The organism is Intrasporangium calvum, from assembly GCF_028446585.1.
GTDB classification, from domain to species: Bacteria; Actinomycetota; Actinomycetes; order Actinomycetales; family Dermatophilaceae; genus Intrasporangium; species Intrasporangium calvum_A.
The window spans coordinates 1-40500 of the sequence record NZ_JAPFQL010000022.1 but is presented as its reverse complement, the minus strand read 5'-3'; the positions used below and the strand labels follow the sequence as shown (position 1 = coordinate 40500).

Annotated in this window: 28 protein-coding genes and 1 pseudogene; 24 read left to right on the top strand and 5 right to left on the bottom strand. The window is 69.5% G+C overall.

Annotated elements, in window-relative coordinates:
• Window positions 1-10: 10 nt before the first annotated feature.
• Both OO014_RS07080 and OO014_RS07075 read right to left on the bottom strand, forming a co-directional pair.
• Window positions 11-946: a GNAT family N-acetyltransferase gene (locus tag OO014_RS07080; protein WP_272461589.1), complete on the bottom strand. Its 936-nt coding sequence runs from the start codon at window positions 944-946 to the stop codon at window positions 11-13.
• Window positions 943-1641, bottom strand: coding sequence for a GNAT family N-acetyltransferase (locus OO014_RS07075; protein ID WP_272461588.1), 699 nt, complete (start codon window positions 1639-1641; stop codon window positions 943-945). Before OO014_RS07075 ends, OO014_RS07080 begins: the two co-directional genes overlap by 4 nt.
• A gap of 340 nt (window positions 1642-1981) precedes the next feature.
• Here OO014_RS07075 and OO014_RS07070 point away from each other — a divergent pair, with 340 nt between their 5' ends.
• The 17 genes from OO014_RS07070 (at window position 1982) to cimA (ending at window position 22091) form a co-directional block, all read left to right on the top strand.
• The gene (locus tag OO014_RS07070; protein ID WP_272461587.1) at window positions 1982-3877 is read left to right on the top strand and encodes an acetolactate synthase large subunit; all 1896 of its coding nucleotides are present in this window, start codon (window positions 1982-1984) and stop codon (window positions 3875-3877) included.
• Between the two features lie 10 nt (window positions 3878-3887).
• Complete coding sequence (gene ilvN / locus OO014_RS07065) at window positions 3888-4400, top strand: acetolactate synthase small subunit (protein ID WP_272461586.1); 513 nt, start codon at window positions 3888-3890, stop codon at window positions 4398-4400.
• Between the two features lie 51 nt (window positions 4401-4451).
• A complete protein-coding gene (gene ilvC / locus OO014_RS07060; protein WP_272461585.1) occupies window positions 4452-5480 on the top strand; it encodes a ketol-acid reductoisomerase in 1029 nt (342 codons plus the stop codon).
• Window positions 5481-5586: 106 nt separating this feature from the next.
• Window positions 5587-6180 carry a hypothetical protein gene (locus OO014_RS07055; RefSeq protein WP_272461584.1) on the top strand — a complete coding sequence of 198 codons (594 nt, stop codon included), beginning with the start codon at window positions 5587-5589 and terminating at the stop codon, window positions 6178-6180.
• Between the two features lie 99 nt (window positions 6181-6279).
• The gene (locus OO014_RS07050; RefSeq protein ID WP_272461583.1) at window positions 6280-6846 is read left to right on the top strand and encodes a copper chaperone PCu(A)C; all 567 of its coding nucleotides are present in this window, start codon (window positions 6280-6282) and stop codon (window positions 6844-6846) included.
• Window positions 6846-8084 (top strand): Dyp-type peroxidase, encoded by a 1239-nt coding sequence (locus OO014_RS07045; RefSeq protein WP_272461582.1) that lies wholly within the window; start codon window positions 6846-6848, stop codon window positions 8082-8084. The genes OO014_RS07050 and OO014_RS07045 overlap by 1 nt, the downstream gene beginning before the upstream one ends.
• A 194-nt stretch (window positions 8085-8278) precedes the next feature.
• On the top strand, window positions 8279-9862 hold the full coding sequence (serA, locus tag OO014_RS07040) for a phosphoglycerate dehydrogenase (RefSeq protein ID WP_272461581.1): 1584 nt from the start codon (window positions 8279-8281) through the stop codon (window positions 9860-9862).
• Window positions 9863-10409: 547 nt separating this feature from the next.
• Complete coding sequence (locus tag OO014_RS07035; protein WP_272461580.1) at window positions 10410-11486, top strand: 3-isopropylmalate dehydrogenase; 1077 nt, start codon at window positions 10410-10412, stop codon at window positions 11484-11486.
• Between the two features lie 87 nt (window positions 11487-11573).
• Window positions 11574-12668 carry a branched-chain amino acid aminotransferase gene (locus OO014_RS07030; RefSeq protein ID WP_272461579.1) on the top strand — a complete coding sequence of 365 codons (1095 nt, stop codon included), beginning with the start codon at window positions 11574-11576 and terminating at the stop codon, window positions 12666-12668.
• Entirely contained in the window at window positions 12647-13456 is an 810-nt protein-coding gene (locus tag OO014_RS07025) for a Cof-type HAD-IIB family hydrolase (protein ID WP_272461578.1), read from the top strand. The genes OO014_RS07030 and OO014_RS07025 overlap by 22 nt, the downstream gene beginning before the upstream one ends.
• A gap of 100 nt (window positions 13457-13556) precedes the next feature.
• The gene (locus OO014_RS07020; protein WP_272461577.1) at window positions 13557-15119 is read left to right on the top strand and encodes an amino acid permease; all 1563 of its coding nucleotides are present in this window, start codon (window positions 13557-13559) and stop codon (window positions 15117-15119) included.
• 3 nt (window positions 15120-15122) lie between these two features.
• A complete protein-coding gene (locus OO014_RS07015; protein WP_272461576.1) occupies window positions 15123-15866 on the top strand; it encodes a FadR/GntR family transcriptional regulator in 744 nt (247 codons plus the stop codon).
• Between the two features lie 20 nt (window positions 15867-15886).
• Complete coding sequence (locus OO014_RS07010) at window positions 15887-17254, top strand: glutamine synthetase family protein (protein WP_272461575.1); 1368 nt, start codon at window positions 15887-15889, stop codon at window positions 17252-17254.
• A gap of 33 nt (window positions 17255-17287) precedes the next feature.
• Window positions 17288-18661, top strand: coding sequence for an aldehyde dehydrogenase family protein (locus OO014_RS07005; RefSeq protein ID WP_272461574.1), 1374 nt, complete (start codon window positions 17288-17290; stop codon window positions 18659-18661).
• 21 nt (window positions 18662-18682) lie between these two features.
• On the top strand, window positions 18683-19450 hold the full coding sequence (locus OO014_RS07000) for a 3-oxoacyl-ACP reductase (RefSeq protein WP_272461573.1): 768 nt from the start codon (window positions 18683-18685) through the stop codon (window positions 19448-19450).
• A gap of 12 nt (window positions 19451-19462) precedes the next feature.
• On the top strand, window positions 19463-20212 hold the full coding sequence (locus OO014_RS06995) for a gamma-glutamyl-gamma-aminobutyrate hydrolase family protein (protein ID WP_272461572.1): 750 nt from the start codon (window positions 19463-19465) through the stop codon (window positions 20210-20212).
• A gap of 298 nt (window positions 20213-20510) precedes the next feature.
• The gene (gene cimA, locus OO014_RS06990; RefSeq protein ID WP_272461571.1) at window positions 20511-22091 is read left to right on the top strand and encodes a citramalate synthase; all 1581 of its coding nucleotides are present in this window, start codon (window positions 20511-20513) and stop codon (window positions 22089-22091) included.
• Here cimA and bioD read toward each other — a convergent pair.
• From bioD to bioB, 3 genes are read right to left on the bottom strand one after another with little or no spacing between them, the layout of a single operon-like run.
• The gene (gene bioD / locus OO014_RS19295) at window positions 22070-23920 is read right to left on the bottom strand and encodes a dethiobiotin synthase (protein ID WP_334685035.1); all 1851 of its coding nucleotides are present in this window, start codon (window positions 23918-23920) and stop codon (window positions 22070-22072) included. The genes cimA and bioD overlap by 22 nt on opposite strands.
• Window positions 23917-25248: an adenosylmethionine--8-amino-7-oxononanoate transaminase gene (locus tag OO014_RS06975; RefSeq protein WP_272461570.1), complete on the bottom strand. Its 1332-nt coding sequence runs from the start codon at window positions 25246-25248 to the stop codon at window positions 23917-23919. The genes bioD and OO014_RS06975 overlap by 4 nt, the downstream gene beginning before the upstream one ends.
• Complete coding sequence (bioB, locus tag OO014_RS06970; RefSeq protein ID WP_272461569.1) at window positions 25241-26299, bottom strand: biotin synthase BioB; 1059 nt, start codon at window positions 26297-26299, stop codon at window positions 25241-25243. The genes OO014_RS06975 and bioB overlap by 8 nt, the downstream gene beginning before the upstream one ends.
• Before the next feature lie 100 nt (window positions 26300-26399).
• Here bioB and OO014_RS06965 point away from each other — a divergent pair, with 100 nt between their 5' ends.
• From OO014_RS06965 to istB, 7 genes and pseudogenes are all read left to right on the top strand, one after another.
• On the top strand, window positions 26400-26969 hold the full coding sequence (locus OO014_RS06965; RefSeq protein ID WP_272461568.1) for a TetR/AcrR family transcriptional regulator: 570 nt from the start codon (window positions 26400-26402) through the stop codon (window positions 26967-26969).
• Between the two features lie 261 nt (window positions 26970-27230).
• Window positions 27231-35906 carry a DNRLRE domain-containing protein gene (locus tag OO014_RS06960; RefSeq protein WP_272461567.1) on the top strand — a complete coding sequence of 2892 codons (8676 nt, stop codon included), beginning with the start codon at window positions 27231-27233 and terminating at the stop codon, window positions 35904-35906.
• A gap of 11 nt (window positions 35907-35917) precedes the next feature.
• Window positions 35918-36403 carry a hypothetical protein gene (locus tag OO014_RS06955; protein WP_272461566.1) on the top strand — a complete coding sequence of 162 codons (486 nt, stop codon included), beginning with the start codon at window positions 35918-35920 and terminating at the stop codon, window positions 36401-36403.
• A 547-nt stretch (window positions 36404-36950) separates the two neighbouring features.
• On the top strand, window positions 36951-37199 hold the full coding sequence (locus OO014_RS06950) for a hypothetical protein (RefSeq protein WP_272461565.1): 249 nt from the start codon (window positions 36951-36953) through the stop codon (window positions 37197-37199).
• 127 nt (window positions 37200-37326) lie between these two features.
• Window positions 37327-37841: pseudogene (locus OO014_RS06945) on the top strand (ISL3 family transposase); the annotation flags it as partial.
• A gap of 513 nt (window positions 37842-38354) precedes the next feature.
• Window positions 38355-39623, top strand: a complete 1269-nt coding sequence (gene istA / locus OO014_RS06940) for an IS21 family transposase (RefSeq protein ID WP_272461564.1) — start codon at window positions 38355-38357, stop codon at window positions 39621-39623.
• Entirely contained in the window at window positions 39623-40441 is an 819-nt protein-coding gene (istB, locus tag OO014_RS06935; protein WP_272461563.1) for an IS21-like element helper ATPase IstB, read from the top strand. The genes istA and istB overlap by 1 nt, the downstream gene beginning before the upstream one ends.
• Window positions 40442-40500: the final 59 nt, after the last annotated feature.

The following is a 40500-nucleotide window of genomic DNA, read 5'->3' as shown; positions in this document are numbered from 1 at the left end:
AGGCGGGTGGTCAGGGCTGGCGGGACGTGTCGATGGCCCAGTGCCGCCACGTGGACGTGACCTGCATGCCGACCTTCTCGTAGAGGCTCAGGGCGCCGGTGCGCGAGTCCGTCGACAGTTCAGACCTCGTCGCGCCGTGCTCACGTGCGCGCTCGAAGGAGTCGACGAGGAGGGCCCGGGCCAGGCCGCGGTGGCGCTGGTCCCGCCGCACGGCGAGGCGACTGACGAACCCGGTGTCCCCGGTCAGCTGCAGGATCGACGTGCCGACGACTGCCCCCGAGGGGTCCGTCATGAGCCGCAGGTGCCACGGCTCGAAACCGGGTCGTTCGACGACCTGCGCGGTGAAGTCGGAGTAGGGCTCGCGCTCCCGGTCGGCCCACTCGAGGAAGGCATCCTCCACGACGAGGTGCGCCGCACGGTAGTCGGCGTCCCCTTCCGCGGCGCGAATCGCGTACCCCTCGGGTATCGGCTGCGGCTCGATCGTCCTGCCCTGCGGCATCTCGAGCACCCACGACGTCCACAGGACCTCGTACCCGAGATCCCGGAGCAGCCGCTCGCCGTGGGACCCGGCGGGCACGGGTTGGCCGACGAGGCCGCTGCCGTCCCGACGGCTGACCCGCTCGGTCCACCGGGCCAGAGCGGTGCCGACCCCGCGGCCGCGGTGGTCGCCGGCGACGACGGCGGTGGCTCGACGGCCGGAGGACACCTCGGCGTAGCCGACCAGGTCCGCACCGTCGAACACGCCGATGCTCTGTGTCACGAGGTCGAAGCTGGGGCGCTGCCAGTCGCTGACGAGGTCCGCCTCCTCGATGGCCACCATCCCGATGCTCTCCAGCTCGTCGGCCGCCATGAGCTCGAAGACCGCCGAGGTGTCAGAGAGGGCCAACGGACGCGTGGTGCAGCCCTCGAGCCCGAGGTCGTTGATGTCCCGCTGCGAGATGGTCATGAGTGCTCCTCCGGAGGGTCCGCATGCGTGGCGGTCTGGGTGGGGGCGAGGCCGATGGAGTGCCGGAAGGCCGCCAGGCCTTCGACGTGCAGCGGGTGCGGGCCACGTCGGAAGGTCCCAGGATGCAGGACCAGCGTCTGGTTGAGCGCCAGCTCGCCGGGTCGTCGCTGAAGTCGCCGTATGCCGCTGGGCTGGTACCCGACCTTGCGGCTCACTGCCATCGAGGCCGGGTTGTCGGTGAAGGCACCGGAGGTGATCTCCACGGCGCCGAGGTGGTCGAAGAGGAACGCGCACATGGTCTGGCGCATGAGCGTTCCGATGCCCTTGCCCTGGTGAGGGCGACCCAGCCACGATCCTGTCTCCCCCGACTGCGTCACGAGGAAGTCCTTGGTCGAGAAGCCCTGAACGCCGACCAGCGCGCCCTCGAAGCGCACGGCGAGGTTGAGCTCCCAGGCCTCCGTCGAGAAGGAGGCACGCGTCTGCCAGTGGTACTGGGCGAAGCGCTGGTTGAAGTCGTCGTCGGCCACATCTGTCCACGGCACCGCGAACGGCATGACCGCCGGGTCGTGGATGCCGCCCTTGGCGATGGCGGCCAGCTGCGTGAGGTCATCGTCCGTGATGCCGCTCAGCTGGATGGGCCCGGCCGAGATGCGCAGGCCCAGCATCGGCAGCAGGTCAGCGACGGTGTGTCCCATGCGGGCCAGTGTCCCGACCGCTCGGCAGTCCCAACAACCGACTTTCCGCTCCTGGCTGAGACCCAGTGGCGCCGGCCCACGTCACCGACGGTTGGTGAGATCACGTCACCACATGGTGAGACGCGCAGCACGGTCGATTGACTTCCCCCGGGGCCCGTAGGACGGTTGACCCGTGGCCCGAATTCTCGTACTTCCATAGCGCGCCGACCAGCAGCACCGGTCAGCGCGCTTCCCCTTCCGTCCGCCACAGGACTGAGGGGTTTTTTTGTGGCCGCACCCGGGGGCCCTGCCCCCATCAGAACCGAACCAGGCATCCCAGCCGAGCGAACCGGAGAGAACCGTGAGCGAAACCACGAAGCAGGCACCTTCGCCCGCGGACGTGGCCCAGCGGGCCCGCCCGAAGCCCCCCACCGACCCGACGAGCGCCGCCCCGGCTCCCGTCGTGGAGGCCGTCGAGGTCACCGGTGCCCAGGCTCTCGTACTCGCGCTCGAGGCGGTCGGTGCCGACACGGTCTTCGGCATCCCGGGCGGGGCGATCCTGCCCGCCTACGACCCGATGCTCGACTCGAACAAGGTCCGCCACATCCTCGTCCGCCACGAGCAGGGCGCGGGCCACGCCGCCGAGGGCTACGCCTCCGCGACCGGCAAGGTCGGCGTCTGCATGGCGACCTCGGGCCCCGGTGCGACGAACCTCGTCACGGCAATCGCTGACGCCCACATGGACTCGGTCCCGATGGTCGCGATCACCGGTCAGGTGTCGAGCGCCAGCATCGGCAGCGACGCCTTCCAGGAGGCGGACATCCGCGGCATCACCATGCCGATCACCAAGCACAACTACCTCGTCACCGACCCGGCGAAGATCGCCCAGGCGGTCGCCGAGGCCTTCCACGTGGCGAGCACCGGCCGCCCCGGCCCGGTCCTCGTCGACATCAGCAAGGACGCGCTCCAGGCGACGACGACGTTCAGCTGGCCGCCGCCGATCGACCTGCCCGGCTACCGACCGGTGACCCGACCGCACAGCAAGCAGATCCGGGAGGCCTCGCGCCTCATCGCTGCCGCCCAGCGGCCGGTCCTCTACGTCGGTGGCGGCGTCGTCCGCGCCCACGCGAGCGACAAGCTGCGTGAGCTCGTCGAGCTGACCCAGATCCCGGTCGTCACGACGCTGATGGCTCGCGGCACCGTGCCGGACAGCAACCCGCTCAACCTGGGCATGCCCGGCATGCACGGCACCGTCGCCGCCGTCACGGGCCTGCAGAAGTCGGACCTCATCATCGCCCTCGGTGCCCGCTTCGACGACCGGGTGACGGGCCAGCTGTCGACGTTCGCCCCCGAGGCGAAGGTCATCCACGCGGACATCGACCCGGCCGAGATCTCGAAGAACCGGGCCGCCGACGTGCCGATCGTCGGCGACGTGGGCGAGGTCATCGGGGACCTCATCGAGCAGATCCGCGCCGACCAGGCGAGCGCCGGGCCGGACGGTGCCGACGGTGTCGCCGGTGTCGCCGGTGCCGGCGGCTGGGACTACGCCGCGTGGCGTGAGCGGGTCAACGGCTGGAAGGAGACCTTCCCCCTCGGCTGGACCGAAACCGAGGACGGCACCCTGTCGCCGCAGTACGTCATCCAGCGGATCGGCCAGCTGACGGGTCCGGAGGGCACCTACGTCGCCGGCGTGGGCCAGCACCAGATGTGGGCGGCCCAGTTCGTCCAGTACGAGCGGCCCAACGCCTGGCTCAACTCAGGGGGCCTCGGCACGATGGGCTACGCGGTGCCCGCCGCGATGGGCGCCAAGGTCGCCGAGCCGGACCGCACGGTCTGGGCGATCGACGGCGACGGCTGCTTCCAGATGACGAACCAGGAGCTCGCCACCTGCGTCATCAACAACATCCCGATCAAGGTGGCGGTGATCAACAACAGCTCGCTCGGCATGGTCCGGCAGTGGCAGACCCTCTTCTACAACGAGCGCTACTCCAACACCGACCTCCAGCCGATGCAGCAGCGGGTCCCGGACTTCGTCAAGCTCGCCGACGCCTACGGTTGCCTCGGCCTGCGGGCGGAGACGCCCGAGGAGGTCGACGCGGTCATCAAGCAGGCGCTCGAGACCAACGACCGGCCGGTCATCATCGACTTCGTCGTCCACCGCGACGCGATGGTCTGGCCGATGGTCCCCGCCGGCGTCAGCAACGACAAGATCCTGGCCGCCCGACACGAGGCGCCCGTGTGGGAACGCGAGGAGTGAGGAAGCACCGATGAGCAAGCACACCCTTTCGGTCCTGGTGGAGAACAAGCCCGGCGTCCTGACGCGCGTGGCGGGCCTGTTCTCCCGCCGCGGTTTCAACATCGACTCCCTCGCCGTCGGTCCGACCGAGATCCCCGAGATCTCGCGGATGACGGTCGTCGTGGAGGTCGAGGGCAGCGCCCTCGAGCAGGTCACCAAGCAGCTCAACAAGCTGATCGAGGTGCTCAAGGTCGTCGAGCTCGACCCGGCCTCGTCGGTCCAGCGCGAGATCCTGCTCGTCAAGGTCCGTGCGGACGCGACGACGCGCACCCAGGTCATCGACACGATCCAGCTCTTCAAGGCCAAGGTCGTCGACGTGACCACAGACGCGGTCGTCATCGAGGCGACCGGCACGACCGACAAGCTCAAGGCCCTGCTCGACGTCCTCGAGCCCTTCGGCATCAAGGAGCTCGTCCAGTCCGGCATGGTGGCTGTCGGGCGGGGTGGCCGGTCCATCACCGACCGCTCGCTCCGCAGCGCCTGAGCCGAACCCCCGAACCCAATCCCCATCACAACGAACCAAGGAGAGGCCCTCATGGCCGAGATGTTCTACGACGACGACGCTGACCTGTCCATCATCCAGGGCAGGAAGGTCGCGGTCATCGGCTACGGCAGCCAGGGCCACGCCCACGCACTCAACCTGCGCGACTCGGGCGTCGATGTCCGCGTCGGCCTCGCCGAGGGCAGCAAGAGCATTGCGAAGGCGGAGGCCGAGGGCCTCACGGTCCGCAGCGTTGCCGACGCCGTCAAGGAGGCCGACCTCGTCGTCATCCTGACGCCGGACCAGGTCCAGCGCTCCGTCTACGCCAACGAGATCCAGCCCAACCTCCAGGAGGGCGCCGCGCTGCTCTTCGGGCACGGCTTCAACATCCGTTTCGGCTACATCAAGCCCGAGGCCGACGCCGACGTGCTCATGGTCGCCCCGAAGGGCCCGGGTCACATCGTGCGGCGTGAGTTCGCCGATGGCCGTGGCGTCCCGGTGCTCCTCGCCGTCGAGCAGGACGCGACCGGCTCCGCCTGGGACCTCGCCAAGTCCTACGCGAAGGCCCTCGGCGGCCTGCGCGCCGGCGGCATCAAGACGACCTTCACCGAGGAGACCGAGACGGACCTCTTCGGCGAGCAGGCCGTCCTGTGCGGTGGCGCGAGCCAGCTCGTCATGTATGGCTTCGAGACGCTCGTCGAGGCGGGCTACCAGCCCGAGGTCGCCTACTTCGAGTGCCTCCACGAGCTCAAGCTCATCGTCGACCTCATGATCGAGGGCGGCATCGCCAAGCAGCGCTGGTCGGTGTCCGACACGGCTGAGTACGGCGACTACGTCTCCGGCCCGCGTGTCATCGACCCGAGCGTCAAGGAGAACATGAAGGCCGTCCTGGGTGACATCCAGAACGGCGCGTTCGCGAAGCGCTTCATCGACGACCAGGACGCCGGCGCGCCGGAGTTCAAGGCGCTGCGCGAGAAGGGTGCCCAGCACCCGATCGAGGCCACCGGCCGCGAGCTGCGCAAGCTGATGGCGTGGGTCAAGCAGACGGACTCCGACTACACCGAGGGCTCCGCGGAGCGCTGAGTCCCGCTTCGGCGAGGCACGACATGGAGGGTATGCCGCTGGGCTCGGTCCCACGGCATACCCTCCGTCGCGTCTCGGCCGGGTGAGCAGACGTAGGATCGGCGCCATGGTGGATCCGGGCCGGGGAGGGATGCGAGCGCTGCGCGCGTTCGTCTTCCTCGCTGTCGCGACCGGGCTCACCGTGGTCGGACACGTTCTCGGGGGCGGCTCGGTGTCGGCCCTCGGGGTGGCGGCGCTGGCCGTCGTGGTCTGGCCGGTCGCCCTGGTCGGCTCGGCCCGGCAGCGCCGAGTGCCGCACCTGCTGCCTGCGCTCGCGCTGGGCCAGTTCGCCGGGCATGCCGTGCTCGGCTACGTGGACGCTGCCGTCGGGTCGCTGTCCGCGGGCACCGGCTGCGCTCCCGCGGGGGCTCTGCACGGCCACCTGCTGCTCGACTGCACCGGCTCCGCCATGGCCATGAACGGCCACGTCGGCACGCCTGCGATGACGGTGGCGCACCTCAGCGCTGCTGTCGTCCTCGCGGTGGTGCTCGCCCGGGGCGAGGCCCTGCTGTGGCAGGTCCTCGACCTCGCCGTGCCCGTCCTGCCGCGGCTCGCCCCTCCGGTCGTGGAGCACCTGCGGGCCACCTTCGTCGTGCGTCCGAGCCTGCGCGGGCTCGACGTGGCGGTCGTCCCGGGGCGTGGACCCCCGGTGCCTGCCTGATCCCGGCCCTCGGCGCTGACGCGCCTGGGGGCGTCCGACGCGTGCGCTGAGGCGCCGCGTCGAGATCACGCCTGCCCGACCCCACCCCGAAGGACCGTCATGACCCACTCGTCCCTGCCCATGCCCTGCTCACCCCGTCATCGCCGCCGGTCGGCGCGCCCTGCGGCGGTGGGCCTGGCCCTCCTCGCCGTCCTCGGTGTCCCCGCCTGCGGCGCTGCCGGTGACCCCGCCTCGACGGCGTCGTTGTCCTCCTCCCGATCGAGCCTGCCCAGCTCCGTCACGCTCGAGTCCGGCTGGGCCAAGGCCGGCTCCGGGATGACCGCGGTCTTCGGAACCGTGGTCAACGGCACCGAGCGGGAGGTCACCATCATCGGAGGCTCGAGCGCGTCCGCCGACGAGGTGCAGGTGCACACGATGGCGAAGCAGCCCGACGGTTCGATGAAGATGGTGCAGAAGAAGGACGGCCTCAGCGTGCCGGCTGGTGGCTCGGTCGAGCTGGCGCCCGGCGGCGACCACATCATGCTGGTCGGTCTCGCCGCACCACTGGTCAACGGGGACGACGTCTCCCTCTTCATGACGACGAGCGCCGGCGCGGAGCTGGCGTGGACGGTCCCGGTCCGGTCCTTCGCCGGGGCCGAGGAGACCTACGTCCCCGAGGACCACTGATGGACCGGGTCGAGCGGAGGGCCGTGCTGCGGACCGGCCTGCTCGCCGGCGGCGTCGGAGTGGCCGCAGTGGCCGCGACTCGCGCGGCGTCGGGGCCTGGTCCGGCCGGGCAGGATGCGGCCAGCCCGGCATCGGGCCAGGGCAGCCGGGCTGCACGGCCCGCGACGCTGCCCTTCCGGGGGCCCCACCAGGCGGGAGTGGTCGACGAGCCGCAGCCGTTCGCGGCCTTCGTCGGCCTCGACCTGCCCAAGGGCGCCACGAGGCAGACCTGCCGCCGGCTCCTGCGGGTCTGGACCGACGACATCGAGCGGCTCATGGCGGCTCGTGGCCCGCTCACGGACCTCGAGCCGGAGCTGGCCGCGGTGCCCTCCCGGCTGAGCGTGACGGTCGCGGTGGGCCCGGGCTTCTACGCCGCGGCCGGTCTCGAGGCGGACCGCCCCTCCTGGCTGGCGCCGCTGCCACCCTTCGAGGTCGATCGCTTCGAGCCGCACTGGCCGCAGACCGACCTGCTCCTGCAGATCCGCGCCGACTCACCGGTGGCCGTGGCGCATGCACAGCGCCGGCTCGTCGTGGGGGCGCAGCCGCTGGCGGTGCAGCGCTGGGTCCAGCGCGGCTTCCGTGAGCCGCTGACCGCGGTGCGGCCCGGGATGCCGTTCCGCAACCTCTTCGGCCAGGTCGACGGCACGGTCCAGCCGGCGACCGGCGGAGCCGAGGATGGCCTCATCTGGCTCGGGTCCGGCGGCCTGCCCGCGCCCCAGGGTCTGGCGGGTGGCACGTCGCTCGTGATCCGGCGCATCGCGATGAACCTCGACACGTGGGACGAGGTCGACCGCGCCGGCCGCGAGCACGCCATCGGTCGCCGCATCGCCACGGGCGCACCTCTGACTGGGAGGGTCGAGTCGGACGTGCCGGACCTCGCCGCCACCGACGCGCTGGGGTTTCCCGTCATCGATCCCGTCTCGCACATGCGTCGAGCCATGCCCCTCGCACCGCACGAGCGGATCCTCCGTGCGCCGTACTCCTACGACGACGCACCGGGCCCGGGGGAGCGGTCCAACAGCGGGCTGGTGTTCGTGTCGTTCCAGGCCGATCCCGTGCGGCAGTTCGTCCCGATCCAGCAGCGGCTGGCGGAGGCCGACCTGTTGAACATCTGGACGACTCCGGTCAGTAGCGGCGTCTACGCGGTGCTTCCGGGCGCAGGGGCCGGGGAGGACCTGGGCGCGGCGCTCCTCGCCTGACCTGCTCGGGGTCCACGATTCGGGACGGGCGGACCATGCAGTGATACGCGTCACCCACGGACGCGTTCACATGCTGGTAACGACTGATGACCCCGGCCGTCACCTGCGCCTAGACTGCGTCCGGCACACCGCGGTGCCGCACTCTTGGCCCGCGTGCTTCCTCGGGCCGCGCACCCGCCCCGAAAGGATCCTCTGTGACCAAGCCCGTTGTGCTCATCGCCGAAGAGCTGTCACCCGCAACGATCGAGGCACTCGGCCCGGACTTCGAGGTCCGGACCTGCGACGGAGCCAACCGTGACGAGCTCCTGCCGGCCCTGGTGGACGTCGACGCGGTCCTCATCCGTTCCGCGACGAAGATGGACGCCGAGGCGATCGGCGCGGGCCGGCGCCTCAAGGTCATCGCCCGAGCCGGCGTGGGCCTCGACAACGTCGACGTCCAGGCGGCGACTCAGGCGGGCGTCATGGTCGTCAACGCCCCGACCTCCAACATCACGTCCGCCGCGGAGCTCGCGATCGCCCTCCTGCTGGCGACCGCGCGCAACATCGCCCCGGCGAACCAGGCCCTCAAGGGCGGCGCCTGGAAGCGCAGCAAGTACTCCGGCGTCGAGCTGCTCGACAAGACCGTCGGTGTCGTCGGCCTCGGCCGCATCGGCGCCCTCGTCGCCGAGCGACTCAAGGGCTTCGGCATGAAGGTCATCGCCTATGACCCCTACGCCTCGCCCGCGAAGGCCGGTCTCGTCGGCGCCCAGCTCGTCGGCCTGGACGAGCTGCTGGCCCAGTCGGACTTCATCACGGTGCACCTGCCCAAGACCCCCGAGACGATCGGCCTCATCGGTGAGGATGCCCTCTCCAAGGTCAAGCCGTCGGTTCGCATCATCAACGCCGCTCGCGGCGGCATCGTCGACGAGGCCGCCCTGGCCCGGGCCGTGGCCGAGGGCCGCGTCGCCGGTGCCGGCATCGACGTCTTCGCCACGGAGCCGACCACGGAGTCGCCGCTCTTCGAGCACGAGTCGGTCGTCGTCACCCCGCACCTCGGCGCCTCGACCGAGGAGGCCCAGGAGAAGGCGGGCATCTCGGTCGCCAAGTCGGTGCGCCTCGCGCTCTCCGGTGAGCTGGTCCCCGACGCGGTCAACGTCTCGAGCGGCTACATCGCCGAGGAGGTCCGTCCCGGCATCCCCCTCGTCGAGAAGCTCGGTCGCGTGTTCACCGCCGTCGCGGGTGCCACCCCCGCGCAGCTCGACGTCGAGGTCCGCGGCGAGATCACCGAGCACGACGTCAGCGTGTGGAAGCTCGTCGCGCTCAAGGGCCTGTTCACCGACGTCGTCGAGGACCCGGTGACCTACGTCAATGCTCCGGTGCTCGCCGAGCAGCGCGACTGCCAGGTCCGCCTGCTCACCGATGCGGCGGCCGGTGACTTCCGCAACGTCACGACGCTGCGCGGCACCCTGAGCGACGGCACGATCGTCAGTGTCTCCGGCACCCTGACCGGCCCGAAGATGGTCGAGAAGCTCGTCGGCATCAACGGCTACGACCTCGAGGTCCCGCTGTCCGACCACATGCTGGTCTTCGAGTACTCCGACCGCCCCGGCATCATCGGCGCCGTCGGCCGGATCCTCGGCGACTCCGACATCAACATCGGCGGCATGCAGGTCTCGCGCCAGGCCGACCAGGCCATCGGCGTGCTCAACGTCGACAGCGCGGTTTCGTCGCAGCTCGCGGGGGAGATCGCCGCGGCGGTCGACGCGAAGTCGTTCACGGTGATCAACCTGCAGGACTGAGCAACCCGTTCCGTATGCCGCTGGGCTGGGACCGCGCGTCACGCGTGGACCCAGCCCAGCGGCATACCTGCGTCTGGGGACGGTCCGGCCTCCCGTGATGTCGGTCACGTGGAGGAGATCTTCGCGTCACATACCGGGCACGGCGTCTCATTTTCTGGAAACCCCCTGTACCTCTGAGTAACCGCGCGTACCGTGATTGACATGACGCGGCAGGTCGTACTCATTGCCAGCCGCGGCGAGTTTCAGTAGTCAGCTACCTCGCCGCGGTGATCCCGCGTTCCCTCCCAGCTGACGGCTCGCCCACCCGGGCTCGAGCCCTGAAACCCCCACTTCGACGTGTATTAAGGATGAAGCCATGAGCGAAGACGCCCAGGCCGCCCGCCAGGCGCTGCAGGAGTCGATGGACCTGCGCGACCAGGGCCACACCGACGACTGAGTCGGTCTGACGCCAGCTGAGGCCCTCTCCCGTTCGTGGGGCGAGGGCCTCAGGCATGTCAGGAACTGAGACGTGCATTCCACATCACAAGACGATCCCTAGGCTGGAGACATGGCAGCAGCGCAGCGTGCAGAGGGTGAAATGCAGGACTACTCGATCGCCGTCGTCGGTGGCGACGGGATCGGCCCCGAGGTCGTCGCGGAAGGTCTGAAGGTTCTCGAGGCGGCCACCTCGGCCAGCGGAGCGAAGTTCTCCACGACCGACTACGACCTCGGCGCTCGCCGCTGGCACGCCACCGGCGAGACGCTGCCCGACTCGGTCCTCGAGGAGCTCCGCGGCCACGACGCGATCCTGCTCGGCGCCATCGGTGACCCCTCGGTGCCGAGCGGTGTCCTCGAGCGCGGGGTGCTGCTGCCCATCCGGTTCGCACTCGACCACTTCGTCAACCTGCGCCCGGCCAAGCTGTTCCCCGGTGTGGCCAGCCCGCTCGACGTCGCCCGCGTGGCTCCTGATGGCATCGACTTCGTCGTCGTCCGCGAGGGCACCGAAGGGCCCTACGTCGGCAACGGTGGTTCGCTCCGCACCGGCACGCCGAACGAGATCGCCACCGAGGTCAGCGTCAACACCCGCTTCGGTGTCGAGCGCGTGGTCCGGGACGCGTTCGCCCGCGCCCAGGCCCGTCCGCGCCAGCACCTGACGCTCGTGCACAAGCACAACGTCCTCACCCACGCCGGCCACCTGTGGCGGCGGACGGTGGAGGAGGTCGCGGCGGAGTTCCCCGAGGTCGAGACCGCCTACCAGCACGTCGACGCGGCAACGATCTTCATGGCCACCGACCCGGGCCGGTTCGACGTCATCGTCACCGACAACCTCTTCGGCGACATCATCACCGACATCGCGGCTGCCATCGCCGGTGGCATCGGTCTGGCGGCCTCCGGCAACATCAACCCGGCACGCACGACCCCGAGCATGTTCGAGCCGGTCCACGGCTCGGCCCCCGACATCGCGGGTCAGGGCAAGGCTGACCCCACGGCGGCCGTGCTCTCCGTGGCGATGCTCCTGTCGCACCTCGGACTCGTCGACGCGGCCGGCCGGGTCGAGGCCGCTGTCGCCGCCGACCTGGCCGAGCGCGGTGACGCCGTCCGCTCCACGGCACAGGTCGGCGACGCCATCGCCGCCCGCCTCTGAGGCGTCGCCCGCCCGCTTTCGCCGTCTCACCATGTGGGCGATAGCCTGCAGTGGATCACTGCTGATTTGCCGCTACGGAGGTTTGCCATGACCCAGTTGTCCTTCGAGGTCACTCGTCGCGAGGACGTCACGCCGTCCGAGCGCATCGCCCAGGTCCACGAGAACCCGGGCTTCGGCAAGACCTTCACCGACCACATGGTCGTCATCGAGTGGAGCGCGGCCGACGGGTGGACCGGGGCTCGTGTGCAGCCCTATGGCCCGTTCCAGCTCGACCCGGCCGCGGCGGTGCTGCACTACGCCCAGGAGATCTTCGAGGGCATGAAGGCCTACCGGCACGCGGACGGGTCCGTCTGGACGTTCCGGCCCGAGGCCAACGCCGCGCGCTTCGCCCGCTCGGCCCGGCGCCTGGCCCTGCCCGAGCTGCCCGAGGCCGACTTCATCGAGTCGCTGCGCCAGCTCGTCGCCGTCGACCAGGAGTGGGTGCCGGGACCGGACGGGGAGAAGAGCCTCTACCTGCGCCCCTTCATGTTCGCGTCGGAGGCCTTCCTCGGCGTCCGCCCCGCCCAGCGGGTCACCTACTCCGTGATCGCCTCGCCGGCCGGCGCCTACTTCACCGGGGGCCTCAAGCCGGTGACCCTGTGGATCTCGACGTCCTACGCTCGCGCCGGAGCGGGCGGCACCGGCGCCGCGAAGTGCGGCGGCAACTATGCCTCCTCCCTTGCGGGGCAGCTCGAGGGCGCCGAGCACGGCTGCGACCAGGCCGTCTTCCTCGACTCGTCGACGCACACCTACATCGAGGAGCTCGGGGGGATGAACCTGTTCTTCGTGACGAAGGACGGCAAGATCGTCACGCCGGAGCTGACGGGGACGATCCTCGAGGGCGTCACCCGGGCCTCGATCCTCGAGCTCGCCAAGGAGCTCGACCTCGAGCCGGAGGAGCGGCGCATCCGCATCGACGAGTGGAAGGAAGGGGCGGCGTCCGGCGACATCGTCGAGATCTTCGCCTGTGGCACCGCGGCCGTCGTCACCCCTGTCGGTGAGCTGCGCTGGGACGGCGGCTCGGTCGACCACCGCCGCGACGGCCACGAGGACAAGGTCGCCACGGCCATCCGCAACCGGCTGCTCGACATCCAGTACGGCCGGGCCGAGGACTCACACGGGTGGATGACGCGCCTCGTCTGATCGCGACCGACCTCGACGGCACGCTGCTCCGGTCCGACGGGACGCTCTCTCGTCGGACCGGCGCTGTTCTTGCCGCAACGGAAGAGGCCGGCATCGAGGTCGTCTTCGTGACGGCGCGCCCGCCGCGCTGGCTCGACGAGCTCGCCTCGGCCGTGGGTGGTCACGGCACCGCCATCTGCGGCAATGGTGCCTTCGTCTACGACGTCGCTGCGAGGACCGTCGTCAGCAGCTCCGGCTTCGAGCACGCCGTGGTCCGCGACATCGTGGCCGACCTGCGCCGAGCGGTGCCCGACGTCGCTTTCGCCGCTGAGCGCGGGGGTGGACTGTGGTTCGAGTCGGCCTTCCCGCACGATCCGTCCCACGCCGTGCCGGATGATGCGGTGGAGGCACCGATCGACGACCTGGACGGCGAGCCGGTCGGCAAGCTGCTCGCCAAGTCGGCGACGCTCCCCGACGATGACTTCTTGGAGCGGGCCATGGCCGTGGTCGGTGACCGTGCCCACGTGGCGTTCTCGGGCGCCGGAGGACTCGCCGAGATCAACGCCGCGGGGGTCACGAAAGCGGCCGCGCTCGAGCGCTGGTCGGGCCGCCTCGGGATCCGAGCCGAGCACGTGTGGGCCTTCGGGGACATGCCCAACGACGTGCCGATGATCCGGTGGGCCGGGGTGGGCTGGGCCGTCGCGAACGCCCACCCAGAGGTGCAGGCCGTTGCCGACCGCATCTGCCCGTCCAACGACGACGACGGCGTGGCCCAGACGCTGGAGCGTCTCCTGAGAGAAATGGTCTGAAGCAGAACCATTGACGAGTTGACTTTCGCAGGTGTTGGATGCGTCACATCATTGGACGCGGTGGGCGAAGGTCTGCCGCCTGATGTTTGTGAGGTAGTGCATGAGCGTTCCTCCGTCATCCGAGCCGCACCTGGCCTCCCGAGCAGCGGCTGCTGACCTCCACGACGACGAAGCTCTGCTGGCCGAGCTCGGCTACAAGCAAGAGCTGCACCGAGGGATGAGCGGGTTCTCCAACTTCGCCGTGTCCTTTTCCATCATCTCGATCCTCGCCGGCTGCATCACCACCTACTACCTGGCGATGGACGCCGGCGGACCGATCGCCATCTCCATCGGCTGGCCGGTCGTCGGGATCTTCGTCCTCTGCGTCGCCCTGGCGATGGCCGAGATCTGCTCCGTCTACCCGACCGCTGGCGGGCTCTACTACTGGGCGGGCCGGCTGGCCCGACGCAACAAGCGCATCTGGGCCTGGTACGTCGGCTGGTTCAACTTCCTCGGAGAGATCGCCGTCACCGCCGCCATCGACTACGGCGCGGCCATCACCTGGATGGCCCTGCTCAACCTGACCTTCGGTCTCGAGGTGACGGCCACGAGCACCTTCGTCGCCTTCCTCGTGATCATCGCCCTCCACGGGCTGCTCAACACGTTCGGCGTCAACCTCGTCAAGGTGCTCTCCAACGTCAGCGCCTGGTGGCACGTCATCGGTGTGGCCGTGATCGTGGGCATCCTCTGGCTCGTGCCGGACCAGCACCAGTCGCTGACCTGGACCTTCACGGAGTTCCGGAATGAGACGGGCTTCGACTTCGCCATCCTCGGTCTGCCCTACGCCTTCCTCGTCGGACTTCTCATGGCGCAGTACACCTACACGGGCTACGACGCCTCCGCGCACGTGGCCGAGGAGACCAAGGGCGCCGCGGTAGAGGCGCCGAAGGGAATCGTCCGCAGCGTCTGGGTCTCGATCATCGCCGGCTGGATCCTCCTCGTCTCCGTCACGGCGGCGATCCAGGACTACGACGCGCAGCGCGCCACGGAGACCGGACTGCCTCCGGCACAGATCTTCATCGACGCAGCGGGCGCCGGGCTCGGCAAGTTCATGCTCCTCATCGCCGCGGTGGCCCAGTTCTTCTGCGGCATGGCGTCGGTGACGGCCAACTCGCGGATGTCCTTCGCGTTCTCGCGTGACAATGCGCTGCCTGGCTCGCGCTGGTGGTCGAAGGTCAACCCGAGGACCGGCACGCCGACCAACTCGATCTGGCTGTGCGTCGTCGGCTCCATCGTCGTCGCGCTGCCGGCGCTGTGGAGCATCGTCGCCTACGCGGCGGTCACGTCGATCGCCGTCATCGGGCTCTACATCGCCTACGTCGTTCCCGTCTTCCTCCGACGGACCCACCCCGAGTTCCGGCCGGGCCGCTGGAACCTCGGACGCTGGAGCGCCCCGATCGGTTGGATCGCGGTCGGCTGGGTGGCGATCATCGTCGTCCTCTTCATGCTGCCGGCCTACGCCCCGGGCACGTGGGGGGACGACACCTTCAACTACGCACCGGTCGCCGTCGGCGTCGTCATCGTCTTCGCGACGGTCATGTGGTTCCTCGTCGGACGGCACCACTTCATGCGGGACGTGCCCGAGGGCCACGACACGAAGGCCCCGTCGGAGCTGCTGGGCTGAGCGATGGCGCACGACAGGCCGGCGGGTGAGCTCGCGACGACGGCGTTGCCGGATGCGGTCCTGCGTCCGGCGTCCGGCAACGCCTTCGAGCACGCGGTCGAGCAACTGGCGCGCGCGATCCGTCTCGGCGTGCTCCGCGACGGTGAGCAGCTGCCGCCCGAGCGCGAGCTCGCGGAGCGCCTCGGCATCAGCCGCAACACGCTCCGCGATGCGATCGCCGCCCTCCGCGAGTCCGGCCTGGTGACGACGCGGCGCGGTCGCGGTGGCGGGAGCCGGGTGACGTATGCCGCTGAGTCGCCTTCCGCGCTCAAGGGGTCCTACGTGCGCAGCAGCGCTGACATGGAGGACGCGTTCGCCTTCCGTCGGGTGGTCGAGCCCGGTGCCGCCTGGGTCGCCGCCACCCGCTCCATGGCTGCGGACCAGCGGGCCTGGCTCGTGGACAGCCTGGACAAGGTCGACCTGGCTGCCGAGCCCGCAGCCCACCGGGTCGCCGACTCGAGGCTGCACCTGGCGATCGCGACCCTCTCCGGGTCGCCGATGCTCGTAGACGCGGTGACGCGAGCCCAGGCGGCCCTGCACGAGATGTTGACCGCCATCCCGGTCCTGCGGCGAAACATCGAGCACTCGAACGACCAGCACCACCAGATCGTGACGGCGATCCTCGCAGGGGACCCCGAGCGAGCGCGGGAGGTCATGGAGGAGCACTGCGATGCCACCTCTGCCCTGCTGCGCGGGCTCATCGGCTAGACGAACCAGGAAGAGGCAGCATGGCAGCAGCACCGAGGCTCACCCTCGACGAGCTCCGCTCCGAGATCGAGGAGGGGACCATCGACACGGTCGTCGTCGCCTTCACCGACATGCAGGGCCGGCTCCAGGGCAAGCGCCTGCACGGCCACTTCTTCCTCGACCACGTGCTCGAGCACGGCACCGAGGGATGCAACTACCTGCTCGCCGTGGACGTGGACATGAACACCGTCGACGGCTACGCGATCTCGTCGTGGGAGCGCGGCTACGGTGACATGTTCTTCGACCTCGACCTGTCGACGCTCCGCCGCACCCCGGGTGCACCCCACTCGGCGACGATCCAGTGCGACCTGACCTGGCTCGACGGCAGTGGGATGGTGGCCCAGGCGCCCCGCAGCGTGCTCAAGGCGCAGGTGGAGCGGGCGGCGGCACTGGGGCTCACCGCCTACTGCGGGACCGAGCTCGAGTTCATCGTCTTCGAGGACTCGTTCGACGCGGCCTGGGACCGCGGCTACACCGGGTTGACCCCGGCGAACCGCTACAACGTCGACTACTCGATCCTCGGCGGCGACCGGGTCGAGCCGCTGCTCCGCGAGATCCGCAACGAGATGTACCGGGCCGGGGTCGTCGTCGAGGGCGCCAAGGGGGAGTGCAACCTCGGCCAGCACGAGATCGCCTTCCTCTACGACGAGGTGGTCCGCACCTGCGACAACCACGTGATCTACCGCAACGCGGCCAAGGAGATTGCCGCCCGGCACGGCAAGTCCCTGACCTTCATGGCGAAGTTCGACCAGCGCGAAGGCAGCTCGTGCCACATCCACCTCTCGTTGCGCGGCTCGGACGGGGCCATCTCGTTCGCCGACGACGAACGGCCCCACGGGCACAGCGAGCTCTTCGACCACTTCATGGCCGGGATCCTCGCGACCATGCCCGAGCTCACCTACTTCTATGCTCCCAACATCAACTCCTACAAGCGCTTCCAGCCCGGCTCGTTCGCGCCCACCACCATCGCCTGGGGTCACGACAACCGCACGTGCGCCCTTCGGGTCGTCGGCCATGGGGCGGCCCTCCGAGTCGAGAACCGGGTGCCCGGCGGCGACGTCAACCCCTACCTCGCGGTGGCTGCCATGCTGGCCGGCGGACTGCACGGCATCGAGGAGCGCCTCGAGCTCGAGCCGCCGTTCGAGGGCAACGCCTACACCTCGGGCCGCGAGCAGGTGCCGACGACCTTGCAGGAGGCCCGCGACCGGCTCGCCGACTCCGCCCTGGCACGACAACTGATGGGCGACGCAGTCGTGGACCATTACGTCAACGCCGCCGACGTCGAGCTGCGGGCCTTCAACGCCGCCGTGACGGACTGGGAGCGGCGCCGCGGCTTCGAGCGGCTCTGAGCCCAGCGGCATACGACTGGAGAAGGACGGACCATGAGCATCACGCACGACGTCATCAACCCGGCCACGGAGGAGCACGTCCGCACGGTCGAGCTCACGACGGTCGAGGGCACGGACGACGCCATCGCCGCCGCGGTCGCGGCCGGGCCTGCCTGGCGGGCCGTGGCGCCCGGCGACCGGGCGCGCCTGCTCCGGCGCTTCTCCGACGTCGTCGGCGAGCACCAGGAGGAGCTGGCCCAGCTCGAGGTCGCCAACTCGGGACACACGATCGGCAATGCCCGGTGGGAGGCGGGCAACGTCCGTGACGTCCTCGCCTACTACTCAGCGGCCCCCGAGCGGAACTTCGGCAAGCAGATCCCGGTGCCCGGGGGCATCGACGTGACCTTCAAGGAGCCCCTCGGCGTCGTCGGGATCATCGTCCCGTGGAACTTCCCGATGCCCATCGCCGGCTGGGGTTTCGCGCCGGCGCTCGCCGCCGGCAACACCGTCGTCCTCAAACCCGCCGAGCTGACGCCGTTGACGGCGATCCGCCTCGGCGAGCTCGCCCTCGAGGCCGGCCTCCCCGAGGGGGTCTTCACGGTCATCCCGGGCAAGGGATCGGTCGTGGGGGAGCGGTTCGTCACGCACCCGGACGTGCGCAAGGTCTGCTTCACCGGCTCGACCGAGGTCGGTCAGCGGATCATGCGCGGCGCCGCAGACCAGGTCAAGCGGATCACCCTCGAGCTCGGCGGCAAGAGCGCCAACATCGTCTTCGCCGACGCCGACATCCCCAAGGCGGCGGCCGCTGCGCCCTACGGGGTCTTCGACAATGCCGGGCAGGACTGCTGCGCCCGCAGCCGGATCCTCGTGCAGCGCAGCGCCCTCGACGAGTTCATGGAGTACTTCGAGACGGCCGTCAAGAACGTCGTCGTGGCCGATCCCCGCGACGAGGCCACCGAGATGGGCCCGCTGATCAGCGCCGGGCAGCACCAGACGGTGTCCTCCTACGTCGAGGACGCGAGCGAGCCGGTCGACGTGGCCTTCCGCGGCTCTGCCCCCGAGGGCAAGGGTTTCTGGTATCCCGCGACCGTTGTCCTCCCGCGGTCCACGTCCGACCGCGTGTGGCAGGAGGAGGTCTTCGGTCCGGTGGTGGCCGTGATGCCCTTCGACGACGAGGCCGACGCGATCGCCAAGGCCAACGACACGGCCTACGGGCTGTCGGGCTCGATCTGGACGCGCGACCTCGGCACCGGGCTGCGCGTGGCGCGCGGGGTGGAGGCGGGCAACCTGTCGGTGAACTCGCACAGTTCCGTCCGCTACTGGACGCCCTTCGGCGGCTTCAAGCAGAGCGGCATCGGCCGCGAGCTCGGCCCCGACGCGCTCGATGCGTTCACCGACGTCAAGAACGTGTTCATCAGCACCGACTGAGCTCGAGGAAGAGGAGAAGGCATGGGAGACAGGCTGGCTGGCAAGGTCGCGGTGGTCACGGGCGGCTGCTCGGGGATCGGGCTGGCGACGGTGCGGCGGTTCGCGCAGGAGGGGGCCAAGGTCGTCATCGGTGACGTCGACGAGGCGCAGGGCCCGCAGGTCGCCGCCGAGGTGGGCGGCACCTTCGTCAAGGTCGACGTGACGAGCAAGGAGGAGGTCGACGCGCTCTTCCGGACGGCGAAGGACACGTATGGCTCGGTCGACATCGCCTTCAACAACGCGGGCATCAGCCCGCCCGAGGACGACTCGATCCTCGACACGGACCTCGACGCGTGGCGGCGCGTGCAGGAGGTCAACCTGACCTCGGTCTACCTCTGCTGCAAGGCGGCGCTGCCCTACATGCTCGAGCAGAAGCGCGGCTCGATCATCAACACGGCGTCGTTCGTGGCCGTCATGGGGGCGGCGACGTCGCAGATCTCCTACAGCGCGAGCAAGGGCGGCGTGCTGTCGATGTCCCGCGAGCTCGGGGTCCAGTTCGCCCGTGACGGCATCCGGGTCAACGCGCTCTGCCCGGGTCCGGTCAACACGCCGCTGCTCCAGGAGCTCTTCGCCAAGGACGAGGAGCGGGCCGCGCGCCGGCTCGTCCACGTGCCGATGGGTCGTTTCGGTGAGCCGGAGGAGATGGCCAATGCCGTCCTCTTCCTCGCCTCCGACGAGTCGAGCTTCATCACGGCGTCGACGTTCCTCGTCGACGGCGGCATCTCTGGCGCCTACGTCACGCCGCTCTGAGGGACGAACGTCGTGTCGGACACCCCGGTCATCGGGATCACCTCCTACGTCGAGCCGGCGTCGCGGGGGGACTGGGTCGACGTGCCCTCGGCGCTCATCCCGCACTCCTACGTCCGCAAGGTCGAGGAGGCCGGCGGTATCGCCGTGCTCATCCCGCCCCGACTCGACTCCGCCCACGATGACCACCGCCTCGTGCGCGCCCTGCTCGAGCGCCTCGACGGCGTGATCATCGCGGGCGGGGCCGACGTGGCGCCCGAGCTGTATGAGGCGCAGCGCCACCCGACGGTCCAGGATTCGCGACCGGACCGGGACACGACGGAGGTCGCGATCGCCGAGGTCTCGGCGGCGGTCGACCTGCCCGTGCTCGGGATCTGCCGAGGCATGCAGGTCATGGCGGTGGCGCGCGGCGGCAGACTCGAGCAGCACCTGCCCGACCTCGTGGGACACGACGACCACTCGCCGGCGCCGGCCACCTATGGCAGTCACCCGGTGGAGACCGTGCCGGGGACGCGCATCGCCGACCTGCTGGGACCACGGGTCGACGTCCCGAGCTACCACCACCAGTCCGTCGTGACCCACCCGGGCTACGATCCCGCAGCCTGGGCGCCGGACGGGACGCTCGAGGCGATGGAGGACCCGACCTGCCGCTTCCGGCTGGCGGTCCAGTGGCATCCCGAGGAGGGGGACGATCCTCGTCTCTTCGTGGCGCTCGTCACGGCCGCCAGGTCGTATGCCGCTGAGCGCGCTCCCCGAGGCGGGTGACCAGCCTGCTCAGCTGGGCGTCCACCATGCGGACCGCAGGTTTCGGGCGCCGGACGGGGCTGCCACGATGACGGGGTGACGCACCTCCTCAGGCCTGCCACGAGCACGCTCATTATCACCTAGCGCGACGAGAGACCCTCGTCGCGCAGACCTCCCTACCCGGGGGGTCTTTTTGTTTCCCCGGCCACGAGCGGGGGAGACGCCGCGAAGCACACCGAGCCCAGCGGCATACGGATGAATGAGGGACCGAGGGGCGAACGGTCACGCCGACCCGCCACGACTACGAGAGAATCACGTCATGGAAGCGCTCCACGTCTACGACACCACCCTGCGCGACGGCGCACAGCAGGAGGGGCTCAACCTCTCGGTGTCCGACAAGCTCGCCATCGCCGGACTGCTCGACGAGCTGGGGGTCGACTTCATCGAAGGCGGTTGGCCGGGCGCCAACCCGAAGGACACGGAGTTCTTCGAGCGCGCCCGGACCGAGCTGCACCTGCGTCACGCGACGCTGGCCGCCTTCGGGGCAACGCGACGTGCGGGTTCTTCGGCCGGAGAGGACCCGCTCGTCGCCGCTCTCGTGGACGCTGGCACCTCCGTCGTCTGCCTCGTCGCCAAGTCCCACGTCCGCCACGTCGAGCAGGCGTTGCGGACCACGCTCGACGAGAACCTCGCCATGGTCCGCGACACGGTCTCGCACCTCGTCGCAGCGGGGAAGCGCGTCTTCCTCGACGCGGAGCACTTCTTCGACGGCTGGCACCTCGACCGGGACTACGCCCTGTCGGTGGTCCGCACCGCCCACGAGGCGGGCGCCGAGGTCGTCGTCCTCTGCGACACCAACGGCGGCATGCTCCCGCACGTCGTGGAGGAGGTCGTTGCCGACGTCATCGCCGCGACCGGTGCCCGGGTGGGCGCGCACTGCCACAACGACACCGGCTGCGCCGTCGCCAACTCCGTCGCCGCGGTGCGGGCCGGGGCAACGCACGTCCAGGGCACGCTCAACGGCTACGGCGAGCGCACCGGCAACGCCGACCTCGTCACCGTCGCTGCCAACCTCCAGTTCAAGCTCGGCCTCCCCGCGATGGCCGACGAGTCGCTGCGCAAGGCCATGCACATCGCCCACGCGATCAGCGAGATCACCAACGTGCCCGCCTACAGCCGTCAGCCGTACGTCGGCGCGAGCGCCTTCGCGCACAAGGCCGGCCTGCACGCGAGCGCGCTCAAGGTCGACCCCGACCTCTACCAGCACCTCGACCCCTCGCTGGTCGGCAACGGGATGCGCACCCTGGTCTCCGACATGGCCGGCCGCGCAAGCATCGAGCTCAAGGCCAAGGAGTCGGGGCTCGACCTGTCCGACCGGCCCGACGTGGTCGCCGCGGTCCTGGCCGAGGTCAAGGAGCTCGAGCAGCGCGGCTGGACCTTCGACGCGGCCGATGCGACGGTCGAGCTCATGGTCCGTGAGGCCCTCGAGCCGGGTAGCACCCGCTACTTCGAGGTCGAGTCGTGGCGGGTCATGACCGACTCGTCCGGGGAGGGTGACGCCGCCTCGGAGGCGACCGTCAAGCTCGTTGCCGACGGCGCCCGCCACCTCGCCGTGGGGGAGGGCAACGGCCCGGTCAACGCCCTCGACCACGCGATCCGGGAGGGCCTGGCCAAGGCCTACCCCGAGATCGAGAAGCTCGAGCTGATCGACTTCAAGGTCCGCATCCTCGACGCCTCGCACGGCACCGACGCGGTCACGCGGGTGCTCATCGAGATGTCCGACGGCGAGACGTCGTGGGACACCATCGGTGTCGCCGGCTCGATCCTCGCCGCCTCGTGGCGGGCCCTCACCGACGGCATCGTCTACGGCCTGATGCGTCAGGGCGTCCCGAGGCGCTGAGCCAGCCCGGTCAGCCAGTTCGGCGCGTCGGCTCGGAAGTCCGCTGCGTCGCGCGTGGGGGCGCCCTGCGGGATCGCGCCGAGCACTCCCTCCGGACGCTCGGCGAGGTAGTCGTGGTTGGTCTGCTCGAGGTGGCTCGGGGTGTCCGGCCAGGAGCCGATGACGGTGCCGAGGCCGCGGATCCCTCTGCTGCGCAGCGCCTCCCGCGTCAGCATGGTGTGGTTGAGGGTGCCGAGCGCGCTGCGGGCGACGACGATGACGGCGGCATCGGGGAGCGCCAGGGCAAGGTCGGCGAGCGTCTCGCCCGCGTCGGTCAGCTCGACGAGGAGTCCGCCGGCGCCCTCGACGATGACGGGGTCGTGCTCGGTGGCCAGCTCGTTGATCGCGTCGACGTGGTCGGCGAGGGTGGGGAGCGTGGCGCTCTCGAGTGTGGCGGCCGGTCGGGGTGCCATCGGCTCGCGCAGCCGGCACCCCTCGAGGGTGGGGATGCCCGACAGCCGCTCGACCTCGCCCATGTCCCCGGGCTCGCCGGGTGCCACGCCGGTCTGGACGGGCTTGTATGCCGCTGGGCTCAGTCCCGCCCCCGCCAGCACTGCCGCGGTGGCTGCGGTGACGACGGTCTTGCCGACCTCGGTGTCGGTCCCGGTGATGATGAGCACGCGTGGGAGCTCGGCGTTGCGTGGGGTGCGGCGGCCGTGCCGGGCTGCGGTCTCGGCGACGAGGCGGGCAGCGTGCTCGACCTCCTCGCGGGTCAGGTCGGCGCGGGCGGTGACCCGCAGCCGGGAGAGGCCGTCGGGCACGCTCGGTGGGCGGAAGCAGCCGACGAGCACTCCCTGCTCCCGCAGGTCGAGGCACGCCGCGACCGCTGACTCGGGTGAGGGCATCGGGATGGACTGGACGGCTCCGGCCGACTCGTCGATCCCGCACAGCCGGGCGATGGTGGCGGCGTGCTCCCGCACTCGCGCGGCCAGCGACGGGTCGGACGCGACGCGGCGAGCCGCCTCGGCGGCGGCCCCGGCTGCTGCGGGCGCCAGGCCGGTGTCGAAGATGAAGCTGCGGGCGGTGTTGACGAGGTGATCGCGGATCGCGGGCGAGCTGAGCGCCGCACCGCCCTGGGCGCCGAGCGACTTGGAGAGGGTGGCCGTCACGACGACGTTCGGCACGCCGTTGAGGCCCACCTCGGCGACGAGCCCCCGGCCCCGCCCGGCGACGCCGATGCCGTGTGCCTCGTCGACGACGAGCAGCGCGTCGTGCCGGGTGGCCACCTCGGCGAGCCCGACCAGCGGAGCGGCATCCCCGAGCACGGAGTAGATCGACTCGACGGCGACGACGACCCGTGACCCCCGCCGGGCAGCGAGCGCCGCGTCGAGGTCGTCGACGTCGTTGTGCCGGAAGGTCGCATAGGGCACGCGGGACATGCGGGCCGCGTCGTGCAGGGAGGCGTGGGCGTGCTCGTCGAGGAGGATCTCGGCGCCGCGGCCGGCCATCGCGGTGAGGACGCCGAGGTTGGCGGCATAGCCGGTCGAGAAGGCCAGCGCGCTCGGCTGCCCCGTCAGCTCGGCGAGGGCGGCCTCCAGCTCGCGGTGGATCGGCAGCGTCCCGGTCACGAGCCGCGAGGCCGTGGCCCCGGCGCCGTGCCGGTCGATGGCCGCGTGGGCGGCAGCCAGGACGCGGGGATCGCGCGACAGGCCGAGGTAGTCGTTGCTCGCGAGGTCGAGCGGAGCCGATCCACCCGCGTCCCGAAGGACCGGGTCGGCGCGGACCGTGCCCCGCTCGAGGCGCAGCGATGCCCGTTCGGCGAGCCAGTCGTCCCACGTGCTGCCGGTCATCGGCCGTGCACCTCCTCGACGGCCCCGACGATGGCGGCGCCGATCCTGGCGACGTCCTCGTCCGCGCTGACATACGGGGGCATCGTGTAGACGAGGTCGCGGAACGGGCGCACCCAGACGCCGCGCTCCAGTGCTGCCCGTGTCACGCGCGTCACGTCGACGGGCTGGTCGAGCTGGACGACCCCGACGGCGCCGAGGACGCGGACGTCCTGGACGGCGCCCAGCCCTCGCGCGGGCGCCAACCCGGCCGCCAGGCCGCGCTCGACCCGGGCGACGTCGACCTGCCAGCCGAGTCCGAGCAGGTCGAGCGAGGCACCCGCCACGGCGCAGGCCAGCGGGTTGGCCATGAACGTCGGCCCGTGCAGCAGCGCGCGGAACTCCGACCGCGTGATGACCGTCCCGACCTCCGCGGTCGTGAGGACCGCTGCGAGCGTGAGGTAGCCGCCGGTCAGCGCCTTGCCGACGCACATGACGTCGGGCGTGACGCCGGCCCACTCGCACCCGAAGAGCCGCCCGGTCCGGCCGAAGCCGGTCGCGATCTCGTCGGCGACGAGGAGCAGCCCGTGCTCGTCGGCGACCTCGCGCATGACGCGCAGGCACTCGGGGTCGTAGACGTGCATGCCGCCCGCGCCCTGGAGCACCGGCTCCACCACGATCGCGGCCAGCTCGTCCGTATGCCGCTGGGCCAGCTCCCGGAAGCCGGCGGCCCAGGCGTCGACCTCCGCGACCAGCGCCGCCGGGCGCTCGGCGTCCAGGGGCAGCCGGGCTGCGGGTGGGCGCGGGGCGAAGACGTGCCGGGCCAGCACCCCGGGGAAGGCCGAGTGCATCCCGTCGACGGGGTCGCAGACGCTCATCGCCGCGAAGGTGTCGCCGTGGTAGCCGCCGCGCACCGTGAGGAAGCGCTGCCGGCCGGCGCGGCCGCGGGCCGCCTGGTACTGCAGCGCGAGCTTGAGCGCGACCTCGACGGACACCGAACCGGAGTCGGCGAAGAAGACGTGCGCCATGCCGGGGGCCATCGCGACGAGCCGCTCGGCGAGGGACACGGCGGGCTCGTGCGTCAGGCCGCCGAACATCACGTGGCTGAACCGGTCGACCTGTGCGTGCGCCGCGGCGTCAAGGACCGGGTGGCGGTAGCCGTGGATCGCGCACCACCAGGACGACATCGCGTCGATGGCCTCGAAGAGCTCTCCCTCAGCCGAACGCAGACTCAGCCGGACCCCGGAAGCCGACTCAGCGGCATACGGCATCGGCCCGTCGAGCGGGGCGTAGGGGTGCCAGACGAGCCCGCTGTCGCGTGCGCTGACCGAGCGCACGGCGAGGTCAGGCATTGGGGGCCAGAGCGGTCCCGGCACCGCGGCGGCGGATCGACGGGTCGTGCGAACCGGCCCCGGCCCCAGCGTCCTCCGCCCCGAGCACGACGAAACCGTTGTCGCGGATCAGCTCGAGGTCCGCCTCGGCGGCCTGCCCCTCGGACGTGAGGTAGTCGCCGAGGAAGATCGAGTTCGCGACGTGCAGGGCCAGGCCCTGGAGCGAGCGCAGGTGCATCTCCCGACCGCCCGCGATGCGAATCTCCTTGTCGGGACAGACGAACCGCGCCATCGCGAGGATCTTGACGCAGCGCGCGGGGGAGAGGTCCCACGTGCCCTCGAGCGGCGTGCCGTCGAAGGGCATGAGGAAGTTGACCGGGATCGAGTCCGACCCGAGGTCGCGCAGCGCGAAGAGCGCCTCGACGAGCTGCTCGTCCGACTCGCCCAGACCGGCGATGAGGCCCGAGCATGCGGACAGCCCGGCTGCCTGGGCCCGTTCGACCGTGTCCACGCGGTCGGCGTAGGTGTGCGTCGTGACGATGTCGTCGTGGTGGGACTCGGCCGTGTTGATGTTGTGGTTGTAGGCGTCGACGCCCGCCGCACGCAGCCGCTCGGCCTGGCCGTCCTTGAGCAGGCCGAGGCACGCGCACACCTCGACATCGGGGTGCTCGGCCTTGAGCGCGCCCACCATCCCGGCGACGCGCTCGACATCGCGGTCGGTCGGACCGCGACCGCTGCTCACCATGCACACGCGGGTGGCGCCGCCGCGGAGCCCGGCCGTGGCCTGCTCGATCGCCTCGTCCGTCTTGAGCCAGGTGTACTTGAGGATGTCCGCGCCCGAGCCGAGCCGCTGGGAGCAGTAGCCGCAGTCCTCGGGGCACAGGCCCGACTTGAGGTTGACGAGGTAGTTGACCTTGACCGTGTTGCCGAAGTGCGCGCGGCGCAGGCGGGCGGCGGCCGCGACGAGGGGGAGGAGCGCGTCGTCGGGCGCCGTGAGGACGCTCAGGGCGTCGGCCTCCGTGGCCGGTGTCCCGGCGAGAACGGCGTCGGCGAGCTGGTCGAAGGTCGGCATGGCGCTCCTGTCTTGAACGGCGTTCAATTGAACGGCGTTCAGTATGCCGTCGGTCGGTGGCAGGATGTCAATCGCTGCCCGTGAGAGGAGGAGGTGACGTGTGGCACTGACCCGTGCACAGGTCGTCTCCACCGCGGTCGACCTGCTCCGCCGCTATGGCCTCGCCGACCTGTCGATGCGCCGCCTCGCCCGGGAGCTCGACGTCCAGCCGGGCGCCCTCTACTGGCACGTGGCGAGCAAGCAGGAGCTCCTCGTCGAGGTCGCCGGCGCACTCCTGGCGGAGGTGCCCGAGCCGCGCGACGACCTGCGGGCCCACGAGGCCCTTGCCGTCCTCTCGACCGCGGTCCGAGCGGCCCTCGCGCCCGTGCCCGACGCGGCCGACGTCGTCGGGATGGCGTATGCCGCTGAGCGGGCTGCCGTCCCAGCCCTGCGTGAGCTGCGCGGCCTGGTCGGGCGCGCCGGGGTGCCGGCTGAGGCATGTGAGGCGGTGACCGACCTGCTCGTCCACCACATCCTGGGCTCAGTCGCCCTGGAGCAGAACGAGCGTCAGGCGGGTGCCGTCGACCCTTCGTACGTCGGGCGGGATGCCGCCGAGGTGGCTGCGTCGTTCGCCGTGGGACTCGACGTGATCCTTTGCGGTTCGGTCGGCACAAAGGTCAGCGGTTCGTAAATTTTCCACCAAGGTTTGGTGCGCTTCGAGGGGCGAAACCGCATGGGCTTCGGATTCCGTCACGGCTGATCCCTTTGTGGTTCAGGGCGATTCGGGAGGATCCAGGGTCTTGGCGGATGGACCGTGGTTCGGTTTGCGGTGTTTGCACCCGATCTGGGATTGTCGGCGCGGCCCACCACCCTCCACGGGCCAATGGCTCGCCCTAGGCGTCGCGTCGGCATGTGCCGGCACGGCGGCTTGGGCTGGATCAGGGGAGTTCGTGTGAACGTCTTGCTGCGTTTCAGCGTGTCCGTTGTGGCTTCGGCCCTCGTTGCCACCGGGCTCGTCGCCCCTCCGGCGCAGGCGTCCGCGCAGGCGTTATCGCGGCCGGCAGCCGTCCCGGCCGGCCCGCCGCCTTGGGAGCCGCCGAAGCCACCGGTCAACAGCGATCTCCAGGCCGGCGCGGTCCCGCGACAGGGCGACGTTGCCGCGGGCAAGGACGCCCCGAAGGCGAAGCGCGTCAAGGAGCTCCCGGCGAAACGGAGCGCGAACGGCAAGGTCTTCGAGCTGAGCGACGGACGCCTGGAACAAGAGCTCTCCGTGGTGCCCGTCCACTACCGGGGCAAGGATGGGCAGTGGCGCGACATCGACACGGCTGTGAAGGCGGTGTCGGGAGAGCGCGGCTACTCCTTCGGTAACCGGGCGAACCAGTTCTCCTCCTTCTTCGGCACGTCCCGGGATCGGCTGGTGCTCTTCCGCGAGGGAGATGCCGAGATCTCGCTCGGCCTCGCCGACGACGCGGACCCAACCACCATGAAGGTGCGACCGGTTGTCGATGGGAACCGCGTCACTTTCCCGGACGCCCTCGGTCAGGGTGTCGATCTCACATATGTGGTGACGCCGGAAGGCCTCAAGGAGGACATCGTCCTCAATGAGGTCCCCGAGACCTTCTCGTGGACCTTCGACCTGCACACCAAGGGCCTCACGGCTGTGCAGCGTGCTGACGGCTCGATCACCTTCCACCGAGGCGGCGCCGACGGTCCGGCGGAGTTCTTGATTCCCCGGCCGTTCATGTTCGACGGCAAGGTCGACCCGGGCTCGATGACGGGGTTCGTCACCTCGGAGAAGGTCGAGCAGACTCTCTCCGGTTCAGGGGACGAGCAGCAGGTCACGATCACGGTCGACGAGGCCTGGGTCAAGGACACGGAGCGGGTGCTCCCCATCCGGATCGACCCGACCATCACCGTTGCCCCCGCCCTGGGCGAGGCGCAGAACGTCATGATCCTGTCGGAGGCGCCCGCTACGAACTATGCGTCGTCGTGGAAACTGTCCGTCGGCACCACGGGTTATGGCAAGGCTCGGTCGCTGGTGAAGTTCCCCCTGGATCAGATCCCGATGGGGACGAAGATCGAGCAGGCCAACCTCCAGATGTACTACTCGCAGTGGCACACCACCAACGACAACTCCGTCACAGTGGAGGCTCACCGAGCGACTGCCGCCTGGTCCGAGTCGACGGCGAACTGGAACAACGCGTCGGCGAACGTCGGCGAACTGTCGGCCAACGAGGTGCGCCTGGAGAACGGCGTCGAAGACCCGGAAGGGTATGGCACCGCGGGCCCCTGCAGCGTCAGCCCCTGCGGCTCGACGACGACGGCGAGTGACTGGACGACGCAGGCCTACTCGGGCGCGTCCAACGGGAACTACGTCTACAACAAGGACGCAGACACCACGGACCGCTACCAGTGGCGCCCGCGAATCACCGAGAGCGGTCCGTATCGCATCTCCGCGTACTACGTGAAGGCTCCTGGCCGAGCGACCGACTCTCCGTTCTGGATGTACTCGGCGGATCCGACCCAGGTCGTGACCGTGAACCAGTACGCGTCGACAGCCTCGAGCGTGTGGGGCTACCTGGGCACCAAGAACTTCAATGCAGGCACCAGTGGCAGCGTGATCCTTGGGGACCGGGCCAACCTCATCACCAACGGTGACGTGGTCAAGTTCCGCAAGGAGGCCCTGCAGACCAAGGACGCCAACAAGGTCGACCAATGGCACTCGTTCTCGGTGCGTCACACGGTTCAGTCCTGGCTCGACGGCCGTTACCCGAACTACGGGTTCGTGCTCAAGGTCTCCGACGCCGACGAGGGTGTGCTGGGGAAGGGCGGGCCACGCTACGAGGCCGCGGAATACGCCTACAACGGCGAGGCGGCGAACTGGCCCAAGCTCGTCGTTCGTTACGGAGTCCCGGGTGTGGATCTGAAGCCGGTCGACACGATCTATGCGAGCGGCGCGAAACTGGCGTGGAACGCCTACGTCGACCCGACCGGAACCTCGAGCACAGGCGACGACCTCGTCGAGTACCAGGTGCACCGCTCGACGGACTCGACCTTCTCGCCGTCCTCCTCCACGTTGGTGGCACCGGTCAAGCCGGGCACCCTGTCCTTCACCGACACCACTGCCGAGGTGACGGCGGCGGACGACCCGAGCGAGTTCGGGGGCAACCTCTACTGGTACCAGATCGCGGCCAAGACGCGCGATGGCCGCCTCCTACCCGGCCTGATCCGGATGGTGCGTCTGCCCAAGGCGGGCCGGGTCACTCGAATCTACTGGAACTCGGGCTACGACACGACCATCTCCTCGGCGTCGCCGACGACGAACTTCAACCTCTTCTACAGCAAGCACTGGCTGAACATCGGCAACAGCTATGGCTCGACGGGCACCGAGAAGCGCGCCCTGCTGAAGTTCAACACGCCCACCGACATCCCCGCCGGCGCGCAGATCCTGTCCGCCAAGATCAAGACCTACCAGTCCGACTCGGGCGGCAACCTCAACGCCGTCTACCGACTGCACGAGCTGACCCGTGACTTCAACGAGACCACGGCGACGTGGAACCAGGCGGCAACGGGAGTTCCGTGGACCACCCCGGGCGGCGACTTCTCCTCCACAGTGGTCGACGACCTGACCTACATCAACTCCGACCCGGCTCGAATGAACTGGGATGCCACCTCGTCCGTGAAGGAGTGGCTGGCGAACCCGGCCTCCAACAAGGGATTCCTGCTCAAGATCTCCAACCCGACCACGCCGCTGGACTGGCTGAGCCTGCTCTCTGACGAGGCCTCCGAGCCGCTGCTGCGACCCCGGCTCGTCGTCGAGTACCTGGAAGCCACGGCGGCCTCGACGTACGACGCGGCGGCGACCCCTGACACGGTGGAGACCGGGTCCACGCAGACGGTCGACGTGACCATCACGAATCCGACTGGCTCCGAATGGACCCCAGCCGCGATGGACCTGACCTACCGCTGGAAGACCCCGGACGGCCAGGACGTGACGACGTCAGCGAACCAGGCGTTCACGGCGCTGCCCGAGACGCTCTCGCCGGGGGAGGCCGTGACGGTCAAGGCGACGGTCAAGGCGCCGGTCGCGGGAACGACCTCGGCGGACGCGATCAAGGCGTTCCCGCACGTGCTGGAGTGGGAGCTGCGCGACAAGGCCACCGGAGTGCTGCTGTCGAAGAAGTCGACCGGGGCGATCCCGGCGCTGGCTCAACGCGTCACTGCCGTGACCCCCACCTCGGACCAGATCGGCCTGGAGAAGTTTTATGCATACTCCGGCAAGGCAACCGGTGCTGGCGCGACCCTGACGAACAATCTGTATGCCGGCAACGCCGTTTGGTCGTACAGCCCCATCAGCAACCCGGGGCGTGGCCTCGGCAGCTTCTTCCGACTGGCCTACAACAGCCAGGACACCAGCGACACCGTCTCCGGATTCGGCTGGAGCATGCAGGCCTCGTCCCTGACGCGTCTCGGTGCCCCGCTGGACCTGCACCCGAACCGCAACCCCAGCACGGTCAAGCTCACGGATGGTGACGGCACGACCCACACCTTCACCGTCGACCCCAACGACCCGAACCGGAACAACTTCGTCAGCCCGAAGGGCGTGCACCTCTACCTGCAGCGGCAGAACGTCTGTGACGCCCGGGTGACGGACCTGCAGGCGTGGGTCATGACCCGCCCGGACCGGACGCAGTTCTTCTACGACTGTGATGGGTTCCCCACCTCGATCGTGGACAACAACGGCAACACGATGACCTTCACGTACGAGGCGCGCCGCTCGCAGAACAAGCCGACGAAGTTCCTCAAGTACGTCACGGACGCCACGGGGCGGCAGGTCCTGACGCTCGACTACTACGACAAGGGCGACAGCTACCCGCTCGTCTCTGACACCGCCTGGACGGTGTCCACCGCCACCAACCTGACGAACCCGTTCGTCATCGACCACGTCCGCTCGGTGACTGACCACACGGGTCGCCAACTGACCTTCGCCTACACGGACAAGGGTCTGCTCGGCCAGATCACGGACGGAGCCGGCTCCAGTCAGCCCAAGGTGTTCGGGTTCCAGTACGACATGACGCAGGGCAACAAGAACGCCAAGCTCGTCAAGGTCGTCGACCCACGAGGCAAGGGCACCTCGCTCGAGTACTACACCGCGCCGCAGGACCCGAAGTTCAAGTGGGCCCTGAAGAGCATCACGGACCGGCTCGGGAACCCGACCTCCTTCGCGTACGCCGACCCGGACGGTGCGCAGGGCCAAGCCATCTCGGCAACGGTGACCGACGCGGAAGGCAACTCAGCGGCATACGACCTTGATGGGTACGGACGCCCGACGAAGACGACCAACGCGAAGAGCGAGACGACTCAGCTCGGGTGGGACGACCAGCACAACGTGACTCGCCTGACCGAGGCCAACGGGGCCGTATCCACCTGGGTCTACGACGCGCTGACCGGCTACCCGACCGAGATCAAGGACGCCACGGCGGTCAAGAACGGCACCGCCGGGACGACGCTGACCTACCAACGCGGGATGGGCGGCCGGATCGCGGACCTGACCGGCAAGCGTTCACCGGAGGGCCGCACCTGGGCCTTCACGTACACGGGCGAGGGTGATCTCGCGTCGGTGACCGACCCTGCGGGGACGGCGACGACCACGGCCGGGGACTTCACGACCAGCTACACCTACGACGGGTGGGGTCAGCTGCTGACGGCCAAGGACGCCAACGGCAACCTCACGAGGAACGCGTCGTTCGAGGCCAACGGTTACCCGCGGGAGATCACCGACGCCCTCGCGCAGAAGACGGCGTTCGCCTACGACGACGCGGGGCGAGTGCTCACCGTGACGGACGCCCTGGGCAAGAAGACCGAGCAGACCTACGACGTCTACGGCCGTCCGCTGGTCACAAAGGTGCCCAAGGACCAGGCGGCGGGCATCTACATCACGACGCCGGCCCCGACGTACGACCCCAATGACAACGTCACGGTCAGCACGGCACCCAACGGTGCGCAGTCGACGGCGGTCTACGACGCCGCGGACCGGGTGACCGCAAGCACCTTGCCGAAGGACTCGGACACCGGTCCCGAGCGCAAGAGCACGTTCACCTACGACAAGATCGGCAACCTGCTCACGCAGGTCGAGCCGCGAGGCACGGCAACCGCCGAGGCGGGCGACTTCACGACGACGTATGCGTACGACCCCATCTACCAAGTCACCTCGGTGACGAACGCGGCGGGCGGGAAGACCACCTACACCTACAACACCGTCGGCGACCTGGTCACTGTGGTCGACCCGCGCAAGAACGCCACCTCGGCGACCGACGACTACACGTCCAAGTTCGAGTACGACCTGGCCCACCGCCTCACGCGCACCATCGACGCGGCCGGCAAGGCCAGCTCGCAGACCTACGACCGCGACGGGCTCGTCGTATCGAGCACCGACCAGGAGAACCGGACGACCACGGTCACGCTGGACGCGCGGGGTCAGGTGAGCGAGGCGAAGTCACCGTTCAAGGACGAGGCGGGGACCATCCTCTACCGGTACACCCGGTTCGAGTACGACCAGGTCGGCAACCGCACGAAGGTCATCACGCCTCGGGGTGTTGCCACGGCCACCGTGGCGGACGACTTCATCCACCAGACCGTGTATGACCAGTTGAACCGGGTCAAGGAAACGCTGACCCCGTTCGACCCGTCGGACGCCCGCTACAAGACGGCGAACAAGACGACGTACGCCTACGACGCGGTCGGCCGGCTCAAGACGCTCTCGCTGCCTCCGTCGGAGGGGCAGAGCGTCCGCAACGACACGGGCTACGGCTACTGGGACAACGGGGCGATCAAGTCCTCCACGGACCCGTGGGACATCATCACCACCTACGACTACAACGCGCTCGGTCAGCAGACGAAGCGGACGCTGACCTCGGCGGGTGGCCAGTCGCGGGTGATGACGTGGGACTACCACCCGGACGGCAAGCTGAAGGCTCGGGCTGACTCGGGTGCGCCGGTCGGTGCGCATGTGGTGCTCGTCGATGACGGCGACACCGGCAACGTCAAGGCCACTGGCACGTGGGCCACCTCTACCGCCGGTTCGGGGTTCCAGGGGGTTGGTTATCGCACCCACGCTGCCGGGTCCGGCACGGACACGTTCGAGTGGACGCTCAACATTCCCCAGGACGGTCAGTACACGCTCTACGCGAAGTACCCAGCGGTCACGGGGGCTTCCACGAGCGCGACCTACACGGTCAAGCACGCCTCTGGTGAGGCGAAGCCGACGGTGAACCAGGCCACCCAGGCCGGTCAGTGGGTCTCGCTGGGCAAGTACACGTTCGCTGACGGCAACGCCGCGAAGGTGACGCTGGCCCAGTCGGCCGGCGGGGTCGTGGTCGCTGACGGGGTCAAGGCGGTGCGGGACACCACCGGTGAGTCCGACGCGGAGAACCGGGACTTCGTCTACGGGTATGACGTCAATGGGAACCTGACCAGCGTCACGGACCGGCGCACGGGTGTTGCGGTGACGAGCTATGCCGTCGCCTACACGCAGCTGAACCAGGTCAAGACGGTCACCGAGTCCGGTGCGGGCAGCGGGACGACGACGTTCACGTACAACGAGAACGGCGCGGTCAAGAGCACGGCGCACGCCAAGTCGTACGCGAGCTACGAGTACGACGCGCGGGACCTGCTCGCGAAGGTCACCAACGGCGCCTCGGCGTCTGACCCTGCCGCGAAGACGACCACGTACACGTACAGCGACGCTGGGCGGCGGTTGCGGGAGGTCAAGGGCAACGGGAACACCGTCGACTACGGGTACTTCCTGGACGGCTCGGTGCGCTCGATGCTGGAGAAGACCTCGGCCGGAGTGAAGGTGGCCGAGCACGCGTTCGACTACGACCTGAACGGCAACCGCACCAAGGACGCGGCGTCGGTGATGAACGCGGACAACCACGGCGCGCTGGTGGCGACGACGTCGGTGTACGGGTTCGACCCGCTGGACCGGGTCGCGTCGGTGACCAAGACCGGCGCGGGTGCCGGTAGTGAGTCGTACACGCACGACGCGAACGGCAACGTCATCGCGCAGAGCATCGGTGGGGTCGCGACCTCGTTCACCTACGACCGGAACCGGCTGCTGACGGCGGCGACCGGGGGCAGCTCGGCGGCCTACACGTATGACCCGTTCGGGCGCCTCGAGTCGGTCACTTCGGCGGGCAAGCAGATCGAGCGGAAGGTGTATGACGGGTTCGACCACGTCATCGAGCACCGCAAGCTGACCGAGGCGGGGTCGCTGGCCAAGACGACGTACGGGTTCGACGCGCTGGACCGGACGGTGTCCAAGACGACCGGTGCGGGCACCGCGGACGCGAAGACGACCGACTTCGCCTACCTGGGCCTGACCGAGCAGCTGCTCGAGGAGCTGAACGCCGCGACCGACGCGGTCGAGGCGAAGTACACGTACTCCGCGACCGGGGAACGGCTCGGCCAGTCCAAGAAGAACACCTCAGGTACGTGGGAGGACTCCTTCTACGGGTACAACGCGCACTCCGACGTCGAAACCCTCACCGGGGCCGACGGGGCGACCCGGGCCACGTACGGCTACACCGCGTACGGCTCCAATGACGCGGCCCGGTTCACCGGGATCGACAAGCCGAGCGTGGGCGAGCCCGGCGGCGAGGCGTACAACGTGTACCGGTACAACGCGAAGCGGTGGGACGCCGCCTCCGGTGAGTACGACATGGGGTTCCGGGACTACAACCCCGGGTTGAACCGGTTCACCACCCGCGACATGTACAACGGCGCCCTGGCCGACCTGAACCTGGCCACCGACCCGTTCAACGGCAACCGGTACGCCTTCGCCGGCGGCAACCCGATCAACCGCATCGAACTCGACGGCCACGTTGCGCTTCCCTACGACGGAGTCGCCGGGGATGCGGGGTCCGTTTCAGCGAGCTCGTCTTTCTGGGACACGATCGTTGAAGGCTCAAAGGACGCAGTGGGCGTTGCCAGGGGCTTCGGTGAGGGAGCCGTCGACACAGTCTCAGGGCTCTGGGAGTGTGGCTCGGCGATCGTCGACTGCGGGAAGAACGTGTGGTCCTTCGCGGGCGCGGTCAAGGACGACCCGTCAGTGGCTTGGCGAGCAATGACTGACGACATCGTTGACGACTGGAACAATGACAACCAGGGAGAAGCCATCGGCCGTGGCGCCTTCTCGGTGGTCGAGTTGGTGTTCGGGCTGAAGGGCGTTGGTAAACTCTCGAAGGCTTCGAAAGCCGGAGACGGGGCAAGCAGCGAGGCGAGCCTGCTCTCGCGCGCCAATGTAGCCAGGGACGCCGCTCTTGAGCGTCTGACAACTGTTCGAAGCGCCGACCGGCCAGCGACGGTGGTGGGTGCCTACAACGTCCGCACAGGTGAGGTGGCAGTGGGCCAAAGCTCAAAGGTCCTGCAAGAATGTGCTGAAGCGTGCGCAGTACGAATGCTTGGTGGCAATGCCGCCGATATCCGCTTCACGCGTGCTTTCAGACCCAATGGTGTGGGTGCACCGTTCCGTGAGATACCGGTCTGCGCTTCCTTCTGTGAGCCTGCCTATGGCCGTGGAGCGTTCCCAGACCCGCTGACTCGGTTCGCGTCGGATGGGATCGGATGAGCACGTTGGGGATGTATGAACTGCTGGCGCGGATGCAAGGCGCAACCCGGGAGGATGCGGAACATCTACGCCTCAAGCTCGAGGCCGACTACGCACCCAACCAAGTGCTTCGAGAGGGTGCCGCTGAACTCGCTACCGGAATCATTGCTGGTCTTGCCGGCGCTTCGACGTCTGGTCGTCTGGAGTCCTGGGAATTGCTCGCGGTCTTGGCGGCGGGCGCTGTGCCGCCCACAGCCGCTGACCCGGACGTTGTTGCTGCCGCCCAGGGCGCTCTGATCGAGGCAGTCCCGTTCGTGTCGGCGCGGGTCGCGAGTCCCCAATCCAAGGAGTCCGACTACCTTGCCGTCGACGTGCTGGACGCAGTCAGCGTCTTCGGGAAGGGCGCGGTCCGATCTCAGATCATCCGGGCCCTGCGAGCGTTCGCGGAACGGGGGGAACGGGAAGCAGCACGAGTGCAGGTTGTCCTTGAAGGGCTGGGGCCTGACCCTGGTTCTTGACACGCTGAATCCAGCATCTGAGGTTCCCCCGGAACGTGGAGGCATCGACAATGAGGATCGAGGTGCCAGAGAAGCGGAAGAAGGACGACCAGCAGTTCCCTGAGGGGGCGTTCGGATCGTCGAAGAGACCGGGAAGCCGATCGCGCAGATCGCGCGTGATCTGGGCGTGAATGGCGGCCTACCAGCGCCAGGCAGCGCTCGGGAGTCTGTACGTGGAGTTCCACGTCCCGGCGGCAACCCTGCGGCCCGACGGACCCCAGGTTGGGCGCAGATTCCCAGCCCAGTCACCCGCTATACGGCCGGCTCGCCGCGAAGACAGGGGCGCCTCTCCGGAGCCTGGTTCCAGCATGCAACATCGTTATGGTGGGCTCATGCTGAACCTTCTCGACTTCGCAGCCGGATGGGTCGCGGGATGGCAGCGTGGGCGCGAGTCAAGGCCCCCTGGTTGTCCGCAACCCGTACGGTGAATTGGTCACCATGTACCCGGTCCGCTGACATGCCCATCTCTGTTCTGCTCCGGAAGGAACGTGGCGAGATAGTCCGCTCAATGACGGTGCCGTACGAGCCGGCGCCGGCCAGTTGGGATGCGGAAGAGCATCCGATGCTTGCCGGGGTTGATCCCCACGGAAACGCCATCTTCAACGCGCGCCAGATGCGTCGGATCCGCTTGGAGGCCGAGGCGCTGCTGGCCGGCGAACTAACCCTCGGTCAACGGCTCGCCCTGGAGGGTGTGGTGGAACTCTGCGATGCGGGACAGCGGCCACCACATCGCTACCTGTGGTTTGTCGGCGACTAACTCGCCGCGAGATTCCGGGCTCATCACAGATAAAGGTGCAGCGGGCTGGGCGGGGCTGGTGTCGGGGTAGGCATCGAGGTCTCCCGGTGATGGAGGTTCCTACACCGACCACCCAGAAGACCTCGACTTGTCTGACGTTACCTTCGCCTGCCCTGACCTGACCAAGTTCTGCCGGCTCGACGAGCTCGGCCTCGTCGTGACCGGGCCACGCGTGGAGCCCGACCGTGCCGTGCTCGCGTGCCGAGTCGCCGAGCCCGATCAGTGGTGGCGCCGCTGCGGCTGCGAAGGCCTCCGGCGGGACACTGTCACCCGTCGCCTTGCCCACGAGCCGCTGGGGTGGCGCCTGTCGGCAGCGCCCGACCCGGCTGGAGGTGACGGTCCGGCGGTACCGGTGCACGGGGTGCGGGCACGTGTGGCGACAGGACATGACTCGGGCGGCCGAGCCGCGGGCGAAGCTGTCCCGGAGCGGGCTGCGCTGGACGCTGGAAGCCTTGGTCGTCCAGCACCTCACGGTGGCACCGTTCGCCGACGGGCTCGGGGTGTCGTGGAACACTGCCAACGACGGTCCTGAAGGAGGGCAAGCGGGGCCTGATCGACGACCCGGCCCGGTTCGACGGGGTCACCGCGGTCGGGGTCGATGAGGGGCCTTGACCCCGGTCCTTGGACATGGGGTGGGATTACGCCGCTGACCGGAGCGTAGCGGCGGTGAGGCCCTACAGGAACGCCCGCGCGTGCCCCCTCCCGTCCCTGTGGCCGGAGCCTCCCGTTCTGCCGATGCTGGTGTTCGAGGACCCCGCACTCTTCGTTCGCGACCCTGCCTATCGGCCCGGTGACGGTCGGGGTGAGGGACAGGTCCAGTGGCCAGTAGCGTCGAGGAAACCCTCTCGTCAACGGCTCGTCGTCGCTGGGAGGAAGAGATGATCAAGCACGTAGACCTGGTCGACTGCCTGAGTCGCAGTTTCCCGGAGCGCCGATGCGAGATCCTGGCACGAGCAAACGAGCTCGACCGCGACCTCTGCTCAGTGGTGTCCGCGCTCTTCTGGTGGGGGATTCTCGAGCCGTGTCGACGACGCCTGAAAACTGACCCTGTATCGACGGTCGAATTTTGACCCCCTGCAGAGACCCTGTCCTCAGCTTCGAGGCAGGGAGGCAGGAGTGTTGTCAGTGGAGGACTGGGCAGAGATCCGTAGGTTGCACCGGGCTGAGGGGATGCCGATCCGGGTGATCGCCAGGACGTTGGGCATCGCCCGGAACACGGTGCGTGCCGCGTTGGCCGCGGACGGGCCGCCGAGGTACGAGCGGACCCCGGCGGGGTCGGCGGTCGACGGGTACGAGGCGCGGATCCGGGAGCAGTTGCAGGCGGTGCCGACGATGCCGGCCACGGTGATCGCCGAACGGGTGGGGTGGACGCGGGGGATGACGGTGTTCAAGGAGCGGGTGCGTGATCTGCGCCCGGCGTACCTGCCGCCGGACCCGGCTTCGCGCACCACGTACGTGGCGGGTGAGCTGGCCCAGTTCGACTTCTGGTTCCCGCCGATCGAGCTGCCGGTGGGGTTCGGCCAGTCCCGCACCCCGAAGCAGCTGCCGGTGATGACGATGGTGTCGGGGTACTCCCGGTTCGCCGGAGCGACGCTGATCCCGTCGCGGGAGGCCGAGGACCTGTTCGCCTGCTGGTGGCGGCTGCTGTCGCAGCAGCTCGGCGCCGTCCCGAGGACGCTGGTGTGGGACGGGGAGGGCGCGGTCGGGCGGTGGCGGGCCCGGGCCCCGGAGCTGACCGGGGCATGCCAGGCGTTCCGCGGGGTGCTGGGCGTGAAGGTGTACATCTGCAAGCCGGCCGACCCGGAGGCCAAGGGCATGATCGAGCGGTTCCACGACTACCTCGAACGCTCTTTCCTTCCCGGGCGGAGCTTCACCGGCCCGCAGGACTTCAACACCCAGCTCGAGTCCTTCCTGCTCAAGGCCAACGGCCGCCGGATGCGGGTGCTCGGCTGCCGCCCGGACGATCGGGTCGCCGCGGACCGGGCGGCGATGCTGGCGCTGCCGCCGGTCGCGCCTCAGGTCGGCTGGCGGGCCACGACCCGGTTGCCGCGCGACCACTACATTCGGGTCGACTCGAACGACTACTCGGTCCACCCGTCGGTGATCGGGCGCCGGGTCGAGGTCCACGCCGACCTCGCGCGGGTGTGGGTGACCTGCGAGGGGACGGTCGTGGCCGACCACGCCCGGGTGTGGGCCAGGCACCAGACGGTCACCGACTTCGAGCACGCCGTCGCCGCCAAGCTGATCCGCCGCGGCCGGGCGGACCTGCTCCGCCCGGTTCCCGAGCCCGCCGGCGAGCAGGTCGAGGTCCGCTCCCTCGACACCTACGACGCCGCGTTCGGCCTCGACGGGCTGCAGGACGAACTCGACGGGCAGGTGTCCTGATGGCCACCAAGACCACCCCCGCAGTCAGGCAGGAACTGCGGACCGGGCGGGATGTCTCCTCGGAGCTGGAGTACCTGACCCGCGCGTTGAAGGCGCCCACCCTGCGTGAGTCGATCGACCGGCTGGCCCAACGCGCCCGCGACGAGGCGTGGACCCACGAGGAGTTCCTGGCCGCCTGCCTGCAACGCGAGGTCGCCGCCCGCGAGGCCCACGGCGGTGAAGGGCGGATCCGGGCCGCCCGGTTCCCCGCCCGCAAGTCCCTCGAGGACTTCGACTACGACCACGCCCGCGGCCTGAAACGAGAGACCATCGCCCACCTGGGCACCCTCGACTTCGTCGCCGCGAAGGAGAACGTCGTGCTGCTCGGACCGCCGGGCACCGGCAAGACCCACCTCGCCACCGGCTTGGCGGTCCGCGCCTGCCAAGCCGGGCACCGGGTCCAGTTCGCCACCGCCTCCCAATGGGTCGACCGGCTCGCCGACGCCCACCACGCCGGCAAGCTGCAGGACGAGCTGCGCCGCCTCGTGCGCTACCCCGTCCTGGTCATCGACGAGGTCGGCTACATCCCCTTCGAACCGGAAGCGGCCAACCTGTTCTTCCAGCTCGTCTCCTCCCGGTACGAACGAGCCAGCCTGATCGTGACCAGCAACAAGACCTTCGCCCGCTGGGGCGAGGTCTTCGGCGACGACACCGTCGCCGCCGCCATGATCGACCGGCTGGTGCACCACGCCGAAGTCATCGCTCTCAAGGGCGACTCCTACCGGCTCAAGAACCGAGACCTCGGCCGCGTCCCCGCAGCCGTCACCGAAGAGAACTGAAAACCCCAGGGGGTCAAAATTCAACCGACGATCGGGGGTCAGTTTTCAGCCGCCGTTGA

Coding starts and splice junctions, on each gene's coding strand:
- istB (WP_272461563.1), top strand. CDS start 39,623: ATGGCCACCAAGACCACCCCCGCAGTCAGGCAGGAACTGCGGACCGGG.
- OO014_RS07005 (WP_272461574.1), top strand. CDS start 17,288: ATGAGCATCACGCACGACGTCATCAACCCGGCCACGGAGGAGCACGTC.
- OO014_RS07010 (WP_272461575.1), top strand. CDS start 15,887: ATGGCAGCAGCACCGAGGCTCACCCTCGACGAGCTCCGCTCCGAGATC.
- OO014_RS06950 (WP_272461565.1), top strand. CDS start 36,951: ATGACGGTGCCGTACGAGCCGGCGCCGGCCAGTTGGGATGCGGAAGAG.
- OO014_RS07035 (WP_272461580.1), top strand. CDS start 10,410: ATGGCAGCAGCGCAGCGTGCAGAGGGTGAAATGCAGGACTACTCGATC.
- OO014_RS07020 (WP_272461577.1), top strand. CDS start 13,557: ATGAGCGTTCCTCCGTCATCCGAGCCGCACCTGGCCTCCCGAGCAGCG.
- bioD (WP_334685035.1), bottom strand. CDS start 23,920: ATGACCGGCAGCACGTGGGACGACTGGCTCGCCGAACGGGCATCGCTG.
- OO014_RS07000 (WP_272461573.1), top strand. CDS start 18,683: ATGGGAGACAGGCTGGCTGGCAAGGTCGCGGTGGTCACGGGCGGCTGC.
- OO014_RS07075 (WP_272461588.1), bottom strand. CDS start 1,641: ATGGGACACACCGTCGCTGACCTGCTGCCGATGCTGGGCCTGCGCATC.
- OO014_RS07015 (WP_272461576.1), top strand. CDS start 15,123: ATGGCGCACGACAGGCCGGCGGGTGAGCTCGCGACGACGGCGTTGCCG.
- OO014_RS07080 (WP_272461589.1), bottom strand. CDS start 946: ATGACCATCTCGCAGCGGGACATCAACGACCTCGGGCTCGAGGGCTGC.
- OO014_RS07055 (WP_272461584.1), top strand. CDS start 5,587: ATGGTGGATCCGGGCCGGGGAGGGATGCGAGCGCTGCGCGCGTTCGTC.
- OO014_RS07030 (WP_272461579.1), top strand. CDS start 11,574: ATGACCCAGTTGTCCTTCGAGGTCACTCGTCGCGAGGACGTCACGCCG.
- cimA (WP_272461571.1), top strand. CDS start 20,511: ATGGAAGCGCTCCACGTCTACGACACCACCCTGCGCGACGGCGCACAG.
- bioB (WP_272461569.1), bottom strand. CDS start 26,299: ATGCCGACCTTCGACCAGCTCGCCGACGCCGTTCTCGCCGGGACACCG.
- ilvC (WP_272461585.1), top strand. CDS start 4,452: ATGGCCGAGATGTTCTACGACGACGACGCTGACCTGTCCATCATCCAG.
- OO014_RS07045 (WP_272461582.1), top strand. CDS start 6,846: ATGGACCGGGTCGAGCGGAGGGCCGTGCTGCGGACCGGCCTGCTCGCC.
- OO014_RS06975 (WP_272461570.1), bottom strand. CDS start 25,248: ATGCCTGACCTCGCCGTGCGCTCGGTCAGCGCACGCGACAGCGGGCTC.
- OO014_RS07050 (WP_272461583.1), top strand. CDS start 6,280: ATGACCCACTCGTCCCTGCCCATGCCCTGCTCACCCCGTCATCGCCGC.
- OO014_RS06955 (WP_272461566.1), top strand. CDS start 35,918: ATGTATGAACTGCTGGCGCGGATGCAAGGCGCAACCCGGGAGGATGCG.
- ilvN (WP_272461586.1), top strand. CDS start 3,888: ATGAGCAAGCACACCCTTTCGGTCCTGGTGGAGAACAAGCCCGGCGTC.